This is a genomic window from Microbacterium oleivorans (assembly GCF_001691565.1).
Lineage (GTDB): Bacteria > Actinomycetota > Actinomycetes > Actinomycetales > Microbacteriaceae > Microbacterium > Microbacterium oleivorans_B.
On the sequence record NZ_MAYO01000002.1, the window covers coordinates 313374 to 370250 of the forward strand.

At 69.8% G+C, this 56877-nt stretch carries 56 protein-coding genes (2 of these 56 running past the window's edge); 36 read left to right on the forward strand and 20 right to left on the reverse strand.

Going from position 1 to position 56877, the window contains the following annotated elements:
• The 10 genes from BBA86_RS01770 to BBA86_RS01820 all read left to right on the forward strand — a co-directional run.
• Window positions 1–433: the 3' portion of a hypothetical protein gene (locus BBA86_RS01770; RefSeq protein ID WP_065569979.1), read on the forward strand. 77 nt of this gene lie to the left of the window's left edge; 433 of the gene's 510 nt are visible here — the last part of the coding sequence; the start codon falls outside the window, past its left edge; it ends in the stop codon at window positions 431–433.
• 129 nt (window positions 434–562) lie between these two features.
• On the forward strand, window positions 563–1354 hold the full coding sequence (gene atpB / locus BBA86_RS01780; protein WP_223247006.1) for a F0F1 ATP synthase subunit A: 792 nt from the start codon (window positions 563–565) through the stop codon (window positions 1352–1354).
• Between the two features lie 46 nt (window positions 1355–1400).
• A complete protein-coding gene (gene atpE / locus BBA86_RS01785) occupies window positions 1401–1634 on the forward strand; it encodes an ATP synthase F0 subunit C (protein ID WP_018188628.1) in 234 nt (77 codons plus the stop codon).
• A gap of 29 nt (window positions 1635–1663) precedes the next feature.
• Window positions 1664–2218 (forward strand): F0F1 ATP synthase subunit B, encoded by a 555-nt coding sequence (locus tag BBA86_RS01790; RefSeq protein WP_065569980.1) that lies wholly within the window; start codon window positions 1664–1666, stop codon window positions 2216–2218.
• Complete coding sequence (locus BBA86_RS01795; RefSeq protein ID WP_065569981.1) at window positions 2218–3006, forward strand: F0F1 ATP synthase subunit delta; 789 nt, start codon at window positions 2218–2220, stop codon at window positions 3004–3006. The genes BBA86_RS01790 and BBA86_RS01795 overlap by 1 nt, the downstream gene beginning before the upstream one ends.
• Window positions 3007–3080: 74 nt before the next feature.
• Window positions 3081–4721: a F0F1 ATP synthase subunit alpha gene (atpA, locus tag BBA86_RS01800; protein WP_065569982.1), complete on the forward strand. Its 1641-nt coding sequence runs from the start codon at window positions 3081–3083 to the stop codon at window positions 4719–4721.
• A 23-nt stretch (window positions 4722–4744) separates the two neighbouring features.
• A complete protein-coding gene (locus BBA86_RS01805) occupies window positions 4745–5641 on the forward strand; it encodes a F0F1 ATP synthase subunit gamma (RefSeq protein ID WP_018188624.1) in 897 nt (298 codons plus the stop codon).
• Between the two features lie 22 nt (window positions 5642–5663).
• Window positions 5664–7112 carry a F0F1 ATP synthase subunit beta gene (atpD, locus tag BBA86_RS01810; RefSeq protein ID WP_065569983.1) on the forward strand — a complete coding sequence of 483 codons (1449 nt, stop codon included), beginning with the start codon at window positions 5664–5666 and terminating at the stop codon, window positions 7110–7112.
• 1 nt (window position 7113) lies between these two features.
• Window positions 7114–7374 carry a F0F1 ATP synthase subunit epsilon gene (locus tag BBA86_RS01815; RefSeq protein ID WP_018188622.1) on the forward strand — a complete coding sequence of 87 codons (261 nt, stop codon included), beginning with the start codon at window positions 7114–7116 and terminating at the stop codon, window positions 7372–7374.
• Window positions 7375–7437: 63 nt separating this feature from the next.
• Window positions 7438–8202, forward strand: a complete 765-nt coding sequence (locus BBA86_RS01820; RefSeq protein ID WP_065569984.1) for a YaaA family protein — start codon at window positions 7438–7440, stop codon at window positions 8200–8202.
• Here BBA86_RS01820 and BBA86_RS01825 read toward each other — a convergent pair.
• Window positions 8192–8737: a DUF4870 domain-containing protein gene (locus BBA86_RS01825; RefSeq protein WP_065569985.1), complete on the reverse strand. Its 546-nt coding sequence runs from the start codon at window positions 8735–8737 to the stop codon at window positions 8192–8194. The genes BBA86_RS01820 and BBA86_RS01825 overlap by 11 nt on opposite strands.
• A 177-nt stretch (window positions 8738–8914) precedes the next feature.
• On the opposite strand from BBA86_RS01825, the gene BBA86_RS01830 reads away from it, so the two are divergent.
• Both BBA86_RS01830 and BBA86_RS01835 read left to right on the forward strand, forming a co-directional pair.
• Window positions 8915–9733: a PP2C family protein-serine/threonine phosphatase gene (locus tag BBA86_RS01830; RefSeq protein WP_065569986.1), complete on the forward strand. Its 819-nt coding sequence runs from the start codon at window positions 8915–8917 to the stop codon at window positions 9731–9733.
• A gap of 66 nt (window positions 9734–9799) precedes the next feature.
• The gene (locus BBA86_RS01835; RefSeq protein WP_065569987.1) at window positions 9800–12523 is read left to right on the forward strand and encodes an FtsK/SpoIIIE domain-containing protein; all 2724 of its coding nucleotides are present in this window, start codon (window positions 9800–9802) and stop codon (window positions 12521–12523) included.
• 18 nt (window positions 12524–12541) lie between these two features.
• Here BBA86_RS01835 and BBA86_RS01840 read toward each other — a convergent pair whose 3' ends face one another.
• Window positions 12542–13531, reverse strand: coding sequence for an asparaginase (locus tag BBA86_RS01840; RefSeq protein ID WP_065569988.1), 990 nt, complete (start codon window positions 13529–13531; stop codon window positions 12542–12544).
• 61 nt (window positions 13532–13592) lie between these two features.
• On the opposite strand from BBA86_RS01840, the gene BBA86_RS01845 reads away from it, so the two are divergent.
• Window positions 13593–14063 carry an OsmC family protein gene (locus BBA86_RS01845; RefSeq protein WP_065569989.1) on the forward strand — a complete coding sequence of 157 codons (471 nt, stop codon included), beginning with the start codon at window positions 13593–13595 and terminating at the stop codon, window positions 14061–14063.
• 21 nt (window positions 14064–14084) lie between these two features.
• Here the strand turns inward: BBA86_RS01845 and BBA86_RS01850 are convergent, their stop codons facing one another.
• Window positions 14085–14864 (reverse strand): lysophospholipid acyltransferase family protein, encoded by a 780-nt coding sequence (locus tag BBA86_RS01850; RefSeq protein ID WP_065569990.1) that lies wholly within the window; start codon window positions 14862–14864, stop codon window positions 14085–14087.
• A 144-nt stretch (window positions 14865–15008) separates the two neighbouring features.
• On the opposite strand from BBA86_RS01850, the gene BBA86_RS01855 reads away from it, so the two are divergent.
• Both BBA86_RS01855 and dxr read left to right on the forward strand, forming a co-directional pair.
• Complete coding sequence (locus BBA86_RS01855; protein ID WP_065569991.1) at window positions 15009–15968, forward strand: FKBP-type peptidyl-prolyl cis-trans isomerase; 960 nt, start codon at window positions 15009–15011, stop codon at window positions 15966–15968.
• A gap of 43 nt (window positions 15969–16011) precedes the next feature.
• The gene (gene dxr / locus BBA86_RS01860) at window positions 16012–17094 is read left to right on the forward strand and encodes a 1-deoxy-D-xylulose-5-phosphate reductoisomerase (RefSeq protein ID WP_065569992.1); all 1083 of its coding nucleotides are present in this window, start codon (window positions 16012–16014) and stop codon (window positions 17092–17094) included.
• 7 nt (window positions 17095–17101) lie between these two features.
• On the opposite strand, the gene BBA86_RS01865 is transcribed toward dxr, so the two are convergent.
• From BBA86_RS01865 to BBA86_RS01875, 3 genes are all read right to left on the reverse strand, one after another.
• The gene (locus tag BBA86_RS01865; RefSeq protein ID WP_065569993.1) at window positions 17102–18676 is read right to left on the reverse strand and encodes a Mur ligase family protein; all 1575 of its coding nucleotides are present in this window, start codon (window positions 18674–18676) and stop codon (window positions 17102–17104) included.
• A gap of 40 nt (window positions 18677–18716) precedes the next feature.
• Window positions 18717–19403, reverse strand: coding sequence for a DUF1775 domain-containing protein (locus tag BBA86_RS01870; protein WP_065569994.1), 687 nt, complete (start codon window positions 19401–19403; stop codon window positions 18717–18719).
• 77 nt (window positions 19404–19480) lie between these two features.
• Window positions 19481–20059, reverse strand: a complete 579-nt coding sequence (locus BBA86_RS01875; RefSeq protein WP_065569995.1) for a hypothetical protein — start codon at window positions 20057–20059, stop codon at window positions 19481–19483.
• Window positions 20060–20142: 83 nt separating this feature from the next.
• Here BBA86_RS01875 and BBA86_RS01880 point away from each other — a divergent pair, with 83 nt between their 5' ends.
• The gene (locus BBA86_RS01880) at window positions 20143–21459 is read left to right on the forward strand and encodes a M50 family metallopeptidase (protein WP_065569996.1); all 1317 of its coding nucleotides are present in this window, start codon (window positions 20143–20145) and stop codon (window positions 21457–21459) included.
• A gap of 7 nt (window positions 21460–21466) precedes the next feature.
• Here BBA86_RS01880 and BBA86_RS01885 read toward each other — a convergent pair whose 3' ends face one another.
• Window positions 21467–23371 (reverse strand): chorismate-binding protein, encoded by a 1905-nt coding sequence (locus BBA86_RS01885; protein ID WP_065569997.1) that lies wholly within the window; start codon window positions 23369–23371, stop codon window positions 21467–21469.
• A 238-nt stretch (window positions 23372–23609) separates the two neighbouring features.
• Here BBA86_RS01885 and ispG point away from each other — a divergent pair, with 238 nt between their 5' ends.
• A complete protein-coding gene (gene ispG / locus BBA86_RS01890; RefSeq protein WP_065569998.1) occupies window positions 23610–24740 on the forward strand; it encodes a flavodoxin-dependent (E)-4-hydroxy-3-methylbut-2-enyl-diphosphate synthase in 1131 nt (376 codons plus the stop codon).
• Between the two features lie 45 nt (window positions 24741–24785).
• Here the strand turns inward: ispG and BBA86_RS01895 are convergent, their stop codons facing one another.
• From BBA86_RS01895 to BBA86_RS01905, 3 genes are read right to left on the reverse strand one after another with little or no spacing between them, the layout of a single operon-like run.
• On the reverse strand, window positions 24786–25805 hold the full coding sequence (locus BBA86_RS01895; protein ID WP_065569999.1) for a 1-aminocyclopropane-1-carboxylate deaminase: 1020 nt from the start codon (window positions 25803–25805) through the stop codon (window positions 24786–24788).
• Window positions 25802–26464, reverse strand: coding sequence for a GntR family transcriptional regulator (locus BBA86_RS01900; protein ID WP_018188606.1), 663 nt, complete (start codon window positions 26462–26464; stop codon window positions 25802–25804). The genes BBA86_RS01895 and BBA86_RS01900 overlap by 4 nt, the downstream gene beginning before the upstream one ends.
• Before the next feature lie 51 nt (window positions 26465–26515).
• The gene (locus BBA86_RS01905) at window positions 26516–27952 is read right to left on the reverse strand and encodes an RNB domain-containing ribonuclease (protein ID WP_223246995.1); all 1437 of its coding nucleotides are present in this window, start codon (window positions 27950–27952) and stop codon (window positions 26516–26518) included.
• An 82-nt stretch (window positions 27953–28034) separates the two neighbouring features.
• Between BBA86_RS01905 and BBA86_RS01910 the strand changes: the two genes are divergently transcribed.
• On the forward strand, window positions 28035–28868 hold the full coding sequence (locus BBA86_RS01910; RefSeq protein ID WP_065570001.1) for a cation-transporting ATPase: 834 nt from the start codon (window positions 28035–28037) through the stop codon (window positions 28866–28868).
• A gap of 64 nt (window positions 28869–28932) precedes the next feature.
• On the opposite strand, the gene pcp is transcribed toward BBA86_RS01910, so the two are convergent.
• Window positions 28933–29568: a pyroglutamyl-peptidase I gene (gene pcp, locus BBA86_RS01915; RefSeq protein ID WP_223246996.1), complete on the reverse strand. Its 636-nt coding sequence runs from the start codon at window positions 29566–29568 to the stop codon at window positions 28933–28935.
• A gap of 62 nt (window positions 29569–29630) precedes the next feature.
• Between pcp and BBA86_RS01920 the strand changes: the two genes are divergently transcribed.
• The gene (locus BBA86_RS01920; protein WP_065570002.1) at window positions 29631–31424 is read left to right on the forward strand and encodes a proline--tRNA ligase; all 1794 of its coding nucleotides are present in this window, start codon (window positions 29631–29633) and stop codon (window positions 31422–31424) included.
• A 72-nt stretch (window positions 31425–31496) separates the two neighbouring features.
• Window positions 31497–32576, forward strand: coding sequence for a TIGR00730 family Rossman fold protein (locus tag BBA86_RS01925; protein WP_065570003.1), 1080 nt, complete (start codon window positions 31497–31499; stop codon window positions 32574–32576).
• Window positions 32577–32586: 10 nt separating this feature from the next.
• Here the strand turns inward: BBA86_RS01925 and BBA86_RS01930 are convergent, their stop codons facing one another.
• The gene (locus BBA86_RS01930; protein WP_065570004.1) at window positions 32587–33387 is read right to left on the reverse strand and encodes a DUF1206 domain-containing protein; all 801 of its coding nucleotides are present in this window, start codon (window positions 33385–33387) and stop codon (window positions 32587–32589) included.
• A 121-nt stretch (window positions 33388–33508) separates the two neighbouring features.
• Between BBA86_RS01930 and nusA the strand changes: the two genes are divergently transcribed.
• The 4 genes from nusA (at window position 33509) to rbfA (ending at window position 38168) form a co-directional block, all read left to right on the forward strand.
• On the forward strand, window positions 33509–34498 hold the full coding sequence (gene nusA, locus BBA86_RS01935; protein WP_065570005.1) for a transcription termination factor NusA: 990 nt from the start codon (window positions 33509–33511) through the stop codon (window positions 34496–34498).
• A 9-nt stretch (window positions 34499–34507) separates the two neighbouring features.
• Entirely contained in the window at window positions 34508–34774 is a 267-nt protein-coding gene (locus tag BBA86_RS14220) for a YlxR family protein (protein WP_083199404.1), read from the forward strand.
• Window positions 34775–34866: 92 nt separating this feature from the next.
• Window positions 34867–37596 (forward strand): translation initiation factor IF-2, encoded by a 2730-nt coding sequence (gene infB, locus BBA86_RS01940; protein ID WP_189318401.1) that lies wholly within the window; start codon window positions 34867–34869, stop codon window positions 37594–37596.
• 137 nt (window positions 37597–37733) lie between these two features.
• Window positions 37734–38168 carry a 30S ribosome-binding factor RbfA gene (gene rbfA, locus BBA86_RS01945; protein ID WP_065570007.1) on the forward strand — a complete coding sequence of 145 codons (435 nt, stop codon included), beginning with the start codon at window positions 37734–37736 and terminating at the stop codon, window positions 38166–38168.
• Between the two features lie 20 nt (window positions 38169–38188).
• On the opposite strand, the gene BBA86_RS01950 is transcribed toward rbfA, so the two are convergent.
• On the reverse strand, window positions 38189–39055 hold the full coding sequence (locus tag BBA86_RS01950) for an A/G-specific adenine glycosylase (protein ID WP_065570008.1): 867 nt from the start codon (window positions 39053–39055) through the stop codon (window positions 38189–38191).
• A 222-nt stretch (window positions 39056–39277) separates the two neighbouring features.
• On the opposite strand from BBA86_RS01950, the gene truB reads away from it, so the two are divergent.
• Genes truB through BBA86_RS01970 form a run of 4 tightly spaced genes read left to right on the forward strand, consistent with a single transcriptional unit; the run spans window position 39278 to window position 42008 of the window.
• Entirely contained in the window at window positions 39278–40171 is an 894-nt protein-coding gene (gene truB / locus BBA86_RS01955; protein WP_065570009.1) for a tRNA pseudouridine(55) synthase TruB, read from the forward strand.
• The gene (locus BBA86_RS01960; RefSeq protein ID WP_065570010.1) at window positions 40168–40536 is read left to right on the forward strand and encodes a hypothetical protein; all 369 of its coding nucleotides are present in this window, start codon (window positions 40168–40170) and stop codon (window positions 40534–40536) included. The genes truB and BBA86_RS01960 overlap by 4 nt, the downstream gene beginning before the upstream one ends.
• A gap of 54 nt (window positions 40537–40590) precedes the next feature.
• Window positions 40591–41052 (forward strand): hypothetical protein, encoded by a 462-nt coding sequence (locus BBA86_RS01965; RefSeq protein WP_065570011.1) that lies wholly within the window; start codon window positions 40591–40593, stop codon window positions 41050–41052.
• Entirely contained in the window at window positions 41049–42008 is a 960-nt protein-coding gene (locus tag BBA86_RS01970; protein WP_065570012.1) for a bifunctional riboflavin kinase/FAD synthetase, read from the forward strand. Before BBA86_RS01965 ends, BBA86_RS01970 begins: the two co-directional genes overlap by 4 nt.
• Window positions 42009–42054: 46 nt before the next feature.
• On the opposite strand, the gene deoC is transcribed toward BBA86_RS01970, so the two are convergent.
• Window positions 42055–42765, reverse strand: a complete 711-nt coding sequence (gene deoC, locus BBA86_RS01975; protein WP_065570013.1) for a deoxyribose-phosphate aldolase — start codon at window positions 42763–42765, stop codon at window positions 42055–42057.
• A gap of 226 nt (window positions 42766–42991) precedes the next feature.
• On the opposite strand from deoC, the gene BBA86_RS01980 reads away from it, so the two are divergent.
• The 3 genes from BBA86_RS01980 to BBA86_RS01990 all read left to right on the forward strand — a co-directional run bounded on the left by BBA86_RS01980 (window position 42992) and on the right by BBA86_RS01990 (window position 47236).
• Entirely contained in the window at window positions 42992–45148 is a 2157-nt protein-coding gene (locus tag BBA86_RS01980; protein ID WP_065570014.1) for a DEAD/DEAH box helicase, read from the forward strand.
• A 95-nt stretch (window positions 45149–45243) separates the two neighbouring features.
• On the forward strand, window positions 45244–46272 hold the full coding sequence (locus tag BBA86_RS01985; protein ID WP_065570015.1) for a 6-phosphofructokinase: 1029 nt from the start codon (window positions 45244–45246) through the stop codon (window positions 46270–46272).
• A gap of 10 nt (window positions 46273–46282) precedes the next feature.
• Window positions 46283–47236 carry a DMT family transporter gene (locus BBA86_RS01990; RefSeq protein WP_065570016.1) on the forward strand — a complete coding sequence of 318 codons (954 nt, stop codon included), beginning with the start codon at window positions 46283–46285 and terminating at the stop codon, window positions 47234–47236.
• A gap of 13 nt (window positions 47237–47249) precedes the next feature.
• Here the strand turns inward: BBA86_RS01990 and msrB are convergent, their stop codons facing one another.
• Window positions 47250–47660: a peptide-methionine (R)-S-oxide reductase MsrB gene (gene msrB / locus BBA86_RS01995; RefSeq protein WP_065570017.1), complete on the reverse strand. Its 411-nt coding sequence runs from the start codon at window positions 47658–47660 to the stop codon at window positions 47250–47252.
• Window positions 47661–47747: 87 nt separating this feature from the next.
• Here msrB and BBA86_RS02000 point away from each other — a divergent pair, with 87 nt between their 5' ends.
• The 4 genes from BBA86_RS02000 to groL all read left to right on the forward strand — a co-directional run bounded on the left by BBA86_RS02000 (window position 47748) and on the right by groL (window position 50817).
• The gene (locus BBA86_RS02000; protein ID WP_065570018.1) at window positions 47748–48008 is read left to right on the forward strand and encodes a DUF3263 domain-containing protein; all 261 of its coding nucleotides are present in this window, start codon (window positions 47748–47750) and stop codon (window positions 48006–48008) included.
• Between the two features lie 9 nt (window positions 48009–48017).
• The gene (locus BBA86_RS02005) at window positions 48018–48650 is read left to right on the forward strand and encodes a LytR C-terminal domain-containing protein (RefSeq protein ID WP_065570019.1); all 633 of its coding nucleotides are present in this window, start codon (window positions 48018–48020) and stop codon (window positions 48648–48650) included.
• A gap of 131 nt (window positions 48651–48781) precedes the next feature.
• Window positions 48782–48985 carry a cold-shock protein gene (locus BBA86_RS02010; RefSeq protein ID WP_036311856.1) on the forward strand — a complete coding sequence of 68 codons (204 nt, stop codon included), beginning with the start codon at window positions 48782–48784 and terminating at the stop codon, window positions 48983–48985.
• Between the two features lie 212 nt (window positions 48986–49197).
• Window positions 49198–50817, forward strand: a complete 1620-nt coding sequence (groL, locus tag BBA86_RS02015; RefSeq protein ID WP_065570020.1) for a chaperonin GroEL — start codon at window positions 49198–49200, stop codon at window positions 50815–50817.
• 75 nt (window positions 50818–50892) lie between these two features.
• Here groL and BBA86_RS02020 read toward each other — a convergent pair whose 3' ends face one another.
• From BBA86_RS02020 to BBA86_RS02030, 3 genes are all read right to left on the reverse strand, one after another.
• Entirely contained in the window at window positions 50893–51180 is a 288-nt protein-coding gene (locus tag BBA86_RS02020; protein ID WP_065570021.1) for a WXG100 family type VII secretion target, read from the reverse strand.
• Between the two features lie 114 nt (window positions 51181–51294).
• Complete coding sequence (locus BBA86_RS02025; RefSeq protein WP_065570022.1) at window positions 51295–52935, reverse strand: sensor histidine kinase; 1641 nt, start codon at window positions 52933–52935, stop codon at window positions 51295–51297.
• A gap of 88 nt (window positions 52936–53023) precedes the next feature.
• Window positions 53024–53716 (reverse strand): response regulator transcription factor, encoded by a 693-nt coding sequence (locus tag BBA86_RS02030; protein ID WP_065570023.1) that lies wholly within the window; start codon window positions 53714–53716, stop codon window positions 53024–53026.
• 99 nt (window positions 53717–53815) lie between these two features.
• Between BBA86_RS02030 and BBA86_RS02035 the strand changes: the two genes are divergently transcribed.
• On the forward strand, window positions 53816–55096 hold the full coding sequence (locus tag BBA86_RS02035; protein WP_065570024.1) for a CPBP family intramembrane glutamic endopeptidase: 1281 nt from the start codon (window positions 53816–53818) through the stop codon (window positions 55094–55096).
• Window positions 55097–55102: 6 nt separating this feature from the next.
• On the opposite strand, the gene BBA86_RS02040 is transcribed toward BBA86_RS02035, so the two are convergent.
• Window positions 55103–56746 carry a DNA repair helicase XPB gene (locus tag BBA86_RS02040; RefSeq protein WP_065570025.1) on the reverse strand — a complete coding sequence of 548 codons (1644 nt, stop codon included), beginning with the start codon at window positions 56744–56746 and terminating at the stop codon, window positions 55103–55105.
• Window positions 56747–56773: 27 nt separating this feature from the next.
• A protein-coding gene (locus BBA86_RS02045; RefSeq protein ID WP_065570026.1) for a helicase-associated domain-containing protein crosses the window boundary here: on the reverse strand, window positions 56774–56877 show its 3' end. It continues 1603 nt past the right edge of the window; the window shows 104 of its 1707 coding nt (coding positions 1604–1707); its start codon lies beyond the right edge, outside the window; the stop codon is at window positions 56774–56776.

A 56877-nucleotide genomic window follows, 5' to 3' on the forward strand; every position in this document is an offset into this window, starting at 1 on the left:
CGTCGGCGGAATCGTCGGTTTCCTCGTCTCAGGGGCGTCGGGGCTCTGGAGCGCGCTCGTCGCGGTGCTCATGGCGGCCATCTTCCTCTCGGTCACGATCATCTCGATCCTCATCGCCAATCGCTTCTACGGCGATCCGCTCTTCGTCCCCATCTTCTTCGGCTCGGTCATGGGCGGCTGGATTCTGAAGTTCGTGGTCTTCCTCATCGTCCTGTTCGTGCTGCGCGACCAGCCGTGGCTCACTCCGATGGTCTTCCTCGTGGCGCTCGTCGTGAGCATCGTGGCTTCCCTGGTCGTCGACGTCGTCGTCATGATGCGCATGCGGATGCCGGCAGTCAGTGACACGACGCTGCCCACCGCCGCAGAGGTCGAGGCCGCAGAGGTGGAGGCGGGGGAGCGTCGGCACGGGGACACCAGCACCCCAGAGGCCTGATAGGCTGTTTCCGAGCCCGCCTGAACCCCGACGGGAACGCCTGCGGAGTCAGCTCACCGACCATCGTCGCCCGATCGATAGATCGACGCCCCGAAGCTGGAGCCAGCGCTGTTTACTCAAGCTGCGACCCTGATCGCTACTGCCGCCGAAGACGCCCCTGACGAGTTCCATGGACCGTCGATCTCGGAGTTCTTCCCCGATGCGGTCTTCTCGATCGGCCCCCTCGTCGTCAACCGGATCCACCTCATCCAGATCCTCGCGACGATCGCCATCGTCCTGATCTTCTGGCTCGGCACCCGCCGCATGACGGTCGTCCCCGGCCGCTTCCAGAGCGTCGTCGAGATGGGCCTGGACTTCGTCCGGGTCAACATCGCCGAAGACCTGCTCGGCAAGAAGGACGGCCGCCGGTTCCTGCCGATCCTCACCACGATCTTCTTCATGGTGCTGTTCATGAACATCACGGGTGTCATCCCGTTCCTGAACATCGCAGGCTCGTCGATCGTCGCGGTGCCCCTCCTCCTCGCGCTCGTCGCGTACGTGACCTTCATCTACGCCGGTATCAAGGCGAGCCCCGGGAACTTCTTCCGCAACTCGCTGATGCCTCCCGGGCTGCCCTGGTTCCTCTACATCCTGATCATCCCGCTCGAGTTCCTCTCGACGTTCATCATCCGGCCCGTGACGCTGACGCTCCGACTGCTGATGAACATGATCGTCGGGCACCTCATGCTCGTCCTGTTCTTCGCAGCGACGCAGTTCTTCCTCATCACCCTGGGCGGCTGGTTCTCGGCGCTCGCGGCCGGAACGCTCGCGTTCGGGTTCGCCTTCACGATCTTCGAGATCTTCGTCGCCTTCCTCCAGGCATACGTCTTCGCCATCCTCACCGCGGTCTACATCCAGCTCGCGGTGGCAGAAGAGCACTAAGCGGTCCGGCGCACGCCGAGCCATCCAACCGAAAGGAAACACCTCCGTGGACGCAACTACGGTTCTCGCCGCCCTCGAGGGCAACGTCGCGACGATGGGTTACGGCCTCGCCGCCATCGGCCCCGCCATCGGTGTGGGCATCGTCGTCGGCAAGACGATCGAGGGCGTGGCCCGTCAGCCCGAGCTGGCCGGTCGCCTGCAGGTCCTGATGTTCATCGGTATCGCCTTCACCGAGGCGCTCGCCTTCATCGGCATCGCGACCTACTTCATCTTCCAGTAAACCGCGACTCAGATCACTAAGGAGACAGGATGCTGAACGCTCTTGTCGCGTACGCAGCCGAAGAGGGCGGGTCTCACAATCCGCTGTTCCCGGCTTGGTACGACATCATCTGGTCCGGGGTCTGCTTCGTCGTGATCCTGTTCGTCTTCTGGCGGGTCGCCCTCCCGAAGATGCAGGTCCTGCTCGACCAGCGCGCCGCTGCCATCGAGGGCAACATCGCGAAGGCCGACGAGGCTCAGCGCAAGGCGGAAGCCGCCCTCGAGGAGTACACGGCCCAGCTGGCCGAGGCTCGCAAGGAGGCCGGCGAGATCCGCGAGACCGCCCGTGAGGACGGTAAGAAGATCGTCGCCGAGGCCAAGGACAACGCGTCGGCCGAGGCCGCACGCCTGACCTCCGCCGCGCACCACCAGATCGAGGCCGAGCGCCAGACCGCGCTCGTCTCGCTGCGGAGCGAAGTGGGCACCCTCGCCCTCGACCTCGCCGGTGGTGTCATCGGCGAGACGCTGTCCGACGACGCCAAGGCCAAGGCCGTGGTCGACCGCTTCCTGGCCGACCTCGAATCCTCCGAGAAGGCAGCGAAGTAATGGGCAGCGCGACCACTCAAGCCCTCGCGGCGACGACGTCGGCCCTCACGGCCGCGCCGGGCGTCGACCTCGGTGTCGCCCGCGAGCTCTTCGCCGCGGTGCGCACCCTGGCCGGCTCGTCGCAGCTGAGCGGCGCGCTCTCCGATGCATCGGTGCCCGCCGAAGCTCGACGTGCGCTCGTCTCGCGCGTCTTCGGCGGGTACTCGGCTGCGACCGTGTCGGTCCTCGACGCGGCCGTCGCCGAGCGCTGGTCGTCGTCGGCGGACCTGATCTCGGGGATCGAGGAGGCCGGCGTCCGCGCCGCCGCCATGGCCGAGCCGCAGGTCGACGTCGAGGCCGAGCTCTTCTCCGTGGCGCGCACGATCGCTGCCAATCCCGAGCTCGAGCTCGCGCTGGGCAGCCGGCTCGGTGACGCATCCGCCAAGGGCGCGCTCATCGAGAGCCTGCTGAACGGCCGCGCCGCCGCATCGACGGTTGCGATCGTGTCGTCTCTCGTCCAGGTACCGCGGGAACGACGCGTCCGCTCGATGCTCAGCCGTGCGCTGCGTGTCGTCGCGGACCAGCGCGGTCGCGCCGTGGCCACCGTCTTCGCGGCCGCGGAGCTCACCGACGAGCAGACGTCCCGCCTCCAGCGCACCCTCGCGGCGCGCTACGGCACCGAGGTCTCGCTGAACGTCGTCCTCGACCGCACGGTCGTCGGCGGTGTCCGCATCGAGATCGGCGACGACGTGATCGACGCCACCGTCTCGTCCCGACTGGGCGACCTCCGCCAGCGTCTGGCGGGCTGACTCTTCCCGCTCCACCGAGGAGCGGACCCGGCAGGCCAGGTGCCCGCCACAAGACCTCACTAAGAAGGAAGACCATGGCAGAACTGTCCATCAGCCCCGACGTCATCCGTGACGCGCTGAAAGACTTCGTCGCCGCCTACGAGCCCACCGGGGCAGCGGCGACCGAGGTCGGCACCGTCGTCGACGCCGCGGACGGCATCGCCCACGTCGAGGGCCTGCCCGGCGTGATGGCGAACGAGCTCGTGCGCTTCGAGAACGGCGTCGAAGGCCTCGCGCAGAACCTCGACGAGCACGAGATCGGTGTCGTCGTCCTCGGTGACTTCTCCGGCATCGAAGCCGGCCAGAAGGTCACCCGCACGGGCGAGGTCCTCTCGGTCGGTGTCGGCGAGGGCTACCTCGGCCGTGTCGTCGACCCGCTCGGCAACCCGATCGACGGTCTCGGCGAGATCGCCACGACGGGTCGTCGCGCCCTCGAGCTGCAGGCGCCCGGCGTCATGCAGCGCAAGTCGGTCCACGAGCCGATGCAGACCGGCATCAAGGCGATCGACGCGATGATCCCCGTCGGTCGCGGCCAGCGCCAGCTCATCATCGGCGACCGCCAGACCGGCAAGACGGCCATCGCGATCGACACGATCATCAACCAGAAGGCCAACTGGGAGTCGGGCGACGTCACGAAGCAGGTCCGCTGCATCTACGTCGCGATCGGCCAGAAGGGCTCGACCATCGCTTCGGTGAAGGGCGCCCTCGAGGACGCCGGTGCCATGGAGTACACGACGATCGTCGCGGCCCCGGCATCCGACCCCGCCGGCTTCAAGTACCTCGCTCCCTACACCGGCTCGGCCATCGGTCAGCACTGGATGTACGAGGGCAAGCACGTCCTGATCATCTTCGACGACCTGTCCAAGCAGGCCGAGGCCTATCGCGCGGTGTCGCTGCTCCTGCGTCGTCCGCCGGGCCGTGAGGCGTACCCCGGTGACGTCTTCTACCTGCACTCGCGTCTGCTCGAGCGTTGCGCGAAGCTGTCCGACGAGCTCGGTGCCGGTTCGATGACGGGTCTGCCCATCATCGAGACCAAGGCCAACGACGTCTCGGCGTACATCCCGACCAACGTGATCTCGATCACCGACGGCCAGATCTTCCTGCAGTCCGACCTCTTCAATGCCAACCAGCGTCCCGCGGTCGACGTGGGTATCTCTGTCTCGCGTGTCGGTGGCGACGCCCAGGTGAAGTCGATCAAGAAGGTCTCGGGAACGCTCAAGCTCGAGCTCGCCCAGTACCGCTCGCTCGAGGCCTTCGCGATGTTCGCATCCGACCTCGACGCCGCGTCGCGTCGACAGCTGGCCCGTGGTGCACGTCTGACGGAGCTCCTGAAGCAGCCGCAGTACTCGCCGTACCCCGTCGAGGAGCAGGTCGTCTCGATCTGGGCCGGAACGAACGGCAAGCTCGACACGATCGAGGTGGAGGACGTCCTCCGTTTCGAGCGCGAACTGCTCGACCACCTGAAGCGGAACACGTCGATCCTCGACACCCTGCGCGACTCCAACGTGCTCGACGACAACACCGCCGGCGAACTCGAGAAGGCCGTCGACGCCTTCGTCCTCGAGTTCCAGGGCGGCAAGGGTCAGGCACTCGGCACGCCGGGTCACGAAGAGGTCGCTGCTGCGGACGTCGATGACGTGAACCAGGAGAAGATCGTCAAGGGCCGCCGCGGCTGACGCCGACGGGAGACTCATAACCTATGGGCGCACAACTCAGGGTCTACAAGCAGAAGATCTCTTCTGCTCAGACGACCAAGAAGATCACGAAGGCGATGGAACTCATCGCGGCTTCGCGCATCCAGAAGGCGATGGCTCGCGTCCGCGCGTCCAACCCCTTCGCGCGGGCCGTCACGCGTGCCGTCTCCGCCGTGTCGACGCACTCCAACGTGCAGCACCCGCTGACCACGGAGCGGGAGCAGATCCGTCGTTCCGCCGTCGTCGTCTTCGGTTCCGACCGCGGCCTCGCCGGCGCGTTCAACTCGCAGGTCATCCGCGAGGCTCTGCAGCTCGGCGAGCTGCTGCGCAGCCAGAGTGTCGAGCCGGTCTACTTCCTGGTGGGCCGCAAGCCGGTCGGATTCTTCCAGTTCCGTCGCATCGCGACGGCGGGGGAGTGGATCGGTGACACCGACACCCCGGCGTTCTCGACGGCCGAGGAGATCGCGGCGGCACTGATCGCCGCGTACGAGCTCGGCGGCGGCGAGGGCGGCGTGGATGAGATCAACCTCGTCTACAACCGCTTCGTCAGCATGATGACGCAGACGCCGGAGACGGTCCGTCTGCTGCCTCTCGAGGTCGTCGAGGCGGAGGACACGGCATCGAGCCAGGTCTACCCGCTGTACGAGTTCGAACCGGATGCCGAGACGGTGCTCGACGCGCTGCTGCCCGTGTACGTGCAGAGCCGCGTGTTCAACGCGCTCCTGCAGTCGTCCGCCGCGAAGCAGGCCGCCACGCAGAAGGCGATGAAGTCCGCCAGCGACAACGCCGACAAGCTCATCACCGACTACACCCGCCTGCGCAACAACGCGCGTCAGGCGGAGATCACGCAGCAGATCGCCGAGATCGTCGGCGGCGCCGACGCGCTGGCGTCGGGCAAATAGACCACACGAAAGAAGAGAAGCCATGAGCCTCACCGCTGAGAAGACGGAGACCCCCGTCGTCGGCCGCGTCGCGCGCGTCACCGGCCCGGTCGTCGACATCGAGTTCCCGCACGACTCGATCCCCGAGATCTACAACGCTCTGAAGACCACGATCGTGATCGGCGACCAGTCGACCGAGATCACCCTCGAGGTCGCCCAGCACCTGGGCGACGACCTCGTCCGCGCCATCTCGCTGAAGCCGACCGACGGCATGGTCCGCGGCCAGGAGGTGCGCAACACCGGCGGTCCCATCACGGTCCCCGTCGGCGACGTCACCAAGGGCAAGGTCTTCAACGTCACGGGCGACGTCCTGAACGCCGCACCGGGCGAGACCATCGAGGTCACCGAGCGCTGGGGCATCCACCGCCAGGCGCCGAACTTCGACCAGCTCGAGTCGAAGACCGAGATGTTCGAGACCGGCATCAAGAGCATCGACCTCCTCACCCCGTACGTGCAGGGTGGAAAGATCGGTCTGTTCGGTGGCGCCGGTGTCGGCAAGACCGTCCTCATCCAGGAGATGATCCAGCGCGTCGCGCAGGACCACGGTGGTGTGTCGGTGTTCGCCGGTGTCGGTGAGCGCACCCGTGAGGGCAACGACCTCATCGCCGAGATGGAAGAGGCGGGTGTCTTCGACAAGACCGCCCTCGTCTTCGGCCAGATGGACGAGCCGCCGGGGACGCGCCTCCGTGTCGCCCTGTCGGCGCTGACGATGGCGGAGTACTTCCGCGATGTCCAGAAGCAGGACGTGCTCCTCTTCATCGACAACATCTTCCGCTTCACGCAGGCCGGTTCCGAGGTCTCCACGCTGCTGGGCCGCATGCCCTCCGCCGTGGGTTACCAGCCGAACCTCGCCGACGAGATGGGCGTGCTCCAGGAGCGCATCACCTCGACGCGTGGTCACTCGATCACCTCGCTGCAGGCGATCTACGTCCCCGCCGACGACTACACCGACCCGGCTCCGGCGACCACGTTCGCGCACCTCGACGCGACCACCGAGCTCTCGCGTGAGATCGCATCGAAGGGTCTGTACCCCGCGATCGACCCGCTGACCTCGACGAGCCGCATCCTCGACCCGCGCTACATCGGTGAGGACCACTACCGTGTGGCCACGTCGGTGAAGCAGATCCTGCAGAAGAACAAGGAACTGCAGGAGATCATCGCGATCCTCGGTGTCGACGAGCTCTCCGAAGAGGACAAGATCGTCGTGTCGCGTGCACGTCGCATCCAGCAGTTCCTCTCGCAGAACACCTACATGGCCAAGAAGTTCACCGGTGTCGAGGGCTCCACGGTCCCGATCAAGGAGACGATCGAGTCGTTCGACGCGATCGTCAAGGGTGACTTCGACCACGTCGCCGAGCAGGCCTTCTTCAACGTCGGTGGCATCTCCGACGTCGAAGAGAAGTGGGCTCAGATCCAGAAGGAGAACGGCTGACATGGCGCTGACCGTCACCCTCGTCTCCGCTGAGGCGGAGGTCTGGCACGGCGAGGCGAGCCTCGTCGTCGCCAAGACGGTCGAGGGCGAGATCGGCTTCATGGCCGGTCACGAGCCCGTGCTCGCCATCCTCGCCGAGGGACAGGTCCGCATCACGCAGTCGAACGGCGAGAAGATCGTCGCGACGGCGGAGGACGGCTTCCTCTCGATGGAGAACGACGAGCTCACCATCGTCGCCGGGAACGCAGCTCTGCAGTCCTGACACCCTTTCACGCAGCGCCGCCCGGTTCGCCGGGCGGCGCTGCGCTTTTTCCGGAGGTATCCCGTGCTGATCCTGCTTCCGCCGTCCGAGACGAAGCGCCCCGGCGGCGCCGGGCCGTCCTGGCATGCGGACTTCCTGCACTTCCGCGGGCTCAGCGAGCAGCGCGACCGAGTGGTCGACGCGCTGATCGCGCTGAGCGCTGACGAGGACTCTGCGGCGCGCGTGCTGAAGCTCTCCGAGCGGCAGCGCCCCGAGGTCGCCGTCAACGCCGCGCTTCGGACGTCGCCGACCCTTCCGGCCGTTGATCGCTACACCGGGGTGCTGTTCGACGCCCTCGATGCACGGTCGTTGGACGCGTCCGCGCGGGAATGGCTGGAAACCCACGTCGTGATCCATTCGGCGCCGTTCGGGGTGGTCGGGGCGCTCGACCCGCTGCCCGCCTACCGGCTGGGCGCCGGCATCCGCGTTCCCGGCCTGCCCTCGATGCGAGCGTTGTGGGCGGATGCCGTGGGTGCGGCCATTGCGGCGGCGTCGCCCTCGTTCGTGCTCGACCTGCGCTCCGAGGCGTATGTGGCCATGGGGCCGGTGCCGCCCGGCATCCCTCAGGCATACGTCCGCGTGGTCTCGGAGGGGTCCGACGGCGCAGTCCGTGCGCTCAATCACTTCAACAAGCACGCGAAGGGGGAGCTTGTGCGTCGCCTGGCTCTGACCCGGCCGCAGGCGACGGATGCCCCTGCGCTCATGGAATGGGCGCAGGACGAAGGGATCGTCCTGCGCCCATCGGCGGTCGGCGAGATGGAGCTCGTCGTCGCCTCGGCTACGAGATGAGCCGGAGCGTCACCGGGTAGCGATAGCTTCCGCCGGCGTTCACCCGCACGCCGCCCAGGATCGAGAACACGATGTTGACGACCCAGATGGCGACGGGCAGGAGTCCGATGATCCAACCGATGACGGGGATCCAGCCCAGCACCAGGGCTGCGATGTTCGCCACGATGATCGCGATCGTGAACGTGATCTGCCAATTGAGGGCTTCCTTCCCCTCGGTGTTGGTGCGCGGGCCCCGGTCCTTGAAGACCAACCAGATGATCAGCGCCGGCAGGAACCCGATGATGCCGCCGAAGTGGGCGAAGGACGCCCACTGCTTGTCCTGATCGGGGGGCAGGGGCGCGCCGGCAGGTGCCTGCGCATACGGCTGCTGCGGCGGCTGCTGACCGTACGGTTGCTGTGGCTGCTGACCGTACGGTTGCTGCGGCGGCGGTGCGGCCGAGTACCCGCCGGGATTCTGGCCCGCCGGGGGTGTCGGCCGGCCTGCCGGAGGCGGAGACGCAGGGCCGTCGTACGGCGGCGTGTTCGGGTCTGACATCGATGTGCCCTTCTGTCGGCGACGCCGCAGAGGCGGCGTTCAGCGCGTGCGCGCTGGCTCAGCGAAACCGTACTGGGCGCGCGGAGTCGAAGGCAACGGGTTGTGCCGCGTGATGACGGGGGCGCCGTCGACTAGAGTGTGAGGACGCTGCGCCGATCGAGAAAGAAGGGTGGGAGCGTGCCCGAAGCCGTCACCTCATCCCGCGTCGTCCGTACGGGCGCGGGTCCCATCGAGGTGCGCTGGGCGGAGGTCACCCACCAGGGGCGTCGCCGCGAGAACAATCAGGATGCCGTGCTGTCGGCGTTCCCGTTGTTCGTCGTCGCCGACGGCATGGGCGGCCACATCGGCGGCGAGATCGCGAGCTCCAGGACGGTCGAGCGCCTGTCCGCCGCGGTCGAGCGGGGCGCCGTGTCGCCTGACCTGATCGAAGACGCCCTCGAGCGCGCGGTCGATGACATCGCGTCGCACGCCGAGACGACCGACGACGGCACCGGGACGACGGTCACCGGCGTCTACCTCGACCTCACCGGCGACGAGCCGACGTGGGTCACCCTCAACATCGGCGATTCGAGGGTGTATCTGCTCCGTGACGGCGCACTCGCGCAGGTCACGACCGATCACTCGGTGGTCCAGGAGCTCATCGCCGCTGGGCGTCTCAGCCCGGAAGAGGCCGAGAACCACCCGTACGGAAACGTCATCACCCGCGCGGTGGGTCCGAGTGACGGTGTCGTCCCCGACTACGTGCGGCTCGAAGTCGTCGACGGCGATCGCTTCGTCGTCTGCAGCGACGGGCTCACGAAGGAGCTGACGGACTACGGCATCCTCCACTTCCTGTTGCAGAACGACGACCCCGCCGCTGCGGTCGACGCCATGCTCGAAGCGGCGCTGGAGAACGGCGGCCGCGACAACGTCACGATCATCGTCGTGAGCGCCCGCGTCGTCTCGCCGGACGACGACACCGCCACCGTCGAGATCTCCTCCCCGGCCGGGACCTGAGCGGATCCCTCCACACATCGCGGACGCAGCCAGGAAGACTTCCGAGCCCCCGCGCATCGTGGAGGAGTGTCCACTCTCACTCGCGATGACCCGCTGACCCTTCCGCGCCGCGCCGTTCCGACGCCGAGGCCTCCGCTGCCGCTGATGACGGCGGTGGTGCCCGTGATCGGGGCGGTCGTCCTCTGGGCGGTGACCGGGTCCCCCTACGCACTCCTGTTCGCCGCCCTCGGGCCACTCATCGCCGTCGCGTCGGTCGCTGACGCGGCACGGACATCGCGGCGGACGGCGAAGAAGGATGCGGCGGCGGTCGTGCGCGAGCTGGCGGTAGCGGAAGCCGAGGTGGCGAGGCGCCACGACGAGGAGCGGGAGCAGCGGTGGGCGACCTTTCCCGACGCCTCGCGCTTCCTCGCACGGCCCGAATCGATCTGGCGAGCCGTCCCCGAGCGCGAGCAGATGCTCGTGATCGGGTCCGGAGAAGATGCCAGTACGGTGCGCGTCTCCGGCGGTGAGGGCGACGACGACGCCACGGCGCTCCGGCGCACCGCCGGCGTCATCGAGGACGTCCCCGTCCTCGTCCCGGTCGGCACAGGTGTCGCCGTGATCGGCCCACCGGTGCTCGCCGCGGCGGTCGTCCGCGCGCTCGCTCTGAACGTGCTGCTGTGTCTCGCACCGGGTCGGGTGCGCCTGGGTGACGACGGTCCGGCGTGGACGGATGCCGCGCCCCACCGGTCCGCCGCGGTCGGTCCTCTGCTGCAGATCCTGGAGGAGGGAGGGGTCGTGGGCGGCGATGTCGACATCCCACTCGTCGTCGTCCCCGACGGCGCTCCGCCGCCGCCTCGGTGCGGGGCCGTGCTCCGGATGACGAGCCCGACGACCGCGCGTCTGGATCTCGATGGACGCACTCGCGACGTGACCGTCGGGGTCGCCAGCGCGGCGCAGGCAACCTGCGCGGCCCAGCTGCTCGCCGATCGGGCGGCCCGCGCCCTCGGGCACCGGGCCGATGATGCGCTCACTCTCCGGGCCGCGTTGCAGGCAGCGCCTGACCCGCGCGCGGGGACGCTCCCCGCCGTGTTCGCCGGGGCCGGCGGGGTCGCGTTCCCGATCGATCTGGTCGTCGACGGGCCGCACGCCGTCGTGATCGGGATGACGGGAGCCGGGAAGAGCGAACTGCTCACCTCCTGGGTGGTGGCGCTGTGCGCCGCGCACACGCCCGCTCAGCTCGGGTTCCTCCTCGTCGATTTCAAGGGAGGGCGGACGTTCGACCACCTCGCGCCGCTGCCGCATGTCACCGGGGTCTTGACGGACCTCGACGAGCCGACGACGCTGCGAGCGATCGAGAGTCTTCGCGCCGAGGTGCGCTACCGCGAACGAACTCTCGCCGATGCCGGCGCCCGCGACGTCGACGAGGCGGGGAACGTTCTCGGGCGTCTCGTGATCGTCGTCGACGAGTACGCCGCCCTCGTCTCCGCCCACCCGGTTCTTCACGAGGTGTTCGGCGACCTGGCTGCGCGGGGGCGTGCCCTCGGCATCCACCTGATCCTCGCGGCGCAGCGCGCCAACGGCGTGTTCCGTGACGCGGTCCTCGCCAATGCGCCGCTGCGGATCGCCCTCCGCGTCGCGGACGGTGCGGACTCGCGCGCCGTGCTCGGCGTCGACGACGCGTGCCGGCTCTCGGGACGTCCCGAGTCGCGGGGCACAGCTCTCGTCCGCCGGAGTCGTGACACCGCACCGCACGTGTTGAGGGTCGCGCTGTGCGAGCCCGGCATCGTCGCGGCGGCTGCCGAGCGCCATCGAGGCGACCGGGCTCGGCGTCCGTGGCTCCCCGCCCTGCCCGCGCGCATCCCGCTGGTGTCATCGCAGACGCGCGGGGGCCTCCTGCTCGGAATTGCGGACGAACCGGATCAGCAGCGGCAGCAGGAGGTGATCTGGAACGATTCCGCTCTTGCCGTGATCGGGGGTCCCGGCAGCGGGCGGACAGGGGTGCTGCGAGTGGTCGCAGCCCAGACGGCCACCGTGAGGGTGCCTTCCGATCCCGAGGGTGCGTGGGATGCTCTCGTCGACCTCGAGCGCACGCCGAGCGGTGCGACGGTGATCGTCGACGACCTCGACGCGATCCTGTCGGGCCTACCCGGCGAGTACGCCGCGGCGGCGGCCGACGTGCTCGAGCACGCGCTGCGCGGAGCACGTGCGCGCGGCATGCGGATCGTGGTCACGACCCAACGGGCGGGAGCGGGCGTCGGACGCCTGCTCGATCTCGTGCCGCGGCGGCTGATCCTCGGTACCGCGTCCCGCGCCGATCACGTCGCGGCGGGCGGGGAAGCCGCAGACTTCCTGCCGGATCTCCCGCCGGGTCGTGGTCGTCTCGGACGAACCCTGGTGCAAGTCGTCGATGCGGGTCCGGTCGAGGAGGACCCACAGGCGGCGCTGCCACCGTCCTGGCAGCCTGGCCGGCGTCCCGCCGCCGTCGTCCTTCCCACCGGACCCCGGTCGCGTCGGCTGACCGCCGCGTGGGAGAGAGTCGGCGTCACCGTGACTCCGGTCGGTGCGAACGCGAGCCTCGAGCGGGGCGGCGTGCTGGTCGGTCCGCCCGACGCATGGCTCGGTCAGTGGCGTCTGCTCGCGGCGGCCCGAGCCGATGCCGACCTCGTCATCGACGCCGCGTGCGCGAACGAGTACCGCTCGCTCGTGGGATCCCGAGATCTGCCTCCGTTCGTCCTGCCGGGAGCCGGGCGCGCGTGGCTGCATGCTCCCGAGCGCCCGGTGCGGCGGGTGATCCTCGAGGAGTCGTAGCCCGTGTATCGATGCGGCTCAGACGGTGGGGCGGATGACGCCGACGTCCCGGCCGCCGCCGGCGACCGTCAGCGGCAGGTCGCCGAGGGTACGGGCGACATCCGCCGCCTGCAACGCGCCCGCCCGCACGAGCAGCGTCAACGCCGTGACGACTCCCGCGCGGTTGCTGCCGTCGAGCACCTTCAGGACGACCGTCGTTCCGTCCGGCGCCACGATCGACATGACGCCCTCCGCGCCGTGCTTGGCGAACACGCCGAGCCGTTCCGTCACGATCGAATCGGGCTGGCCCGGACCCTGGATCACCCACGGGTGCTCGCGGACCGCGCGCACCAGAGCGCCGGCACTGCGGTGCAGGGCGAACGGCGAACGCTCCGATGAGGCTCCTATGCGGTGGACGGCCCGCGCGAGCGCCGCGAGGCTCATCGCGTGAACCGGCGCGCCGCATCCATCGATCGCCGTCGCCGTGATCTTCGTGCCGGTCAACCGCTCGACGACCTCGCGGGTGTGGAGCTGGAGCGGATGCTGCGGGTCGAGGTAGGTCGCCATGTCCCAGCCGTTGACGTGGCAGGCCAGGAGCATCGCCGCGTGCTTGCCCGAGCAGTTCATCCGCACGCGCTGGGGACCGATGAGTTCGCGCGTCATCTCATCACGAGCGGCGGCATCACCGGGCCAGGAGGGCGGGCACAGCAGTGCGTCCTCCGCAACGCCCGCCGCGCTCAGGATGTCGGTCACGAGAGCAACATGTCGGTCGGTGCCGGAATGGCTCGCCGTGGCGACGGCGAGGTGCGCTCCCTCCAGTGCAGCGCCCGCCGAGACGCTGGCGAGAGCCTGCATCGGCTTGAGCGCGGATCGCGGCAGTATCGGAGACTCGACGTCGCCGAGCGAAGAGACGACGCCTCCGTCGGGGTCGAGCACGATCGCCGAACCCGCGTGGCGGGACTCGACGAAACCGCTCCGCTCGACGACGGCGAGTTCGACGGCATCCGTCACGGCGAAGGTTCCAGGCACCCGTCCAGCCTACCCAGCCGGCTCCACCCTCCCGCGGCCCCGACCGTGCGAGACTGGCCGCGTGCACGACGAACACCACTACCGGGTGAATGCCCGCTGGACCGGAGACCGGGGCACCGGAACAAGCGGGTACCGCGAGTACGACCGCGACGTGACACTGCGCGTCGACGGCAAGCCGGAGCTCCTCGCGTCGAGCGATCGACCGTTCCGCGGCGACCGGTCCCGCTGGAACCCCGAGGATCTGCTCCTCGCCGCGCTGTCGGAATGCCACCTGCTGTCGTATCTGCATGCCTGCGTCACGGCGGGCGTGGTCGTGACCGCCTACGAGGACGATGCGACGGGAATCATGGTCCTCGACGGCAGGGGTGGTGGTGCGTTCCGGGTGGTCACACTCCACCCACGCGTCACGGTCGCCGATGAGGCGATGATCCCCGCCGCCGAGGCGGCGCACCGCCAGGCCAACGAGTGGTGCTTCATCGCGAACTCGGTCAACTTCCCCGTGCGCCATGAGGCGGTCGTCACAGCGGGGTGACCTCCGGCTGCCGCGCCGTCGTCAGCGACGCTCGTGGGGGAGGACCTGCTTGAGACGCTCGACCGGGTTCTGCGCGGGCACCTCGTTGTAGGTGCCGGCGAGTTCCTGACCCGACAGAGCGTGGATCGCCGTCATGATGTCGTCGGTCGCCTGGCGCCGCGCACGGCCCGACGACGCCGCACCGTGGTGCGAGAGGTCGATCGGTTCGCCGTAGCGGATCGTCACGCGCGGGGACAGGCGCGGCCACTTCGCACCCACCGGCATCGCGTCGTTGGTCCCCACGATCCCGACGGGAACGACCTTGGCCCCGGTCTCGAGGGCGAGGAACGCCACGCCGGTCCGCCCCTTGTAGAGACGTCCGTCGAGGGACCGCGTGCCTTCGGGGTAGAGCGCGATGGCCTTGCCGGACTGCAGGATGCGGCGCTGCTGATCCAGGGCGTCGAGGGCGGCCTGGCCCGCACCGCGCTGCACAGGAGTGGCACCCAGAGCGCGGAAGAAGCGGTTGCTGATCCACCCCTTCATGCCGGTGCCGTCGAAATAGCTCGATTTGGCGAGGAAGTACACGGGACGCGGAGCGAACAGCGGCAGCACGAACGAGTCGATGAAGCTCAGGTGGTTGCTGGCGAGGATGATCGGGCCGGACCGGGGGATGTTGTTCGCGCCCTCGATACGGGGGCGGTAGATCAAGCGGGCGAGCGGCCCGAATCCCCATCGCACGAGGTAGTAGAGACCGCCGGCGCGGGCGAGTTCATCGGCGGACGACTCGGCGGAGGTCTCGGGTGGAGTCGGCGCTTCGGTCACCAGAAGAGGGTACTGCCAAACCCATGCACGTCTGGACATGACGGATGAGCCGGTCCGCGGACGATTCCGGTCCCGACTCACACCCCGGACAAAAGAACCTGGGGGAGGATGGAGCGACTCCCCGTATCTCTGTGAGGTTCTCCCGTGCGTCTTCGTCCCCTTGCCGCCTTGTCCGCCGCTGCTGCGGCCGTCCTCATCCTGGCCGGGTGCGCCGCAGGTCAGGGCTCCGCTCAGCCCACCGGGACCGCGGCCGCCGACCTCTGCGCCGCGGCGGCTCCTTCCGGCTCGGCATCCGACTCCGTCAAGGTCGACGGTGACGCCGGCAAGCCGTCGAAAGCGACGTTCACGACCCCGTTGGAGCCGAAGAAGCTCGAAGTGACCGTGCTCGACGAGGGCAAGGGGGAGTCGGTCAAGCCCGGCGAGTTCGTTTCGTACGCGATGACCGCTTACAACGCGAAGACCGGCGACGAGTTGGCCACCGTCGGCTACAAGTCCGGCGAGTTCCTGCCCTCCCAGCTGTCGGCGGACTCGGTCCTCGGCCAGGTGTTCGGGTGCGGCAAGATCGGGAAGCGCGTCGTCGCCACGTTCCCCGCGACCGACAAGGCTCAGGCCGAGGTCTACGTGCTCGACCTGCTCGGCACCGTGCCGACCGCGGCATGGGGTGAGCCCCAGGAGGCGCCCGCGAACCTCCCGAAGGTCGCTCTCGCCGACAACGGTTCCCCGAAGATCACGATCCCCGAGGGTGAGGACCCGCCGACCGAGACCGAGCTCGCCGTCCTGAAGAAGGGCGATGGCTACACCGTCAAGAAGGGCGACTACGCCCTCATCCAGTACACGGGCGTGCGGTGGTCCAACGGCGCGACATTCGACTCGACGTGGGACAAGGGGACGCCGATCGCGTACCCCACGACGCAGTATGTGGCGGGATTCCAGAAAGCCCTCGAGGGTCAGACCGTGGGATCTCAGGTCCTCGTCGTGATTCCGCCGGCCGAAGGCTACGGGGAGGGCAAGATCAACGAGACCGACCTGAAGGGCGAGACGATCGTCTTCGTCGTCGACATCCTCGGGGCGCAGTCGCCCACGGCCGGCTCTCCCGAAGAGTGATCGATCGGCGGGCGCTCCGGCGCCCGCCGATAGGGTGAGGACCATGCGACGCATCCTGATCCTGGGCTCCACTGGTTCGATCGGGACGCAGGCTCTCGATGTCATCCGCGCGAACCGCGACCGGTTCGAGGTCGTCGGGCTCGCGGCCGGCCGTGACCGCGACGCGATGGCGGCGCAGGCCGAGGAGTTCGGCGTAGCCGAGACGGCGCTGGGTGCGGCCGACGCCGAACGGCTCGTCCGCAGCGTCGAGGCCGACGTCGTCGTCAACGGCATCACCGGATCCGTGGGACTCGGGCCGACCCTCGCGGTCCTCGAGTCGGAAGCCGTACTCGCGCTCGCCAACAAGGAATCCCTCATCGTGGGCGGGCCGCTCGTGACGAAGCTCGCGGCCCCCGGCCAGATCGTCCCGGTGGATTCGGAGCACTCCGCGATCGCTCAGTGCCTTCGATCGGGAGACACGGCGGAGGTGCGCAGGCTCGTCCTCACCGCCTCCGGCGGACCGTTCCGAGGACGCACACGTGATCGGCTGCACGATGTGACCCCCCACGAGGCTCTCGCGCATCCCACCTGGGACATGGGACGCGTCGTGACGACCAACTCCGCGACGCTCGTCAACAAGGGTCTCGAGGTCATCGAAGCGCACCTCCTCTTCGGCGTCCCGTACGACAGAATCGATGTCACGGTCCACCCGCAGTCGATCGTCCACTCGATGGTCGAGTTCGTCGACGGGTCGACGATCGCGCAGGCATCCCCTCCCGACATGCGCCTGCCGATCTCCCTGTCGCTCGACTGGCCGCACCGGATCGGCGGGGTCGGCGTCCCGCTCGACTGGACGGCCGCGGCGACCTGGACGTTCGAGCCGCTCGACGCCGACGCCTTCCCCAGCGTCGCGCTCGCCAAGCAGGTCGGGGTCGCCGGGGCGACCTACCCCGCCGTCTTCAACGCGGCCAACGAGCAGGCCGTCGACGCGTTCCACGAGGGCGCCCTTCCGTTCCTCGGCATCGTCGACACGATCTCGCGGGTCGTCGACGCCCACGATGCCCCGAGCGAGCTGACGCGCGAATCGCTCGCCGACGCCGAGCAGTGGGCGCGCGAGGCGGCGGATCGGATCATCGCCGAGCGCTGATCGGGCCTCAGCCGGAGACCGGCCACCCCGCCAGACGCAGGGCGTTCTGCGCGGCGCCCGCCGCGTCGAAGGGCGTCCGCACGCCGCGGATCTCGCGGTAGTGCTGATGTCCCGGCCCCGCCCAGAGGATCGCATCCCCGTCGCCAGCCAATGACACAGCCGTGGCGATCGCATCTTCGGGGGGCGTCACTTCGTGGATGACCGCATCGGGTTTCGCGGCGCGGGCTCCATCGATCAGAGCGTGTCGAATCGTCGCAGGATCCTCGGAACGAGGGTGCTGGTCCGTGACGACCAGGATGTCGCTGCCGAGGGCCGCGACGGCACCCATATCGGCACGCTTGGTCGTGTCGCGATCGCCGTTGGCACCGCACACCATGATCACGCGCCCGGGCGTGACGCGCCGCACGGCGTCGAGGGTCTTGGCGAATGCGTCCGGGGAGTGGCCGAAGTCGAGGTAGAGCGCAGGTCCCCGGTCACCCGACAGTCGCTGGATGCGGCCGGGAAGATGCGCGTCGATCCGCCGCCCGTCGAGGAGTTCCACCAGGGCGGCCCAGTCCCAGCCGGCCTCGAGCAGCATCACGATCGCGAGGCCGGCGTTCGAGGCCATGTGCGGGCCGATCACCGGGACGGTGGTCGTGAGCGCTCCGGCGCTGCCCGTGAGCGTGAACATGGTGCCCTCGGGCGTCTCCGAGTCGATCTCGACCCGCCAGTCGGCGGCGACGGTCGGGTCCTCGGCGATCGCGGGGGTGAGCACGGTAGTGACCGGGATGCCGGTGGTCGCCGCGATCTCGATGCCCGCCGGCTGGTCGACGCAGATGACGGCCCGACGTGCGCGAGTCGCTGTGAAGAGCGCAGCCTTGGCGGCGAGATACTCGCCCATGTCTCCGTAGTCGTCGAGGTGATCGTGCGACAGGTTGGTGAATCCGGCGACGTCGAAGTGCAGTCCGTCGACGCGATGGCGCGTGAGCGCCTGGGCGCTCACCTCGACGAGGATCGCCTGCACGTCGCGCTCGCGCATGAGGCCGATGAGGGCATGCATCTCGGACGCCTCGGGCGTCGTCAACCGCGACGGGATCACCTCGCCGGCGATGTGACGCTCCGCGGTCGAGGACAAGCCCGTGACGACGCCGAGGCCGTGCAGCATCCCCTCCATGAGGTGGGTGACGCTCGTCTTGCCGTTCGTGCCGGTGACCGCCAGAAGCGGGGGGAGGGCGGCATCCGCTCCCGTCCCGTAGACGAGGGCGGACAGGTCGCCGAGGACAGCGCGCGGGTCGTCGACCACGAGGACGGGGACATGGGCGTCGGGCAGGAGTGCGGCTCCGGCGGCGTCCGTCACGACCGCGACAGCGCCCTGGGCGATCGCGTCGGCGGCGAACTCCGCGCCGTGACGGTGCACGCCCCGGACGGCGACGAACAGCTCGCCGGGACGGAGATCCGCCGTGGCGAGGGTCACTCCACGGACCGCGACGCCGTCGAGGTCCGTGCTCCCGTCGATGCCCAGATGGGCTGCGACGTCGGCGAGGGGCACGGCCTTCGGAGCCGACGGCCGGAGGACGGGTGGCGGAGCGGAGGGGTTCTGCATGGTCCCCCCATCATCGCACCCGGCCTCCGGCCGGCCCCGGTCAGACCTTGCGGCGGTTCAGGATCGCGACGACGAGCGCGGCAGCGCCGAGGACGAGCGCGCCGCCGCCGAGCCACGTCGCGATCGGGTCGGTCGAGGTCGTGTCGGTCGCAGCCGGCGCGGCAGCCGCGTGCTCGTCGTGATCGCCGTCGTCATGGTGGTCCGACGATGCCGACGAGGCGGCGCCGACCGCGACGACCGGCGCGGGCGACTCGAGCGTCTCGGGGTCCTCGCCGTCCTTCGCGACCTGGTTCCACTCGGTCTCGCCGGTCACGCACTTCTGCGTGACCGGGAAGGCGATGTCGGTGCCGCCGACCTTCGACGAGAAGAGCGCGTCGAAGGAGGCGGAAGCCGCGAGGCCGTTCTCGATCGGGGTGATGGCGGTGTAGGTCACCTGGGTGGGCACGTTGTTCTCGCCGAGGACGCGGCTGACTCTCCACACGCCGTCGACGACGGGAGTGACGTTGTCGACTCCCTGAGGGATGTCGAAGACGAGGGCCGTGGTCGCCGCGCCGTCGCAGCCGTGGCTGAAGGAGAACTCCAACCGGGAGGTCGCACCGGCGGCGGCTCCGTCGGCATGGACGTGGACGTGGGCGGATGCCGCGAGCGGAGCGGCGAGGACGAGGGCACCGCCGAGGGCGAGGCCGGTGAGGGTGAGCGCCGAACGGCGCGCGGAACGAGTGGTCATTGTCGAGGTCTCCCTGAAAGATGCGGGACCGTGCCCGCGAGCGAATGGTGAGCGAGGCCGCCGGTTCGGCGGGAGGCTCACCGTGGGGGACCGCGGCGGGAGAGGTCGGCGAGGAGGAGCCGCGGCCGGAGGCGCGGCGGCTGCGGGAGGGCCGCCGCGGGCGCCGGTGTCGGGAAAAGCGGTGCGGGTGCGGTGGGACGAAGGAGGTGACGGATGCCGTGTGCCACGGCGCGCAGCATCCGCTCTCCGTGGCACACGGCCGCCGCGGTTACGAGCGCGGCGACGACGTGAGCGGCCAGCATGCCGGTGCCGGTCGCCATGCCTGTTCCCGTGGGCGGGCCGAGGATCAGCAGGCCGTGGTGGTGCGTCGCCCCACCCGCCTGCGGGACCACGTCCCCCACCAGTGCGAACGCACCGTGCAGGATCGCCTGAGCGGTCACGACCGCCAGGCCCGTACGGAATGCTCCCGGGCGCGAGCCCACGATCGCGAGGGCGACGGGCCAGGCCAGCAGTGCCACGGTGAGCACGAGCCACGGTGCGGGCGGTGCGCCGCCGCCGAGCGTGTGCGCGGCGGCGGCGGTGAGGGTCGCGATCGCCGCAGCCCCGCCCGCCCGCACGACGCGTGTGCGACGCGAGTCGACGGGGCGGAGGATCACCCCTCCAGCCTAGATCGGCTGCGTCGAGACCGCGGCGGGGGCGGTCATCGCCGGTTCATAGTGAGCGGGGGTAGCGTCGGCTCGTGACCGTTCTCGCATTCATCATCGGCGTCCTCGTGCTGGTGGTCGGACTCGCTGTGTCGATCGCCCTCCACGAGGTCGGACACCTGGCGCCGGCGAAGGCGTTCGGCGTCCGTGTCGGCCAGTACATGATCGGCTTCGGACCCCGGATCTTCTCGCGTCGGATCGGCGAGACGGAGTACGGCTTCCGGCTGCTCCCGCTCGGCGGGTTCATCTCGATGGCCGGGATGTACCCTCCCTCGAAGGCCGCCGCCGAGGGCGAGCCCGAGACAGGAGCCCCCCGTCGCCGCCGGTTGTTCGAGTCGATGATCCAGGATGCCCGCGTCGTCAACGACGAGACGCTCAAGGGCGACGGCGGTGAGCGCGCCTTCTACCGTCTGCCCGTCTACAAGCGGGTCATCATCATGCTGGGCGGACCGGCCATGAACCTCGTCCTCGCGATCATCCTGTTCGCGATCATGTTCTCGGGGATCGGTGTGCAGACCGCGACCACGACGGTCGCCGCCGTGAACGAATGCGTCCTCCCCGCCCAGACGTCGAAGACCGCCTGCGCGGCCGGTGATCCGGTGTCGCCGGCGGCGGCCGCCGGCATCCGTCCGGGGGATGTCATCGTCTCGGTCGACGGGACCACCGTCGACACCTTCGCCGAGGCGTCGGCGATCATCCAGAAGTCTCCGGAGAAGACGCTTCCGGTCGTCGTCGACCGCGATGGTGCGCGGCAGACCCTCGAGGTCACCCCGGTCCTCGCGACACGCGAGGTGCCCGCGGCGGATGGGACCATGGCGACCGCGGAGGTCGGATTCGTGGGCATGTCCGCCACCGTCGCCTTCGTTCCGCAGCCGATCTGGGAAGGGCCGCAGGCCGCGATCGAGCAGACCGGTCGCGTCATGGGCATCATCTGGCAGCTGCCCGCCCGGGTGTACCAGACCGCGGTGGACACGTTCACCGGTGCCGGTCGCGACCCGAACGGTCCCCTCTCGGTCGTGGGCGCCGGGCGCCTCGCGGGTGAGGTCGCCGCTACCGACGCTCCGATCCTCAACCGCGTCTCGGGCATGCTCGCGGTGCTCGGCTCCCTGAACATCGCCCTGTTCGTCTTCAATCTCGTGCCGCTGCTGCCGCTGGACGGCGGCCACATCGTGGTCGCGCTCTGGGACGGGCTGAAGCGGGTCTGGGCGCGACTGACGGGGCGCCGCGCGCCGCGGCCGGTCGACGCCACCAAGCTCGTCCCCGTCACCTACGTCGTCGTGATCGGTCTCATCCTCATGGCCGGGACCCTGGTCCTCGCCGACATCGTCAACCCGGTCCAGCTCTTCGGCTGACGTCCCGTCAGTCCTGAGCGACGCGGAGCGCGTGGGTCACGAGCCGCTCGAGGGTCGTCAGCCCGTCGCGGGACAGGATCGACTCCAGGTGACCCTGCACGGACGCGTACCCCGGACCTCGGAGCGCGTAGACGTCGCCGGTGACGGGGTCCGCGGCGATGTCGGTGGCGCCCACCCGGTCGGTCCCCGGCGCGACGCGGGCGGTGAAGGTGTTGTAGAAGCCGATGGATGCCTCGGCGCCGAACACGTCGACGGTCTTCTGCAGCCCCTGGTGAGGGCTCGCGAGCGGCGCGAGGTCGATGCCGAGCCGGTCGGCGAGAACCTGATGGCTCAGGCACACGGCCAGAAGGGGCGACCCCGCGTCGAGGCGGGCGCCTACGACCTCGCGCAGCCGTGCGATCCGATCGCTGTCCGCGTCTCGGGGGTCGCCGGGCCCGGGGCCGGAGACCACCAGGTCGGCTGCGCGGACGGCATCCGGTGTCGCCTCCGACCAGTGCGCGATCGTCACGTCGAAACCGAGGTGGCGCAGCTGATGGGCGAGCATCGTCGTGAAGCGGTCCTCGGCATCCACCACCAGAGCCGTCCGTCCCGCCAGCGGACCACGTCCGGGGTCGCCCTGCGGGTTGAGCCAGAAAGCCGCAAGACGCGCGTTGCGTGAGGCCAGGAGCTCGCCGATAGCCGGGTCCTCGCTCAGCGGCCGGCGCGTGGGGGCCGGCGCATCCTCGTCGAGCGCGGTGGTGACGACAGCGTCGCGGGGGATGGCGCCGATCGCGCCGAGGACGCCGGCGGCCTTTCCATGCGTCTCGCCGACCTCGCCGTACGGGTCCGAATGACGCACGAGTGTGGCCCCGACCGGTACGCGCAGCCGTCCGTCGACGACGTAGGCGGTGCGGATGAGGATGGGGGCGTCGAGGTCGTGACCGCCGTCGGCGCGCGGGGTGAACAGGGCGGCGACCCCCGAGTAATAACCGCGCGGGCTCTGCTCGTGCCGTGCGATGACGGTGCACGCGTTCTGCATCGGCGAGCCGGTCACCGTGGGGGCGAACATCGTCTCGCGGAGGATGTCACGCGGATCCATCGTGCTCGTCCCGCGCAGCATGTACTCCGTGTGCGTCAGCCGGGACATCTCCTTGAGGTGCGGACCCGTGATCCGTCCGCCGTCGCTGCAGACGGCGGACATCATCTTCAGTTCCTCGTCGACGACCATGAAGAGCTCCTCGGTCTCCTTCGTAGACGAGAGGAACTCGGTGAGCGTCTCGGCGGTCGCGCCGCCGGCCGGGTGGCGGAACGTCCCCGAGATCGGGTTCATCGTCACGATGCCGTCCTGAGCGCTCACGTGCGCTTCGGGACTGGCGCCGACGGCGAGATGGCCGGGCGTCGAGACGAGGAACGTCCAATACGCACCGCGCTCGTGCTCGAGGAGGGCGCGGAACCAGGTGAGTCCGGCGGTGAGCGGGTCGCCGCCGACGCCGGCGACGTAGTCGCGGCGGATGACGAAGTTGGCACCTTCGCCTCGGCCGATCTCGTCCGCGATGACGCGGCGGACGATGTCGGCGTATGCCTCGTCGTCGATGTCGAAGCCGGCGTCCTCCAGCGGGACGCGGTCGGCCGGCAGCTGCGCGAGCGCGTCGGCGAGGGGGAGGGTGCGGCGCTCGCCGACGACGAGGCAGCGAAGGGGAGCGCCGTCGTCGTGGCACGCGAAGCCCCGCTCGACGACTTGACGGAACGGCACCAGAGCGAGGACCTCGCGGTCGGCGCCGGAGGCGTCGGTGAGGGGGATGTCGGCGAGCAGTTCGACGTCGACGACGTCACCCGTGAGCACCTCGACCGTGTCGCCGTCGCGGGCGAGGAGGGCGAAGGGGATCCCGCAGGCGGCGAGGTCGGCGAGGATGATCGGGGCGGTGCCGGTCATGGTGGTTCTTCCGTTCGGGGCGGTCGCCGGTAAAACGAGAAACGACCGCCGGGCTCTCAGCTCAGGCGGTCGTCGGGATGCTCGCAGCGTCCGCCTCAGGCGGTGCGCCACCACGTGCGGTTCGCGAACATGGGGTGAACCTACCACAGGCGGCTTTGGCGGCATCCTCGCGGCCGCGTACCGTGCCGCGCGGTCCCCGGCGGCTTAGGCTGGACCCGTGCCAGCTGTCAACATCGGGATGCCCCGCGTGCCGGAGGTCCTCGCGCCTCGTCGCAAGAGCCGTCAGATCAAGGTCGGCAAGGTCCTCGTCGGTGGCGACGCGCCCGTCAGCGTCCAGTCGATGACGACGACGCCCACGACCAACATCAACGCGACCCTTCAGCAGATCGCCGAGCTCACCGCCTCGGGCTGCGAGATCGTCCGCGTCGCGGTGCCGCACCAGGCCGACGCCGATGCGCTCAAGATCATCGCGGCGAAGAGTCAGATCCCCGTGATCGCCGACATCCACTTCCAGCCGCGCTACATCTACAGCGCGATCGACGCCGGTTGCGGCGCCGTGCGCGTCAACCCCGGCAACATCCGCGAGTTCGACGGCAACGTCGGTCAGATCGCCGCCGCCGCCAAGGCCGCCGGCGTCTCGCTCCGCATCGGCGTCAACGCGGGCTCGCTCGACAAGCGGCTCCTGGAGAAGTACGGCAAGGCGACGGCGGAGGCTCTCGTCGAGAGCGCCGTGTGGGAGGCATCCCTCTTCGAGGAGCACGACTTCCACGACTTCAAGATCTCGGTCAAGCACAACGACCCCGTCGTCATGGTGAAGGCCTACCGGATGCTGGCGGAGCGGGGCGACTGGCCCCTCCACCTCGGGGTCACCGAGGCCGGCCCCGCCTTCCAGGGCACGATCAAGAGCGCGACGGCGTTCGGGATCCTGCTCGGTGAGGGCATCGGCGACACGATCCGAGTCTCGCTCTCGGCGCCGCCCGCCGAGGAGGTCAAGGTCGGCCACCAGATCCTGCAGTCGCTGAACCTCCGCGAGCGCAAGCTCGAGATCGTCTCGTGCCCGTCGTGCGGACGCGCGCAGGTGGACGTCTACACGCTCGCCGACAACGTGACCGAGGGCCTCAAAGACATGACCGTGCCGCTGCGCGTGGCCGTCATGGGCTGCGTCGTCAACGGCCCGGGCGAGGCGCGCGATGCCGACCTCGGCGTTGCCTCGGGCAACGGCAAGGGCCAGATCTTCGTCAAGGGCGAGGTCGTCAAGACCGTCCCCGAAGAGGACATCGTCGCGACCCTGATCGCCGAGGCCAATCGCCTCGCCGACGAGATGGGTCCGGACGCACCCCTCGGGACCGCGCAGGTCGTCACCTCCTGACAGGGCACGGATGCCGAGGGCCAGGCCCCCGGCATCCGCTTCTCGTCAGCTCCAGAGGGAGTGGTACGCGTTGATCGCGGGTTGCCCGCCGAGGTGCGCGTAGAGGACCGTCGAGTCCTTCGGGATGTCGCCGCTCTGGACGAGGTCGATGAGGCCCGCGAGCGACTTGCCCTCGTAGACCGGGTCGGTGATCATCGCCTCGAGCTGCGCGCCGAGCGCCATCGCGTCCATCGTGGATGCGACGGGGATGCCGTAGAGGTCGCCCGCCCACCCCTCGAGGACCTGGATCTCGTCGTCGCGCAGGTCGCGGCCGAGCTCGATGAGCTCGGCTGTGTTGCGGGCGATACGGGCCACCTGGTCGCGGGTCTTCTGCAGGGTGGCCGAGGCGTCGATGCCGATGACGCGTCGCTTCACTCCCGTGATGTCCTCGAGGGCCGCGAAGCCGGCGATCATGCCCGCGTGGGTCGATCCGGTCACGGTGCAGACGACGATCGTGTCGAAGAAGACCCCGAACTGCTTCTCCTGCTCGGCGACCTCGAACGCCCAGTTCGCGAAACCGAGTCCGCCGAGGCGGTGCTCCGAGGCTCCGGCCGGGATGGGGTAGGGGGTGCCGCCGGCATCCTCCACCTCCTGCAGAGCCTGCTTCCACGAGTCGCGGATGCCGATGTCGAAGCCGGCGTCGTCGAGACGGGAATCGGCGCCCATCATGCGGGACAGGAGGATGTTGCCGACCTTGTCGTTCACCGGCTCGTCCCACGGCACCCACTTCTCCTGCACGAGGCGCGCCTTGAGTCCCAGGTGCGCGGCCACGGCCGCCACCTGACGGGTGTGATTCGACTGGTAACCGCCGATCGACACGATCGTGTCGGCGCCGCTCGCGAGCACGTCCGGGACGATGTACTCGAGCTTGCGCGTCTTGTTCCCGCCGAAGGCCAGCCCGCTCGAGACGTCTTCGCGTTTGGCCCAGACCTGCGCGCCGCCGAGGTGCTGGGTCAGCCGCTTCAGCGGGTGGATGGGGCTCGGCCCGAAGGTGAGCGGATGCCGGGGGAACTGGTCGAGGATCATGCGGGCTCCTGGGGGGTGGTGTCGGTCAGCAGGTCGAGCCAGAGGCCTTCGGCGACGGATGCCGCGGCCTGGGCGTCACGGGCGGCGCAGTGCCGGATGAGCTCGGCGTGGCGCGCCGCCGAGGCATCCGCGTCATCCGACGAGAAGCGCAGACGCTCGGCGCGCTCGAGCACCGGACCGTAGAGGGCCAGCACGGTGCGGACGGCCTCGTTGCCGGCCCGATCGACGGCGACCGCGTGAAAGTCGTGATCGGCGCGCAGGGCCGCCGCGGTGTCCCCGGCGGCATGGGCGGCCACGAACGCCTCGTTGGCCCGCCGCATCCGGTCGATGTCGTCGTCGGTGAGGAGCGGTGTCGACTCGACGACGGCGATGCGGTGCATCGAGGCGACGACCGAGGCGGCATCGCGTTCGGCGCGCCCATCGATCGGCGCGACGATCGTGGAGCGACCGGGCTGAGCGAGAACGAGACCCGAGCGGGCGAGGTCGAGGAGCGCCTCGCGGACCGGGGTGCGTGAGACCCCGAGCCAGGCGGACAGTTCCGCATCGCGCAGCTGCTCGCCGGGGGCGAGCGTGCCGTCGACGATCGCGTCACGCAGCTTGGCGCGGACGTCATCGCGGAGGAGACCGCGGGGAGGGAGGGAGGTGGCGGGGACCGGCATGCAATATATTGCACACGAGGAGCCCGGCTCGTGCAAATCGACGCGCCGCGGTCAGAAGGCGACGAACTCGCTCTTCCCCCGGGCGACGTCCGTGGCGACGAGGCGGACGCGGACCACGTCGCCGGGCTGTGCGTCCACGTCGGCGACGACGGTCTCGAGCGGCGGCAGGGTGAGCGCCACGCGCGCCCCGCCCTCCCGCTGCCGCAGGACGACGGCGTCGAACTCCTCGCCCTCGCGACCCGTGAGGACTGCTGCGGCGACGCGCTCGATGGCCGCAGCATCCACCTGGGATGCGATGCGCGCGGACCCCTCCATCGTCTCGGGGAGGTCGGTCAGCGAGGATCGCACGTCATCCGGAACGGGCCGACCGTTGGCGAGGGCATCGCAGACGAGGAGCGCCCAGCGGTCGACGAGCCGTCGCAGCGGCGCGGTGACGTGCGCGTACGGCGCGGCGATCGCGGCCTGCGTCGTCAGCTCGGGGAGGTCGCCGTCGAAGGCCGCGTATCCGGCGCCGCGGAACAGAGCGGCGGCGTGCTCTCGGACCGCACGCCCCACGGGCGTCCGCGGCAGGTCGCGGAGGTAGTCGCCGTACGGCACGGCCTCCCGCCACGGCAGGCCGAAGCCGATCGTCTGCGCCCGGAAGGCCGCGACGTCGTCATCGGATGCCGGGGGCATCGTGCGGATGATGCCCACCCCGCCGCTGATCATGATCTCAGCGGCGGCCATGCCGGTCAGGAGCGACACCTGCGCGTTGGCGTCTTCGAGGGGCACACCCTCGTCGGCCTCGAGTGCATATCCCTGCGGCGTCGTCACGACACGGATCTCGGGGAGGCTGAGGCTCGCTCCACCCCGCTCGATCTCCCGGCGGGCGCGTTCCTCGCCGAACCAGACGAGGTGTCGGATCGCATCGGGCGCGTCGCCCTTCTCGAGCGCGGCCTGCGCGTCGACGTAGGACCACTGGGCGCGGGAGCGGACGACCCCGCGGGTCAGCGACGTCGAGGTGGGGCGGGCTCCGGCATCCAGCTCGAAGCGCCACACGTAGGCGCGGCGGTCGCGGTCCGGCAGGAGTGAGGCGGCATCCTCACTGAGGACGGCGGGGTGCAGCGGGATCCTCCCGTCGGGTGCGTAGATCGTCTGGCCGCGACGGCGGGCCTCCGCGTCGACCGCCCCGCCCAGGGTCACGAAGGCGGGGACGTCGGCGATGGCGTAGTGCAGGATGCCGCCGCCGTCGGCGGTCCGCTCGAGGTGCAGCGCCTGGTCGAGGTCGGTCGAACCTTCCGGATCGATCGTGAGGAACGGGATGCCGCGGAGATCCGCCAGCCCCGCGACCGCAGGATCGACGGGGACGGTGCGGGCGGCGTGTTCGGCCTCGGCTTGCACGTCGGCAGGGAAGCCCGCGGGGAGATCGAACTCGACGCGGAGGGCCGCGAGCGCGTCGCGGAGGTCCGACTGGGCGGGGGAGACGAGACGCGCGCGACGGATATGCACGCCGTCAGTGTAGGACGGCCGGTCAGCGGACTCGTCGGTCCTGCCCAGGCGCTCCATAACGCGGGCGCATACCGTCGGCGGCATGAGCAAGCTCTCCCGACTGATCGGCATGGCCACCAAAGCGCTCGACGCGAAACCCGGTGGCACCGGGCCGTCGGGCTCGCCGAGTTCCTCCCGCACAGGCGACTGGCGCGGGATCGTCCGCTCAGCCGCCGATGCGTTGACAGGCGATGGGCGGGCTCCCGCACCCGCCACCCCCGCTGCCGGCGCACCGGCAGCGACGCCGGGCTCTTCGTCGGCGTCGCTCACGCCTCCGCCCGCATCCCGCGGCCAGGCATCCGCCCACTCGGCCACGGACGCCGATCGTCGGGCGATCGCTCGCTACGACTACCTCATGCAGACCGCCGATCCCGCGCAGATCGAGCAGATCCACCAGGAGGCCTTCGCGAGGCTGACTCCCGATCAGCGCGCGCAGGTCCAGGCGCGGATGGTGGCCGAACTGCCGACCCACGAACAGCCCCGCTCCGCGGCTCCGGCCGATCTCGCCCGCGCGGCGGCGCGCGGAGAGGCCTCACGGCCGGGGCTGATGACCGGGTTGCTGTCGCGGGCGAGCCGCGGCGGGGGCGCATCCCGCGTCGCCGGCGGCGCCGCCCTGGGTGCCGGTGTCGGGATCCTCGGCGCGGTCGCCGGCGGAGCCATCGTGACGTCCGTCGCCGGCCCGCTTCTGGCCCAGGCTGCGGGCATGGGCGTGGACTTCGACGCGCTCGCCCAGGGCCTCGACGTCGATGCGCTCGCCGAGGGCGCCGTCAGCGGTGTCAGCGAGCAGATCGCGGGCGTCGGCGATCAGGTCGCGGGGTTCGGGGAGAACCTCGGCGGGTTCGACCTGCCGGGCCTCGGTGACCTGTTCGGTCGCTGAGGTCGCCCTGTCACAACAGTTCGACCTGTCACGACAGATCGCCCTGTCACGACAGATCGCCCTGTCACAACAGATCGCCGCCGGCGATGCTGAGATCCGCGTCGGCGTCGAGGCAGACACGGACGGCGATCTCGACGGCGTCCACGATCTGCTCGAACGGCAGGGCTGACGCGCCGACGGGACCCGTACCGGTGGCCCACGGAACGTGGACGAACCCGGCGCGCGTCGGCGTCCCCGCGGTCGCATGCAGCGCGGCGTACATCGTCGCGTTGCAGACGAACGTGCCCGCCGAGTGCGACACGGTGGAAGGGATGCCGGCGGCACCGAGGGCCCCACTGATCGCCTTCACCGGGAGCGTGGCGAAGTAGGCGGCCGGCCCGCCCTCCACCACCGCGGCGTCCTGCGGTCGATGTCCGGAGGTGTCGGGGATACGGGCGTCGGCGAGGTTCACCGCGATCCGCTCCGGGGTGACGGCGGTTCGGCCGCCGGCGAGCCCCGTGGCGACGACGATGTCGGGTCGGTGCTCATCGAGCAGCACCGCGAGCCGCGCGATCGCACCGTCGAACGTGACGGGCAGCACCTCGGTGACGAGGCGCGCTGGCCCGGTCCACCGCTCGCCGACGGCGCGGACGGCGTCGCCCGAGGGATTGGTGCCGTCACCGGCGAAGGGCTCGAATCCGGTCAGCAGCACGGGAGGCATCCCTCCAGGCTAAGCCGCTTGCCGCCACGCGCGACGGCTCCGCGGACCTAGACTTGACCCTCGTGGTCACCCGTCTCTCGACATACTTCCTCCGCACGCTCCGCGAAGACCCGGCTGACGCCGAGGTCACCAGCCACCGGCTGCTGGTGCGCGCCGGCTACATCCGCCGCGCCGCGCCCGGCATCTTCACGTGGCTCCCGCTGGGACTGCGCGTGAAGGCGAAGCTCGAGCAGATCATCCGCGAGGAGATGACGGGCGCGGGCGCGTTCGAGGTGCACTTCCCGGCCCTCCTGCCCCGCGACCCCTACGAGGAGTCCGGCCGCTGGACCTCCTATGGCGACGGGATCTTCCGCCTGCAGGACCGGAAGGGCGCCGACTATCTCCTCGCGCCGACGCACGAGGAGATGTTCACCCTCCTCGTGAAGGACCTCTACTCGTCGTACAAGGACCTGCCGCTGACGATCTACCAGATCCAGGACAAGTACCGGGATGAGGCGCGCCCCCGCGCGGGCCTCCTCCGCGGTCGTGAGTTCACGATGAAGGACGCCTACTCGTTCGATTACACGGACGCGGGTCAGGACATCTCGTACCAGTCTCAGCGCGACGCCTACGAGCGCATCTTCACGCGCCTGAACATGGAGTACGTCATCGTCGCCGCCGACAACGGCCTCATGGGCGGTGCTCGCAGCGAGGAGTTCCTCCACCCGATCGCCGTCGGCGAGGACACCTTCGTCCGCTCCGCGGGCGGGTACGCCGCCAACGTGGAAGCCTTCGCGACCGTCGTGCCCGAGGCCCTGCCGATCGCCGATGGGGCGCCCGTCGTCTTCGACTCACCGGGCACGCCGACGATCGAGACCCTGGTCGCCCACACGAACGAACACCTCGAAGCTCCCGCGCGCGGCATCGCCGGTCCCGCGACCGACGGTGCGCAGCGGTGGACGGCGGCGCACACGCTCAAGAACGTCGTCCTCGCCCTGACGCACCTCGACGGCACGCGCGAGCTCGTCGTCGTCGGACTCCCCGGTGACCGCGACATCGACGACAAGCGCGTCGAGGTCGCCTTCGCGCCCGCGGACGTCGAGGCCGCCACCGAGGCGGACTTCGCGAAGCACCCGGGTCTCGTCAAGGGCTACATCGGGCCCTGGTCGCCGGACGGTGCGGTCCTCGGCGAGGAATCGACCACCGGCATCCGCTACCTCGTCGACCCCCGCGTGGTCGAGGGCACCGCCTGGGTGACGGGCGCGAACGAGCACGAGAAGCACGCGCACTCCGTCGTCTACGGCCGCGACTTCACGGCCGACGGCGTCGTCGACGTCTCGAACGTCCGCGCCGGCGATCCCGCGCCCGACGGCTCCGGTCCCGTCGAACTCGCCCGCGGCATGGAGATCGGCCACGTCTTCCAGCTGGGACGCTTCTTCGCCGAGAAGCTCGGCCTGAAGGTGCTCGACGAGAACGGCAAGCTCGTCACCGTCACGATGGGCTCGTACGGCATCGGCGTGACGCGCATCCTCGCGATCCTCGCCGAGCTCAACAACGACGACCGTGGCCTCGTGTGGCCCGAGTCGATCGCGCCGTTCGACGTCCACGTCGTCGCGACGGGGCGGGATGCCGCGGCCTTCGACCTCGCTGAGAAGCTCTCCGTCGACCTCGAGTCGGCTGGACGCGACGTGCTCCTCGACGACCGGCCGAAGGTCTCGCCCGGCGTGAAGTTCGGCGATGCCGAGCTGGTAGGCGTGCCGAAGATCCTCATCGTCGGACGCGGTGCCGCCGAGGGTCAGGTCGAACTCTGGGATCGCCGATCGGGGGAGCGCACCACGCTCGCCGCCGCGGAGGCGGTCGCGGCGCTGACCGCCTGAGCGTCGGCATCCGTTACTGGCAGAAACCCTGCCGTTCACCCTTCGGATGCCGGATCGTGACAGCCTGGTGGCATGTCGCCGAGTTCCACGTCCGCCCTCGACGGTGACGTCACCGACGCCGTCCGCACCCTCCTCTCCCACGCCGGCGTCGAGGAGAACGTTGACCTCGTCGCGCGCATCCTCGTCACGGGGGTGGGGCTGGGAGTCGACGACACCGACCGCCTCGACCTGAAGATCGCGTCGGCAGCGCTCTCGGAGATGCGCTCGGCGTTCGCGCTCTTCGCGCCGTACCGATCATCGCCCAAGGTCACGATCTTCGGGTCCGCGCGGACCCAGCCGCACGATCCCCTGTACCTCGCGGCGGCCGACATCGCGCGTGCGCTCGCCGAACGCGGCTGGATGGTCGTGACGGGGGCGGGCCCGGGGATCATGCAGGCAGCCGCGGAGGGGGCGGGGCCGGGGCAATCCCTCGGGGTGTCGATCCGGCTGCCCTTCGAGGAGAAGCCGAACGCCGTGATCGCCGAGGCGGATCGTGTCGTCGCCATGAAGTACTTCTTCACGCGCAAGCTCATGCTCGTCAAGGAGTCCCGCGGCTTCGTGGCCGTCCCGGGCGGGTTCGGCACTCTCGACGAGCTGTTCGAACTGCTCACGCTGCAGCAGACCGGCAAAGCGGAGCCGACGCCGATCGTCCTCCTGGATGCTCCGGGGGGCACGTTCTGGCGCGGCTTGGAGCGGTTCGCGCAGGAGCAGCTCATCCCGTCGGGGGTGATCTCCCCTGACGATCTCGATCGGGTCCTCATCACGGACTCCGTCGCCGATGCGGAGGCGGAGATCACCGGGTTCTGGCGGAACTACGACTCGCTGCGCTGGATCGGCTCGCGCCTCGTCCTGCGTCTGTGCGCCGAGCCCACCGACGCCGAGGTCGCGGACCTCTCGCGGCGGTTCTCCCACCTCCTGACCGGCGGGCGGATAGAGCGCACCGCGCCGTTGCGACGGGAGCGGCAGGACGACGACCGCCTCGACATGCCGAGGCTGCTGATGGACTTCGACCGCCACCGTGTCGGCGAGCTCCACCACCTCATCCGCGCCGTCAACGAGCTGGCATCCGCTCCACCGGCTTCACCGCCGAGCGAGCCGCACGCCGCCTCGTGACCGACGGGTCTCACAGCTTCGCGTAGCGGGCCCGCAGGAAGCTGAAGGCCGCGTAGACAACCAGGCCGAATCCGATCAGGAACACGAGGAACGGACCGAACAGCTGCTCGAGGAGCGCCTCGATGGCGGCGTCGAACCCTCCGGCCGCCGTCGCCTCCTGCTTGAGGGCCGCGACGAGCAGCAGCACGCCGACGATCGCCACGGACAGCCCCTTGCCGAGGTAGCCGACGATCCCCGTGACGGTGACGGCGGTCCCCATCCCGCCGCGCGGGACGCGCACTTGCTTGTCGAAGGATCGCCGCACGCCGATCGAGGCGAACACGAGCCCTCCGACGGCGAGTCCGATCCCGGCCGCGGCGACGACGAAGACGCCGCCAGGGGTATCGAGGAGCCAGCGGGTCACCTGTTGCGCGCTGCGGTCGCCGTCCAGGCGTGCGCCGAGGGCGACCGTCACGGCGATCGCAGCGAGCGCGAGGTAGACGACGGCCTGCCCGGCAGCCGATGATCGCCGTCCCCAGGCCGCGGCATCCGTCCCCTTCGCGAGGAAGGCGCGCAGCACCTGGAACAGGCCCAGCGCGGTGAGCAGCAGGGCGAGCAGCGACACGAGCGCGAGGCCGAGCGGCGCATCGAGGATGGCGCGGAAGGCTCCGGCCTGATCGGATTCGCCGCGTCCGCCGAACGAGATGACGATGACGATCACACCGAAGAGCAGGTGGACGACGCCGTTGGCGGCGTACCCGCCCCGCGCGAGTCCACGCGCGATGGGGGAGCGGCGCACGCTGCGGGCGGCGTCCTCCATGGCGTCGGTCATCCCTCGATCTTCTCAGGTCGCCACCCATCCGATCGGGTAACGTTGACGGGATGCCGCGACCCACCGGGTCTCCGGGCGGGACCGCGGCGCCGTGTTGAGCAACTGAAAAAGGGAGGCACCTGTGGACATCGACCTGGGGCTGCTGCGGACTGTCGAACGCGAGCGGGAGATTCCGTTCGAAGAACTGATCCGGATCATCGAGCAGGCCATCCTGACGGCTTACGCGAAGCACACCTCTCCCGACGGTGAACTCCCCGAGGGCGCTCGTGCCCACCTCGACCGCAAGAGCGGACACGTCGCCGTGTACATCCCGCTGCGCGATGACGAGGGCGCCGTCATCGGCGAGGAGGAGTCGACTCCCGACGACTTCGGCCGCATCGCCGCCTTCGCCGCGAAGCAGGTCATCAGCCAGCGCCTCCGCGACATCGCAGACGACGCTGTGCTCGGCGAGTTCAAGGGCAAGGAGGGCGACATCGTCGCCGGCGTCGTCCAGCAGGGGCCGAACCCCCGCATGGTGCACGTCGACCTCGGCACGATCGAGGCGATCCTGCCCCCCGAGGAGCAGGTCCCCGGGGAGGATTACGCGCACGGTTCGCGACTGCGCGTCTACGTCACCTCGGTCTCGAAGGGTCTCAAGGGACCCCAGATCACCGTGTCGCGCACCCACCCCGGACTCGTCCGCAAACTGTTCGCCCTCGAGGTCCCCGAGATCGCCTCGGGTGTCGTCGAGATCGTCTCGCTCGCCCGCGAAGCCGGTCACCGCACGAAGATCGCCGTCAGGGCGAACGATCCCGCCGTCAACGCCAAGGGCGCCTGCATCGGAGAGCTCGGCCGGCGCGTCCGCGCCGTCACGGAGGAGCTCGGCGGCGAGAAGATCGACATCGTCGACTACGACGAGACGCTGCCGAAGTTCGTCGCGAATGCACTCTCGCCCGCCAAGGTGACCTCGAGCTTCGTGCTCGACCAGGCCACGAAGGCCGTTCGCGCACTCGTTCCCGACTACCAGCTCTCGCTCGCGATCGGCAAGGAGGGTCAGAACGCCCGGCTCGCCGCGAAATTGACCGGAGCGAAGATCGACATCCAGCCCGACAGCATTCTCGACGAGTCCTGACGCGGTAGGATGGAACCTGTTCGAACGTGCGTGGGATGCCGCGCGCGTGCCTCCCGGTCCTCGTTGCTCCGCATCGTGGCCAGGGACGGTGCCCTCGTCATCGACGAGAAGGCCGTCCTCCCGGGGCGGGGCGCGTGGGTGCATGACACGGACGGATGCGTGAGTACCGCTCTCCAGCGGCGCGCATTCGGACGAGCACTACGAGTATCCACTCCGCTGAACTCAGCGGAACTGGATGCGCGGACCACCAGAGAATCCCTCCAGCGAAACGGCTGAACGGCTATGGACACAAAGTGAACGGCTCGAAATGAGACCCGTCCGCGAATGACGGTCCGCCCTGTCCGGGGCGGGCCCCAGACAGGAGAATTGTGGCAAAACCACGCGTGCACGAGATCGCTTCCGAGCTCGGCGTCGACAGTAAAGTCGCCCTCGCGAAGCTGAAGGAGCTCGGCGAATTCGTCAAGAGCCCTTCGTCCACCATCGAGCCCCCCGTGGCTCGCAAGCTCCGCGCCGCCCTCGAGGCGGAAGGCGTGAAGGCACCTGCCGCCGCGCCCGCGAAGCCCGCCGCCAAGGCACCGGCATCCGGCGCAACCCCCGGACCCCGCCCGTCGGCACCCAAGCCCGCACCGGCTCCCGAGCCGGCGGCACCGGCCGCTCCGACCGAGCCGGTCGCGGAGACGCCCGCTCCGGCTGCTGCCGAGTCCGGCGCTCCGACGCCGGGCGCAGCCGCGCCCGCCGCGACCCCCGGCAAGCCGGGCGCCCAGCCGCCCCGTCCGGGCGGCGCGCCGCGCCCCGGCAACAACCCCTTCGCCTCGGCGCAGGGAATGGGCCAGCGTCCCGCCGGGCCCCGCCCCGGCAATAACCCCTTCGCCTCGGCGCAGGGCATGGGCCAGCGTCCCAACCCCGGCAACATCCCGCGTCCGCAGGCTCCACGTCCCGGTGCACCCCGTCCCGGCGCCCCGCGTCCCGGTGGTGCCGGTCGTCCCGGTGGCGGCGGTCGTCCCGGTGCTCCGTTCCAGCAGCGGCCCGGCGGCCCCGGTCGTCCCGGTGGCGGCGGCGGCTTCGGTGCGGCTCGTCCCGGTGCTCCCGCCGGGGGCTTCGCCGGTCGTCCCGGCGGCGGTGGCGGTCGTGGCCGTGGCCCCGGCGGTGGTACCGCAGGCGCCTTCGGTAAGGGTGGCGGCAAGTCGAAGCAGCGCAAGTCGCGTCGGGCGAAGCGGCAAGAGTTCGAGATGCGGTCGGCGCCGGTCGTCGGCGGCGTCAACGTCTCCAAGGGCAACGGCGAGATCATCCGCCTGCGTCGCGGCGCGTCGATCTCGGACTTCGCCGACAAGCTCGAGGCCCTGCGCGGCTACAACGTGCAGCCCGGCACGCTCGTGACGATCCTCTTCAACCTCGGCGAGATGGCCACGGCCACCGAGTCGCTGGATGAGGCGACGTTCGAGATCCTCGGTGAGGAGCTCGGCTACAAGATCCAGATGGTGTCTCCCGAGGACGAGGACAAAGAGCTCCTCGAGGGCTTCGGCCTCGACCTCGAGGCCGAACTGGAGGCGGAGAGCGAGGACGACCTCGAGATCCGTCCTCCCGTGGTCACCGTCATGGGCCACGTCGACCACGGTAAGACGCGACTGCTCGACGCGATCCGTCAGACCAACGTCGTCGCCGGTGAAGCGGGTGGCATCACCCAGCACATCGGTGCCTACCAGGTGTGGACCGAGCACGAGGGCATCGAGCGCGCGATCACCTTCATCGACACCCCGGGTCACGAGGCGTTCACCGCCATGCGTGCCCGCGGTGCGCAGGTGACCGACCTCGCGATCCTCGTCGTCGCGGCCGACGACGGCATCATGCCGCAGACGGTCGAGGCGCTGAACCACGCTCAGGCGGCGAACGTGCCGATCGTGGTTGCGGTCAACAAGGTCGACAAGCCCGACGCGAACCCCGCGAAGGTCCGTCAGCAGCTGACCGAGTACGGCCTGGTCGCCGAGGAGTACGGCGGCGACGTCATGTTCGTCGACGTGTCGGCTCGCCAGGGCACCAACATCCAGGAACTGCTGGATGCCGTCCTCCTCACCGCTGACGCGGGTCTGGACCTCACGGCCAACCCGAACAAGGCGGCCCGCGGTGTCGCGATCGAAGCCAAGCTCGACAAGGGTCGCGGTTCGGTCGCCACGGTGCTGATCCAGTCCGGAACGCTCCGCGTCGGTGACGCGATCGTCGCGGGCACGGCCTACGGCCGCGTCCGCGCCATGATCGACGAGAACGGCGATGCAGTCGACGAGGCCTACCCGTCGCGTCCCGTGCAGGTGCAGGGTCTGAACTCCGTGCCCCGCGCCGGTGACGTGTTCATCGTCACCGAAGAGGACCGCATGGCCCGCCAGATCGCTGAGAAGCGTGAAGCGGTCGAGCGCAACGCCCAGCTGGCCAAGGCCCGCAAGCGCATCTCGCTCGAGGACTTCACCCGCGCTCTCGAAGAGGGCAAGGTCGAGTCGCTCAACCTCATCATCAAGGGTGACGTCTCGGGTGCCGTGGAGGCCCTCGAGGAGTCGCTCCTCAAGATCGAGGTCGACGACAGCGTCCAGCTGCGCATCATCCACCGTGGTGTCGGTGCCGTCACCGAGTCGGACATCAACCTGGCGACGATCGACAACGCGATCGTCATCGGCTTCAACGTCCGTCCCGACACGAAGGCGCGCGAGCGTGCCGCCCGTGAAGGTGTCGACGTCCGGTTCTACTCGGTCATCTACAACGCGATCGACGACGTCGAGCAGTCCCTCCAGGGCATGCTCAAGCCGGAGTTCGAAGAGGTGCAGTCGGGTGTCGCCGAGATCCGCGAGGTGTTCCGCTCCTCGAAGTTCGGCAACATCGCCGGTGTCATCGTCCGCTCGGGAACGATCACGCGAAACGCCAAGGCGCGGGTCATCCGCGACGGCGTCGTGCTCGCCGACGGTCTGGCCATCGAGTCGCTGCGCCGGTTCAAGGACGACGTCACCGAGGTTCGTACGGACTTCGAGGCCGGTATCGGTCTCGGTAAGTACAACGACATCCAGATCGGCGACGAGATCGAGACGACCGAGATGGTGGAGAAGCCGCGCGGCTGATCTGCAGGTTGCTACGGACTCGGATGTCCGTCCTCGGCAAGAGCGGGGCCCCTACCCCGATTGCCTCGGACGGACATCCGAGTCCTCCGCAGTTTCCGGCCAGCCGTATCGCGGGCCGGGTAGAGAAGGAGAAGGACATGGCCGGAGAACGGCAGGCACGGCTGGCGGACCGCATCCGCGTGCTCATCGCGGAGCGTCTCGAGAAGGGGCTGCGCGACCCGCGGCTCGGGTTCGTCACGATCACGGATGTGCGCGTGACGGGTGACCTGCAGCACGCGTCCGTCTTCTACACGGTCTACGGCGACGACGATGCGCGCACCGACTCCGCCGCCGCTCTCAAGGCGGCGACGGGCATGCTGCGCAGCGAGGTAGGGCGTCAGCTCGGCACGCGTCTGACCCCGACCCTGGAGTTCATCCTCGACGCGCTCCCCGAGAACGCGGGGCACATCGAGGAGCTCCTGCGCGAGGCGCGCGAGCGCGACGCGCAGGTCGCGGGAATCGCGGCATCCGGCACCTACGCCGGCGAGGCGGACCCGTACGTGAAGGCGCGCGAAGAGAACGACGAGGACTGAGACGTCCCGCCTGACGCGCCCTAGCGCGGCAGCTGCAGCATCCCGTCGACGGCCTCGACCAGGCCGTCGACGATGAGTGAGTCGATGGCCCGGTCCCGCTGCTGCGGGTCGGGCCATTCGGCGATGACGGCGGGGGCGGGCGCGACGTGACCGTCGGCATCCCGCAGCACCTTCATGACGGCGCCGCGCGCCTGCCGGTCGCTGCCCTCGTACCGCGCTTGCTTCCGGCGCTCGTCGCCCGTGTCGGGGTATCCGGCCGCACGCCAGGCGCAGGCCTCGGCGAGCGGGCACGTCTCGCATCGCGGTGTGCGTGCCGTGCAGACGACGGCGCCGAGCTCCATCGCGGCCGCGTTGACGACCGCGGCGTCGCCGTCGTCCTCGGGCAGGATCGCGGTCATCGCGGCGAGGTCGGCCTTCGCCGGGGGCCCGGGCTGCGAGCGTCCATCGACGGCGCGGGCGAGGACGCGCCGGGTGTTCGTGTCGACGACGGGATGCCGGTCGCCGAACGCGAACACCGCCACCGCGCGGGCGGTGTAGTCGCCGATCCCGGTGAGCGCGAGCAGGGCGTCTACGTCGCGGGGGACCGACCCGTCGTGCCGGTCGCGGATCTCCGTCGCCGCGCGGTGCAGCCACAGGGCCCGCCGCGGATAGCCGAGGTTCGCCCAGAGGCGGACGGCGTCGGCCGGGGGAGCGGCGGCGAGGTCGGCCGGGGTCGGCCAGCGCGAGAGCCACTCCTCGAGGCGGGGGATGACCCGGGCAACGGGGGTCTGCTGGAGCATGAACTCGCTCACGAGCGTTCCCCACGCTCCGAAGCCCTCGCGACGCCAGGGCAGATCCCTCGCGTTCTCGCGGTACCACGCGATCAGCGGCGGGGCGAGGTCGGGCACCGCTCCAGCCTAGGTCGCCGCGCGTGCCCTCCCACCCCGGCGACCCTGCCCGGGTGCCCTCCCTCCCCGGCGACATCATGTGCTCTCGCCGAGAACACATGCCACGAACGTGCATAGCGTGTGTTCTCGGCGAGAGCACATGATCCGGACAGAAGCACGAGCACGAGCGCGGGCACGGGCGCGGGCGCGAGCACGAGCGCGCGCGAGCCTAGGCTGGAAGCCATGCACCAGAGCCAGGCGAGCGGCGGGATCCTCCTCGTCGACAAGCCCGGCGGCGTCACGAGTCACGACATCGTCGCTCGCGCCCGCCGGGCGCTGAACACCCGCAAGATCGGCCACGCCGGAACCCTCGATCCCATGGCGACGGGCCTCCTCGTCCTCGGCATCGGGCACGCGACCCGACTGCTGACGTACGTCGTCGGGCTCGACAAGACATACGAAGCGACCATCCGGCTCGGTGCGACGACGGACTCCGACGACGCCGACGGCGTCGAGACGTCGACGACGGATGCCGGTGGTGTCGCCGACGACGCGATCCGGAGCGGCATCCGCTCACTGACGGGGCCCATGGCGCAGGTGCCGAGCACGGTCTCGGCGATCAAGGTCGGCGGACGCCGCGCGTACGACTTGGCGCGGGCGGGGGAGCAGGTCGAACTGAAGGCCCGCGACGTCGTCGTGAGCCGGTTCGAGGTGCGGGAGATCCGCCGGGGCGACGCCGTCGTCGACGTCGACGTCGTCGTGGACTGCTCCAGCGGCACCTACATCCGGGCACTGGCACGGGACCTCGGCGCGGATCTCGGCGTCGGCGGTCACCTGACGGCCCTGCGGCGCACTCGCGTCGGTCCCTTCGACGTCGCCGACGCCGTCACCGAACTGACCCCCCAGGTGCCGTTGAAGGATGCCGCCGAGGTCGCGGCATCGCTTCTCGGCGCCTTCCCCGTCACCGCTGACGAGGCGCGCGACCTGCGGCACGGCAAGCGCCTGCTCGGCGCCGCCCGGCGCCTCGAGACGGAGACCCCCGCCGCGATCGCCCCGGATGGAGCGCTCGTCGGCATCGTCGGCCGTCGCGGCGACGACGTGAAGAGCCTCATGAACATGCCGGAGGAGCAGCCGTGATCGCCGGGTTCACCGTCGTCCTCATCGCGGTCGCGTGCGCGGCGGGGCTGTTGTGCACCGTGCTGGGACTCGCAGGACGCCGCCCGAGCGACCTGTCAGTCGGGACCCAGGCGCTCATCCTGCTCCTGCTGATCGTGCAGGTCGTGATCTCGATCATCGCTCCGTTGGCGGGCAATCCGCCCTCGGGCGACCCTCTCGAGTTCTGGGTCTACCTCGTCTCGGCCGTGCTGATCCCGCCCGCCGCCGTCGTCTGGGCGCTCATCGAACGGAGCCGCTGGAGCACCGTCGTGATGGGGGTCGCGGCCTTCGCGATCGCGATCATGGTGTGGCGCATGAACGTCATCTGGACGATCCAGGTCGCCTGAGTCCGTGGGCCCCGCGGCGAGACCTGCACCGCGCGGCCGTAGGATTGAGGGGCCATGCCTGAGATCGCGCCGACCCCGCCCGCTCCGTCGGCCGCATCCTCATCCCCGCGTCGGATGACCGGTGTCGGCCGTGTCCTCGTCGTCGTCTACGCGATCATGGCGCTGGGGGCGACGGGCCGCTCGTTCGTCCAGATCGTCCGTGAGTTCGACGACGCCCCCGTGGCGTACTCGCTGTCGGCGCTGTCCGCCCTCGTCTATATTCTGGCGACCCTCGCGCTGATCTTCAGCGCATCGGAGCGGTGGTACCGCGTCGCGTGGGCCGCCATCGTCTTCGAGCTCGTCGGCGTCCTCGTCGTCGGAACCCTCTCCTTGACTCATCCCGAGCTCTTCAACCACCCCACGGTGTGGTCGGGCTACGGCATCGGGTATGTGCTCATCCCGCTCGTCCTGCCCTTCCTGGGGCTCTGGTGGCTCATCACCCACCGGCGCGGACGCACGACGGACGGTGCCGCATGATCGTGTTCCGCGACCCTGCTGAGATCGCCGCCGGGTTCGGTCCCAGCGTCGTCGCGATCGGCAAATTCGACGGCGTGCATTCCGGCCACCGCGCGGTCATCGATCGCGCCCGCGTGACGGCGACGGATGCCGGAGCCCGGGTCGTCGCGGTGACCTTCGACCGGAATCCCCTCAGCCTCCTGCGTCCCGACCGCTGTCCCGAATCCCTCGTGAGCGTCGACCAGAAGATCGCCCTGCTCCGCGACGCCGGCGTCGACGCGGTCCTCGTGCTCCGGTTCGACGAGGCGCTCGCGTCGCTTGCGCCCGAGACCTTCGCCGAGCGGATCCTCGTCGACGCCCTCGGCGCCGTCTGCGTCATGGTGGGTGCCGACTTCCGTTTCGGTCGCGGGGGAGCGGGCACGCCGGAGTTCCTGGTCGGCTTCGGGCGCGAGCACGGATTCACCGTCGACGTCGTCGGTGACGTGCAGGGAGGCGGGCGCCGCGTCTCGTCCACCTGGGTGCGCGAATTGCTCGCTGCCGGTCAGGTCGAGGACGCCGCGCGTCTGCTCGGACGCCCGCATGCCGTCCGTGCCGAGGTCGTGCACGGACTCAAGCGGGGACGCGAACTCGGCTACCCGACCGCGAACCTCGCCGCCGCCGCGGAGGGGTTCATCCCCGCCGACGGTGTCTACGCCGGCTGGCTGGTCGACGAGGGCACGGATGCCGGCGGTTACGCGCCGGCGACGCGGTACGCGGCCGCGATCTCGATCGGAACGAACCCCACGTTCGACGACGTGCCCGTCCGGCAGGTCGAGGCGTACGTCCTCGACGAGACGGGGCTCGACCTGTACGGCCACATCGTGCAGGTGCAGTTCGTCGCGCGTGTGCGCGGGATGGTCGCCTTCGAGGGCATCGAGGCGCTCATCGCGCAGATGGCTGCGGACGTCGCCGACGTCCGTGCCGCGCTGCGATCCTGACGGGGTTCCCCGTCGGTCCTGCGCGGCCGAACCGTCGGGAGGGTCGTCAGTACGACGTGTCGTCGACCGCGCCGGTCGCTGCGGCCCCGGCATCCACTCGACGTGCCTCGCCGAGGATGACGGCGCTGCCGCTCGTGCCCAGGCGCGTGGCACCCGCCTCGATCATGGCGAGCGCGTCGGCGTAGCTGCGGACGCCGCCGGATGCCTTCACCTCGACGCCCGCGCCGACGGTGCGACGCATGAGTTCGACGTGGGGGACCGTCGCGCCGCCGCCGGCGAAACCGGTGGAGGTCTTGACGAAGTGCGCGCCGCCCGCCTCGGTGAGGCGGCTGCCCCGCTCGATCTGCTCGTCGTCGAGGAGGGCGGTCTCGAGGATCACCTTCGTGACATGTCCCTGCGCGGCCTCGACGACGGCCGCGATGTCGGCGACGACGACGTCGTCGAAGCCCGAGCGCAGTGCGCCGATGTTGATGACCATGTCGACCTCGGCGGCGCCGTCGGCGAGGGCCTGCCGGGTCTCGGCGACCTTGGCTGCGGTGGACGTCGTGCCATGGGGGAAGCCGATCACGGTGCCGACGGCCACGCCGGTGCCGGCGAGGCGCTCGACCGCGTGCGGGATGTCGCTGGGACGCACGCACACGCTGAAGACGCCCCACTCCGCCGCGATGTCGAGTTCGGCGTCGACGTCGGCCCGGGTGAGCTCGGGCTTCAGGATCGCGTGGTCGATGGTGGCGGCGAGTTCGCGTTCGGTGGGCATGGTTCCCAGCGTACGCGCCCAGCCAGGACGCGACGTGTGCCGCGGTTCGGAGGCGCTAGACTGGGGGAGAAGGATCCTTCCGTCGCCGCAGCTCGCAGAAGCGAGTACCCGCAGCCGGGGGATCCGGGGAACACATTCGCACCGCGGTCCTTCCGTCGCGGTCCCGTAAGACCGTCGTCATCGACGGCCATCGCCGGCATCCGCCGGTGTCACGCTCAGGAGGAGCATGCCGACCACGGCAGCCACCGCCCCCAAGACCGCCGCTCGGCGTCGTCGGGGCTCATCGTCGCGTCGAGACGACGAAGCACCCCTCATCCCGATCCTCGCCCGCAAGGTCCGCGAGGTCGAAGCCAAGGCGCAGCGCGGAAAGCTGGGGCCCACCAACCGGGTCAAGTTCCAGGTCATCGCCTTCCTCGTCCGCGAGGAGCGTGCGCGCGTCAAGGCAGCGACCGACATCGCTGACGGTGCCCGGGCCGAGTTGCTGAAGCGGCTCGACGGCGTCGCGACCATCCTCGCCAAGACCGCCGCCCGCGACACCTCGCTCATCCAGCTGCTCGAGGTCGATCAGGCGACGTCGCCGGTCGCCCGACGCATGCGGCGCGACTGGCTCATCGAGTCCGGCGCCGACCTCCCCGAAGACGAGCTGATCATCACCGACGCGAAGCCCGCACAGGCTCCCGTCGTTCCCGAAGGCGTCGCCGACCGCCAGGTCGTGCCGCCGCAGATCGAGGCGCGCAAGGAGTCGAACCCCTTCCTCGCTCCTGACGCCGCGCTGCGCGATGCCGGACCGACGCCGCGTCGTCGCCTCGACGGCTGGGAACTCATGGGCCCTCTGTACAAGGCATTCGAGACCGGCGCCGGCGGCGGAGCAGCCTCGATGGAGCTTCCGCCCGTGCCCGAGTTCGATCGACTCTCGCCCAAGGGCCTCGACGTCATGCCCCACCAGTCGAGGTTCCTCGAATCCGTCCGTGCCGGGCACCGCAGCTTCCTGCTCGCCGATGAGCCGGGTCTCGGCAAGACGGCGCAGTCGGTGCTCGCGGCATCCGTCGCCGACGCCTACCCGCTCCTGGTCGTCGTGCCCAACGTCGTGAAGATGAACTGGGCCCGCGAGGTCGAGCGGTGGACGCCGCAGCGCCGCGCCACGGTCATCCTGGGCGACGGAGAGACGATGGACGCCTTCGCGGACGTCTTCATCGTCAACTACGAGATCCTGGATCGTCACCTCGCCTGGCTCGGCTCCATCGGGCTGAAGGGCATGGTCGTCGACGAGGCGCACTTCATCAAGAACCTGACCTCGCAGCGCTCGCGGAACGTGCTCGCCCTCGCCTCGCGCATCCGCGAGCAGGTGCGCGATCCCCTTCTGCTGGCTCTCACCGGAACCCCGCTCATCAACGACGTCGAGGACTTCGACGCCATCTGGCGCTTCCTCGGCTGGACGAACGGCGAGAAGCCCGGGCCCGAGCTCATGGCGCGGCTCGACGAGACGGGGCTCACCCCCGCCGACAAGGCGTTCTACCCTGAGGCGCGCTCCGCCGTGATCTCGATGGGCATCGTTCGTCGCAAGAAGAAGGACGTCGCCGCCGACCTGCCCGACAAGCTCGTCGCCGACCTCCCCGTCGAGCTGGACGACGAGTACGGTCGCTCCATCCGCGCCGCCGAGCGTGAGCTCGGCGAACGCCTGGCGGCGAAGTACCGCCGGATCATCGAGGCCCGCGGCGACCGCGTCGTCCGCGGCGAGGCCGACGAGGACATCGTGCGTCTCGTCGCTCACGGCGAGCTCGAAGAGGCCAAGGCCGCAGGCAGCGGCTCCGAGAACGTCTTCACGATGGTCCGCCGCATCGGTCAGGCGAAGGCGCAGCTGGCCGCCGACTACGCCGTGCAGCTGCAGCGGTCGGTCGGCAAGGTCGTGTTCTTCGCGAAGCACATCGACGTGATGGATGCCGCGGAGGCGCACTTCGCGTCGGCGGGGCTCCGGACCGTCTCGATCCGCGGCGACCAGACGACGCCCGTCCGCCAGCAGGCGATCGACGCCTTCAACGGCGAGCCGGACGTCGCGATCGCGGTCTGCTCGCTGACCGCGGCCGGTGTCGGCCTGAACCTGCAGGCGGCCTCGAACGTCGTCCTCGCCGAGCTCAGCTGGACCGCGGCGGAGCAGACCCAGGCGATCGACCGCGTGCACCGCATCGGTCAGGACGAGCCGGTCACCGCATGGCGCATCATCGCCGCGCACACGATCGACACCAAGATCGCCGAGCTCATCGACAGCAAGGAGGGGCTCGCGCAGCGCGCCCTCGACGGGGATGCGGTCGACCCGACCTCGAGTGACTCCGTGCAGCTGTCGGCCCTGATGCATCTGCTCCGGCAGGCCCTCGGCGCCGCCTGACGCCGCTCCGCTGGCAGGGGATGCCGCCGCGACGCTAGTGTCGTGGAGGCAGCGTCGCCCCCGAGCATCAACCCGAAATCACCTAAGGACCACCCATGAAGATCGGTATCCTCACGAGCGGCGGCGACTGTCCCGGACTCAACGCGGTCATCCGGGGCATCGTGCTGAAGGGCACGACCACCTACGACATCGAGTTCGTGGGCATCCGCGACGGGTGGCGCGGCGTGGTCGACGGTGACTTCTTCCCCCTGACCCGTCACGAGGTGAAGGGGCTGTCGAAGGTCGGCGGCACGATCCTCGGGACGAGCCGCACCAACCCCTACGAGGGGCCGCGCGGCGGCGCCGAGAACATCTCCAAGACGATGTACGGGCACCGCCTCGACGGCATCGTCGCGATCGGCGGCGAGGGTACGCTCGCTGCGGCCGACCGGCTCCACAAGGACGGCATCAACGTCCTCGGCGTGCCCAAGACGATCGACAACGATCTTCACGCGACCGATTACTCGTTCGGGTTCGACACCGCGGTGAACATCGCCACCGAGGCGATGGACCGGCTGCGCACCACGGGCGACTCGCACCAGCGCTGCATGGTCGCCGAGGTCATGGGGCGCCACGTCGGGTGGATCGCCCTGCATTCGGGCATCGCATCGGGAGCCCACGTCATCTGCATCCCCGAGGTGCCGATGTCGATCGACGACATCGCCGAGCAGGTCACCAAGGCGCACGACCGCGGTCGCGCACCTCTCGTCGTCGTCTCCGAGGGCTTCAAGCTCACCGGCATGGAGGAGGCCTTCAGCGACAAGGGTCTCGACGCCTTCAACCGCCCCCGTCTCGGCGGCATCGGCGAGATCCTCGCGCCCGAGATCGAACGCATCACGGGCATCGAGACTCGCTCGACGGTTCTCGGCCACATCCAGCGCGGCGGATCGCCCTCGGGCTTCGACCGCGTGCTCGCGACTCGTCTCGGCCTGCACGCCGCCGACGCCATCGTCGACGGCGCCTGGGGTCAGATGGTCGCCATGCAGGGCACCGAGATCGTCCGCGTCCCCTTCGCCGAGGCGCTCGGATCGCTCCACACCGTTCCCCTGCACCGGTACGAAGAAGCCGCCGCGCTGTTCGGCTGAGCCGAGCCGCGTGACGACTGCGACTCCTTCAGCCCCGGCATCCGTCGGCCCCGCCCTCCTGGCGGCGGTGTCCGTCGGCGTTCTCACCGCCGTCCAGGCCCGCATCAACGGGCAGCTCGGCCTACGCCTCGAGCACGCGATGGCCGCGGCCGTCGTCTCATTCGCGAGCGGACTGCTCCTGATCGCGCTCATCAGCGTTCTGACGCCCGCCGGCCGGCGAGGCGCGACCACTCTGGCCCGCGGCATCCGCGATCACACGATTCCCTGGTGGATGCTGGTAGGCGGCGCAGCCGGCGCGTTCACCGTCGGTACGCAGAGCTTCGCCGTCGGCATCGTCGGGGTGTCGCTGTTCACCGTGGGGATCGTGGCCGGGCAGACCGTGGGCGGGCTCCTGTTCGACCGGATCGGATTCGGCCCCGGGGGCGTCGTGGCGGTCACGGTGCCGCGGTTGGTCGGCGGAGCGCTCGCGCTGGCAGCCGTGGCCGTCGTGCTGATAGCCGGGGACGGTCTGGCGGGAGTCCCGGTGTGGATGGTGATCCTGCCGGTGTTCGTCGGCGTCGGCCTCGCATGGCAGCAGGCCACCAACGGTCGGCTGCGCGCCCGCGTCGGGACGCCCCTGACGGCCACGCTCGTCAACTTCATCGTCGGCACCGTCATCCTCACGGTGCTCGCTGTCGTCGTCACGGTCGTCAGCGGACCGCCCGCGACGCCCCCGGGGGAGCCGTGGCTCTACCTCGGAGGCGTCCTGGGCGTCACCTACATCGTGATGTCCGCCGCAATCGTCGCTCGGACCGGCGTGCTGCTGTTCGGCCTGGCGGCGGTCTCGGGCCAGCTCGTCTCCTCGCTGGCCCTCGACGCCGTGTGGCCTGCGCCGGCGGGCCCCGGACTCCTCGTCGAAGCGATCACGGTCGTGATCGGCCTCGCGTCGGTGTCCGTCGCGGCCTTCTGGCGCGTGCGGCGCTGAGCGCCGCGGTCGATCAGGACTCGTCGCCCTTCGGGGTGAACGAGAGCGACAGCGAGTTCATGCAGTAGCGGTCGCCCGTGGGGGTGCCGAATCCGTCGGGGAACACGTGCCCCAGGTGCGAACCGCAGTTGGCGCAACGCACCTCGGTGCGCACCATGCCGTGGCTGTTGTCCTCGATCAGTTCGACGGCCTCAGGACGGACCGACTCGTAGAAGCTCGGCCAGCCGCAGTGCGAATCGAACTTCGTGCCGCTCTGGAACAGCTCCGACCCGCAGGCAGCGCAGGTGTAGAACCCCGCGCGATCCTCGTCGAGGAGTTCGCCGGTCCACGCCCGCTCGGTTCCTGCCTGCCGCAGGACGGCGTACTGCTCAGGGGTGAGCTCCTCACGCCACTGCTCGTCGGTCTTCTCCACGCGATAGCTCATGTGTTCTTCCTTCCCTCGTCCTATTCAACCGGACGAACCGCCCGGATGTTCCGCGGTGTCGCTCGATGACGGTCGTACGGTGGGGGAGTGCCCCTTTCCGACCGCGACCGCGCCATCCTCGACTTCGAGACGCTGTGGCACGGGCACTCGGGTGCGAAGGAGGAGGCACTCCGAGCCGAACTGTCGCTGACGCCCGCGCGGTACTACCAGCTCCTCGGCCGCATCCTCGATTCGGCGGATGCCGTCGCCCACGATCCGGTGCTCGTTCACCGGCTCCAGCGTCTCCAGGCCGCGCAGGAGCGCGAGCGGCGCAACCGCGCCAGGATCCTCCCGGCCTCGGCCCGGTAGGATCCTCGGGTGCCGTCTCCGACTTCCCCGATCGAGCCAGAGCAGCCCGCCCCGACGGAACCTTCCGCCTCGCAGGGCCGGTCCGCCACCACGGATCGCTTCGACGACCTCCCCGCCCGTTCCGCTCGCGTGGGCGCGCACCGCGCCGAGGCCCCGCGTCTGCGCGTGGGAGTCATCGTCCTGTGGTCCATCGTGGCGACCGTGGCGATCGTCGCCGCTGGTGTGTTCGGCACCCTGTACGCCACCGGTCGGCTCGAGGCCGCGCCGGCGCCGGCCGCCACGCGCGGAGCCGGTGTCGTCGCCCCGCGAGTCGACACGTCGTACCAGGTCCTCGTGCTCAATGCGACGAAGGAGAACGGGCTCGGGGCCAAGGTTCGCGACGACGTCATCGCGGCGGGATGGGCTGCGGCCGACGTCGAGGCGAGCAACGCGAGCTCGAACGACTTCCCGACGACGACGGTCTACTACGGCAAGGCGGACGACGAGGCGGCCGCACGAGGGCTCGCGGACGCCATCGGCGGCGCGGACGTCGCCCTCGACGACACATACCAGGTCGTGGCGCCCCCGGAGACGACGGATGCGGGTGGCACGAGCCGGCCGCAGCTCGTGATCGTCGTCGGGCTCGACTTCGGCTCTGAGTGACCCGCGTCGGCGCGGCGTGTTTCGCCGTCGTAAACACTTCGGTGCACGGGTGTCAACAAAGCCCGGAACCGCGGATTCCAGCCTGACCGCGTGGCTAGCATTTCGGTGTCCCACAGCTTCAGGAGATTCGCATGACCCAGGGAACCGTCAAATGGTTCAACGCCGAGAAGGGCTTCGGCTTCATCACCCTCGGTGACGGACAGGACGTCTTCGTCCACTACTCCAACATCGACATGTCCGGCTTCCGCGTCCTCGAAGAGGGCCAGGCCGTCGAATTCACCGTCGGCAGTGGCCAGAAGGGCCCGCAGGCCGAGTCCGTCCGCGTCGTCGCCTGACGGGACCTGTCCCGGCCGACGTCACGGCCGTCGTCACGCACGTCGTGACCTCGTCGTTCCGCGAGCCGCCACGCCTCCCGCGCGGCTTGCACTCCCTATGGTCGAGTGCCAGAATGATTTAGCACTCACTCATCCTGAGTGCCAGAACGATCCCGCTCCCAGCCCCTGGGGGCACGGTACTGAACCTCACGTCCGGGAGGGACGACACACTTATGGCAAAGATCATCGCTTTCGACGAGGAGGCCCGCCGCGGCCTCGAGCGCGGCCTCAACACCCTGGCCGACGCCGTCAAGGTGACGCTCGGCCCCCGTGGCCGCAACGTCGTGCTCGAGAAGAAGTGGGGCGCCCCCACGATCACGAACGACGGCGTGTCGATCGCCAAGGAGATCGAGCTCGACGACCCGTACGAGAAGATCGGCGCGGAGCTCGTCAAGGAGGTCGCCAAGAAGACCGACGACGTCGCCGGTGACGGCACGACGACCGCTACGGTCCTCGCCCAGGCGCTCGTGCGCGAAGGCCTGCGCAACGTCGCAGCCGGTGCCGACCCCATCTCGCTCAAGAAGGGCATCGAGAAGGCCGTCAAGGCTCTCTCCGACGAGCTGCTCGCCGGCGCGAAGGAGATCGAGACCAAGGACCAGATCGCGGCGACGGCATCCATTTCGGCTGCCGACCCCGAGATCGGCGCGCTGATCGCCGAGGCCATCGACAAGGTGGGCAAGGAAGGCGTCGTCACGGTCGAGGAGTCCAACACCTTCGGCACCGAGCTCGAGCTCACCGAGGGCATGCGCTTCGACAAGGGCTACATCAACCCCTACTTCGTCACCGACGCCGACCGTCAGGAAGCCGTCTTCGAGGACCCTTACATCCTCATCGCGAACCAGAAGATCTCGAACATCAAGGACCTTCTGCCCGTCGTCGACAAGGTGATCCAGGAGGGCAAGGAGCTCCTCATCATCGCCGAGGACGTCGAGGGCGAGGCTCTCGCGACGCTCGTGCTCAACAAGATCCGCGGCATCTTCAAGTCGGCTGCCGTCAAGGCTCCCGGCTTCGGCGACCGCCGCAAGGCTCAGCTGCAGGACATCGCGATCCTCACGGGCGGCCAGGTCATCACCGAGGAGGTCGGTCTCAAGCTCGAGAACGCCACCCTCGACCTGCTCGGCCGCGCTCGCAAGGTCATCATCACCAAGGACGAGACCACCATCGTCGAGGGCGCCGGAGACGCGTCGCAGATCGAGGGTCGCGTGACCCAGATCCGCCGCGAGATCGACAACACCGACAGCGACTACGACCGCGAGAAGCTCCAGGAGCGCCTCGCGAAGCTCGCCGGTGGCGTCGCCGTCATCAAGGCGGGAGCCGCGACCGAGGTCGAGCTCAAGGAGCGCAAGCACCGCATCGAGGACGCCGTCCGCAACGCGAAGGCAGCCGTCGAGGAGGGCATCGTCCCCGGTGGTGGCGTCGCCCTCATCCAGGCCGGTGAGAAGGCATTCGCCAAGCTGGAGCTCGTCGGTGACGAGGCGACCGGTGCGAACATCGTCAAGGTCGCCATCCAGGCGCCGCTGAAGCAGATCGCCCTGAACGCCGGTCTCGAGCCCGGTGTCGTGTCGAACAAGGTCGCCGAGCTCCCCGCTGGCCAGGGCCTGAACGCCGCGACCGGCGAGTACGTCGACATGTTCGCCGCGGGCATCATCGACCCGGCCAAGGTCACCCGCTCGGCGCTGCAGAACGCTGCGTCGATCGCCGGCCTGTTCCTCACCACTGAGGCAGTCGTGGCCGACAAGCCCGAGAAGGCGGCGGCTCCGGCCGGCGACCCGACCGGCGGCATGGACTTCTGATCCAGCGCTGACAGCCAGCACGAAGGGCCCTTCCTCCGGGAGGGGCCCTTCGTCGTATCCGGGCGGACGTCCGCGTCAACGGAACATGCCGGCGGCGGCCATCTCGGTCTGCGCGTACTGCTGCCCCGCGGCACCCAATGCCGTGCTGATGTCGGCGAGAGCGGCATCCAACTCGCGCTGCGCGGCGCGCCAGCGTTCGACGACGGACTGGAAGGCGATCGACGCGCTGCCGGTCCAGGACCCCTGCAACTGCGTCAGGTGCCCGAGCATCGCGGTGGTCTCCGACTGCACCCGGTCGCCGGTCGCTCGGATCGTGGCGGTCGCGGTGAGGACGGCGTCGCTGTCGACGGTGAAGGCGGTCATGGCGGTTCCTTTCGATGGGGATGCCGCCAGGCTAGGGACAACGTCGTCCGGGCCTCGTGCGGATACGCCGCCGGGGGAGGACGGCGGGCATCCTCGTCCTGGGGAGGAGGCCGCTCAGTCCTCGGTGCGAGGCGCCCGTGGCAGCGGCTGCGTCGCCAAGTCGACGGCCTCGCCGGCGGTCGCGCGATCCATGGCCAGCGGGAGGGAGACCGTGAAGGTCGCGCCCCCGCCGGGTGTGTCGGTGACCTCGATCTTGCCGTGCAGCGTGGCGACGATCGAGGCGACGATCGACAGCCCGAGCCCGGAGCCGCCCGTCTCGCGGGTGCGGGACGAGTCGGCGCGCCAGAATCGCTGGAAGATCTTGCTGCGGATCTGCTCGGGCACGCCCTCGCCGTGGTCGGCCACCGAGATCCACCCGCGTCCGGAGTCGATGTCCGCGCCCACCGACAACTCGATGGGGGAGCCTGAGGGGGTGTAGCGGCGCGCGTTGCCGAGCAGGTTCGCGACCACCTGGCGGACGCGGTTCTCGTCGCCGAGGACGATCGGCAGCACCATCTGCGGTGCGGGGAGCCTGATCGGCTCCGTCTCCAGGGCCGGAGTCGCGGCATCCGTCCGGGGACGACGGCGCAGCAGACGCCCGGCTCCGGCGATCGCGCCGTTGCGGCGCTTCGGAGCGGGTTCCTGCGTCGTGAACACGGCGAGCGGGATGGCCGATGTCGGGGTCTGCCCCGTGAAGGTGACCTCACGGTCGGGGGACGCGGCGCGGGCGTCGAGAGCGGCATCCCGTGCGATCGGGCGGAGGTCCACGGGGACGACCGCGATGTCGCGCTGCTCGTCGAGACGCGCGAGGGCGAGGAGATCCTCGACGAGCGCGCCCATGCGGATCGCCTCTTTCTCGATGCGTTCCATGGCCTGGGCAGTCTGCTCGGGATCCTGGATCGCACCCATGCGGTACAGCTCGGCGTAACCGCGCACCGTGACGAGCGGTGTGCGGAGCTCGTGACTCGCGTCGCCGATGAACCGGCGCATCCGGTCGACCGTCGAGTCGCGCTCGCCGAGCGCCTCGTCGATGCGTTCGAGCATGACGTTGATCGCCGTCTTCAGGCGTCCGACCTCGGTGCCGGGGGCGATGTCGCTCATGCGCTGGCTGAAGTCGCCTCGAGCGATCGTCATGGCGGTGGACTCGACCTGGCCCAGTCCGCGGAACGCGAGGGTCACGAGCCCACGGGTGAGGATCGCGCTGCAGATGATCGTGAAGAGAGCCAGCGCCGTGTAGATGCCGATGTAGTTCGCGACCGTGCGGTTGACGTCGTTGAGGGGCAGGGCGACGAGTTGCGTGTAGTACTCACGAGACCCCGGGATCGGCAGAGTGTCCACACTGGCCCGATAGCGGACGGTACCGTCCGCCGACGTGAGGTCGAACGGCGTCGTGCCGTCGAGGACGGTCTGATCCAGCGAGAACGTGTCCGGGAAGGCGGGTGGCGCCAGTGAGCCGTCGCCTCCGGCGACCGCCAGGCGCTCGCCCTTTCCCTTGCCGCTGTACACCGCGACCGAGAAGTCCGTCGGTGCTGCTGCGATCGGGGTGAAGGTCGCCTCGCCGTCGTCCAGCGTGACGTTCATCAGGTTGCTCGCGATGTCGGTCGTGACCGTCTGCGTCAGCGACTGGTCGACGGCGGACAGCTGCGCGTTGCGCAGGAAGATCATGGTGCCCACACCCGCGGCGATCATGCCGAACGCGAGGATGCTGACCGTCACGCCGGTGACCTTGGTGCGCAGGCTGAGGCCGCGCCACCATCGCGTGACGCGATCCTGCGATGCCGTCGGGCCCAGGGGGCGCCTCCGTTCAGGCGGTGCGGTCGGCCTTCAGCATGTATCCGAAGCCGCGCTTGGTCTGGATGAGGGGCTCGGAGGAGTGCGGGTCGATCTTGCGGCGGAGGTACGAGATGTAGCTCTCCACGATGCCGGCGTCCCCGTTGAAGTCGTACTCCCACACGTGGTCGAGGATCTGCGCCTTGCTCAGCACGCGATTGGGGTTGAGCATCAGGTAGCGCAGGAGCTTGAACTCGGTCGGGGAGAGGTCGATCGAGATGTCGCCGACCTGGACGTCGTGCGTGTCCTGATCCATCGTGATCTCACCGGCCTTGATGATCGAGTCCTCGTCGGCCTGCATCGTGCGCCGCAGGATCGCCTGGATGCGGGCCACGATCTCGTCGAGGCTGAAGGGCTTGGTGACGTAATCGTCGCCGCCCGAGTTCAGACCTTCGATCTTGTCCTCCGTGGCATCCTTCGCCGTGAGGAACAGGATGGGCGCCGTGTAGCCCGCGCCGCGGAGCCGCTTCGTCACGCTGAACCCGTTCATGTCGGGCAGCATGACGTCGAGGATGATGAGGTCGGGTTCTTCTTCGAGGACGGCCGAGATGGTCTGGGCGCCGTTCGCGACGGCACGGACCTGGTATCCTGCGAACCGGAGACTGGTGACGAGCAGATCCCGGATGTTCGGCTCGTCGTCCACGACGAGGATGCGTGCAGCGGTCATGAGCCCATACTGGCACCGGAATCAATCGGTTTGCTGGACATTCCGATCCCGGGTCGCTCAGGGGTACGATCACGTCCCGCGGTGGGACAGGATGGAGGAGTGACTGTTCCGCAGCCCGTTCCCGTTCCTCGCCGCGCCGCGCCGGCTCTTCCCGCCGACACCACCGGCCCGGGTGCCGCTTTCCACCGTCTGCTGTTCGCGCGTCAGCGACGCGGCTGGTGGACGCCCCTGGCGACCGGTGCGTTGGGCGTCGTCCTCTACCTGGTCCTCACCACCGTCATCGGTCTCGTCTTCGGGATCGTCGTCTTCGTCACCGATCCCGCCGCCGACATCTACGCGCTGACGGACCGCCTCGTCACCATCGACGTCAGCGACCCCATCGGGCTCGCCGTCGTCCTCGTGTCGCTCGCCGTGATGTGGCCGATCTACCTGCTGTCTTCCTTCGTGGTGAACGGCCGACGCGTGGGCCACATCTCCTCGGTCGCCGGCCGACTCCGGTGGAACTGGCTGCTCCTGTGCGTGGGCGTCGCCGTGGTCGTCTACATCGTGATCTCGGCGCTGTCCTTCCTGCTCCCAGCGGAAGAGGGCAGCGGCAACGTCGTCGCGCCGGCGGAGAACCCGGCCTTCGTGGCATCCCTCCTCACCGTCCTCCTCCTCGTCCCGTTCCAGGCAGCGGCGGAGGAGTACGTGTTCCGCGGGTACCTCATGCAGACGGTCGGCCGCTGGCTGAAACGCCCCGCCTGGGCGATCCTGCTGCCGGTGCCCTTGTTCGTCCTGGGGCACATGTACGACTGGGCCGGCCAGGTCGGCGTCGGTGTGTTCGCCGTCGCCGCCGGGTGGCTCACGTGGCGTACCGGCGGTCTCGAGGCGGCCATCGCCCTGCACATCGTCAACAACCTCGCCGCGTTCGGGTTCTCGGTCTTCGGTCTGAGCGATGCCGCGGCGACCGAGACGAGCGTGATGGGGCTGGTGTCGTCGGTCGTCATGATCGGCGCCTTCGTCGGCGTCGTCGAGTGGCTCTGGCGTCGCGGCGACGGTCGGCGCACACTGCGGCTCACTCCGCCGCCCGAGCCCGTCTACGCGGCGCCGGTGTATGCGGGTCACCCGCCGGTGTACGGTCAGCCGCCTGTCTACGGCCAGCCGCCCGTCTATGGTCAGCCGCCTGTCTACGGCCAGCCGCCCGCCGACCAGACGCCGTACGACGGACCGCCGCTCCAGCCGCACCAGGCGCCGCGGTGGGGCGAGTACGCGCCGTCATTCGACGCGACCCCGACGCCCGACTCCGCGCCACTGTCCGACGGCGGGACCGGGTCGACGGGATCGGATGCCGGTGGTTCCGCCGCATCCGACGGCGGGTCGTCCGGTTCGTCGTCGGACTGAGGCCTCTTAGGCGGCGAGCAGGTTGTCGGCGTCGAGGATGGTGTAGCTGTACCCCTGCTCGGCGAGGAATCGCTGGCGGTTCTGAGCGAAGTCCTGGTCGACCGTGTCGCGCGCGATGAGCGTGTAGAAGCTCGCCTTGTGGCCGTTCGACTTCGGGCGGAGCAGGCGGCCGAGGCGCTGCGCCTCCTCCTGCCGTGACCCGAACGAGCCAGAGACCTGGATCGCGACCGACGCGTCGGGCAGGTCGATGGAGAAGTTCGCGACCTTCGACACGACCAGGACCGGGATGCGGGCGTGCCGGAAGGCGTCGAACAGCTCTTCGCGCTCCTCCACGGGGGTGGAGCCCGTGATCTTCGGTGCGCCGAGTTCTTCGGACAGGATGTCGATCTGGTCGAGGTACTGACCGATGACGAGGATCTGCTCGCCCTGGTGCTTGGCGACCAGGTCCCGGACGACGTCGATCTTCGCGTGCGCGGTTGCCGCGAGGCGGTACCGCTCATCGTCGGCGGAGGCCGCGTACTCGAGTCGATCGGATGCCGGCAGGTCGATGCGGACCTCGTAGCAGACAGCGGGCGAGATGAAGCCCTGCGCCTCGATCTCCTTCCACGGTGCATCGAAGCGCTTGGGGCCGATGAGGCTGAACACGTCGCCCTCACGGCCGTCCTCGCGCACGAGAGTCGCCGTGAGACCGAGTCGGCGCCGCGCCTGCAGGTCGGCGGTCAGCTTGAAGACGGGCGCGGGCAGCAGGTGCACCTCGTCGTACACGATGAGTCCCCAGTCGAGCGCATCGAGCAGCGCGAGGTGAGCGTATTCGCCCTTCCGCCTCGCCGTGAGGATCTGGTATGTCGCGATCGTGACCGGCTTCACCTCCTTGGACTGGCCGGAGTATTCGCCGATCTCCTCGGGGGTGAGCGAGGTGCGCTTGAGCAGCTCGTCGCGCCACTGGCGCGCACTGACGGTGTTGGTCACGAGGATGAGGGTCGTGGTCTTCGTGTCGGCCATCGCCGCCGCGCCGACGAGTGTCTTGCCCGCGCCGCAGGGGAGCACGACGACACCCGACCCGCCTTCGGTGAAGATGTCGACGGCTTTGCGCTGATAGGGGCGCAGCGTCCAGCCGTCTTCGTGGAGTTCGATCTCGTGCGGCGTGCCGGGCGTGAAACCGGCATGGTCCTCGGCCGGCCAGCCGATCTTCAGCAGCTCCTGCTTGATCTGGCCACGAGCCCACGCGTCGATGACGTACGTCTCCGGAGTGGGGTGCGCGATGAGCAGAGGCTGGATGCGACGGTTGCGCGCGATTTCGGCGAGCACCGGCTTGTCCGTGGAACGGAGGATGAGGGTGCCCTCGTCGTCGCGCTCGATGACGAGGCGGCCGTAGCGGCCGACGGTCTCGCGGATGTCGATCGACACGGACGGCGGGACCGGGAACTTCGCCCACCGCTCGAGGGTGGCGAGCATGTCCTCCGCGTCATGCCCGGCGGCGCGCGCGTTCCACAGCCCGAGCCGGGTGATCCGGTAGGTGTGGATGTGTTCGGGGGCGCGTTCGAGTTCTGCGAAGATCGCGAGTTCGTGCCGCGCGTTCTCCGCGTCGGGGTGAGCCACTTCGAGCAGCACGGTGCGGTCGCTCTGGACGATGAGGGGGCCGTTAGCCATAGCGGACGAGTCTACCGGCCCCGGCGGTCATACCGGCCGGACGCTCACGATGCTCGACAGCGGCAGGGTGCGTTCGACGTCGGCCGCGCGGTCGCGTCCGCGCAGGCGCCCGCCGCCGAGGCCCGCGGCTT

Coding starts and splice junctions, on each gene's coding strand:
- BBA86_RS01790 (WP_065569980.1), top strand. CDS start 1,664: ATGCTGAACGCTCTTGTCGCGTACGCAGCCGAAGAGGGCGGGTCTCAC.
- BBA86_RS01795 (WP_065569981.1), top strand. CDS start 2,218: ATGGGCAGCGCGACCACTCAAGCCCTCGCGGCGACGACGTCGGCCCTC.
- atpA (WP_065569982.1), top strand. CDS start 3,081: ATGGCAGAACTGTCCATCAGCCCCGACGTCATCCGTGACGCGCTGAAA.
- BBA86_RS01805 (WP_018188624.1), top strand. CDS start 4,745: ATGGGCGCACAACTCAGGGTCTACAAGCAGAAGATCTCTTCTGCTCAG.
- atpD (WP_065569983.1), top strand. CDS start 5,664: ATGAGCCTCACCGCTGAGAAGACGGAGACCCCCGTCGTCGGCCGCGTC.
- BBA86_RS01815 (WP_018188622.1), top strand. CDS start 7,114: ATGGCGCTGACCGTCACCCTCGTCTCCGCTGAGGCGGAGGTCTGGCAC.
- BBA86_RS01825 (WP_065569985.1), bottom strand. CDS start 8,737: ATGTCAGACCCGAACACGCCGCCGTACGACGGCCCTGCGTCTCCGCCT.
- dxr (WP_065569992.1), top strand. CDS start 16,012: ATGCGACGCATCCTGATCCTGGGCTCCACTGGTTCGATCGGGACGCAG.
- BBA86_RS01865 (WP_065569993.1), bottom strand. CDS start 18,676: ATGCAGAACCCCTCCGCTCCGCCACCCGTCCTCCGGCCGTCGGCTCCG.
- BBA86_RS01870 (WP_065569994.1), bottom strand. CDS start 19,403: ATGACCACTCGTTCCGCGCGCCGTTCGGCGCTCACCCTCACCGGCCTC.
- BBA86_RS01885 (WP_065569997.1), bottom strand. CDS start 23,371: ATGACCGGCACCGCCCCGATCATCCTCGCCGACCTCGCCGCCTGCGGG.
- ispG (WP_065569998.1), top strand. CDS start 23,610: ATGCCCCGCGTGCCGGAGGTCCTCGCGCCTCGTCGCAAGAGCCGTCAG.
- BBA86_RS01895 (WP_065569999.1), bottom strand. CDS start 25,805: ATGATCCTCGACCAGTTCCCCCGGCATCCGCTCACCTTCGGGCCGAGC.
- BBA86_RS01900 (WP_018188606.1), bottom strand. CDS start 26,464: ATGCCGGTCCCCGCCACCTCCCTCCCTCCCCGCGGTCTCCTCCGCGAT.
- BBA86_RS01910 (WP_065570001.1), top strand. CDS start 28,035: ATGAGCAAGCTCTCCCGACTGATCGGCATGGCCACCAAAGCGCTCGAC.
- pcp (WP_223246996.1), bottom strand. CDS start 29,568: ATGCCTCCCGTGCTGCTGACCGGATTCGAGCCCTTCGCCGGTGACGGC.
- BBA86_RS01925 (WP_065570003.1), top strand. CDS start 31,497: ATGTCGCCGAGTTCCACGTCCGCCCTCGACGGTGACGTCACCGACGCC.
- BBA86_RS01930 (WP_065570004.1), bottom strand. CDS start 33,387: ATGACCGACGCCATGGAGGACGCCGCCCGCAGCGTGCGCCGCTCCCCC.
- BBA86_RS14220 (WP_083199404.1), top strand. CDS start 34,508: ATGGAACCTGTTCGAACGTGCGTGGGATGCCGCGCGCGTGCCTCCCGG.
- rbfA (WP_065570007.1), top strand. CDS start 37,734: ATGGCCGGAGAACGGCAGGCACGGCTGGCGGACCGCATCCGCGTGCTC.
- truB (WP_065570009.1), top strand. CDS start 39,278: ATGCACCAGAGCCAGGCGAGCGGCGGGATCCTCCTCGTCGACAAGCCC.
- BBA86_RS01965 (WP_065570011.1), top strand. CDS start 40,591: ATGCCTGAGATCGCGCCGACCCCGCCCGCTCCGTCGGCCGCATCCTCA.
- BBA86_RS01970 (WP_065570012.1), top strand. CDS start 41,049: ATGATCGTGTTCCGCGACCCTGCTGAGATCGCCGCCGGGTTCGGTCCC.
- deoC (WP_065570013.1), bottom strand. CDS start 42,765: ATGCCCACCGAACGCGAACTCGCCGCCACCATCGACCACGCGATCCTG.
- BBA86_RS01980 (WP_065570014.1), top strand. CDS start 42,992: ATGCCGACCACGGCAGCCACCGCCCCCAAGACCGCCGCTCGGCGTCGT.
- BBA86_RS01985 (WP_065570015.1), top strand. CDS start 45,244: ATGAAGATCGGTATCCTCACGAGCGGCGGCGACTGTCCCGGACTCAAC.
- msrB (WP_065570017.1), bottom strand. CDS start 47,660: ATGAGCTATCGCGTGGAGAAGACCGACGAGCAGTGGCGTGAGGAGCTC.
- BBA86_RS02010 (WP_036311856.1), top strand. CDS start 48,782: ATGACCCAGGGAACCGTCAAATGGTTCAACGCCGAGAAGGGCTTCGGC.
- groL (WP_065570020.1), top strand. CDS start 49,198: ATGGCAAAGATCATCGCTTTCGACGAGGAGGCCCGCCGCGGCCTCGAG.
- BBA86_RS02020 (WP_065570021.1), bottom strand. CDS start 51,180: ATGACCGCCTTCACCGTCGACAGCGACGCCGTCCTCACCGCGACCGCC.
- BBA86_RS02030 (WP_065570023.1), bottom strand. CDS start 53,716: ATGACCGCTGCACGCATCCTCGTCGTGGACGACGAGCCGAACATCCGG.
- BBA86_RS02040 (WP_065570025.1), bottom strand. CDS start 56,746: ATGGCTAACGGCCCCCTCATCGTCCAGAGCGACCGCACCGTGCTGCTC.